At 33.6% G+C, this 57,671-nt stretch carries 41 protein-coding genes and 1 pseudogene; 19 read left to right on the top strand and 23 right to left on the bottom strand.

Translation table 11 applies throughout. The annotated features are described in order from the left end of the window. Positions 1–332: 332 nt before the first annotated feature. The 22 genes and pseudogenes from BSF41_RS20060 to BSF41_RS24030 all read right to left on the bottom strand — a co-directional run bounded on the left by BSF41_RS20060 (position 333) and on the right by BSF41_RS24030 (position 16,459). Positions 333–839: a hypothetical protein gene (locus tag BSF41_RS20060; RefSeq protein WP_095931283.1), complete on the bottom strand. Its 507-nt coding sequence runs from the start codon at positions 837–839 to the stop codon at positions 333–335. A 20-nt stretch (positions 840–859) separates the two neighbouring features. Then, on the bottom strand, positions 860–1,435 hold the full coding sequence (locus BSF41_RS20055; RefSeq protein WP_141248170.1) for a hypothetical protein: 576 nt from the start codon (positions 1,433–1,435) through the stop codon (positions 860–862). Continuing rightward, positions 1,422–1,970, bottom strand: a complete 549-nt coding sequence (locus BSF41_RS20050; protein WP_095931281.1) for a transposase — start codon at positions 1,968–1,970, stop codon at positions 1,422–1,424. Before BSF41_RS20050 ends, BSF41_RS20055 begins: the two co-directional genes overlap by 14 nt. Positions 1,971–2,022: 52 nt before the next feature. After that, positions 2,023–2,319 (bottom strand): annotated as a pseudogene (locus BSF41_RS20045) (transposase); the annotation flags it as partial. A gap of 91 nt (positions 2,320–2,410) precedes the next feature. After that, on the bottom strand, positions 2,411–2,899 hold the full coding sequence (locus BSF41_RS20040) for a hypothetical protein (protein ID WP_095931280.1): 489 nt from the start codon (positions 2,897–2,899) through the stop codon (positions 2,411–2,413). A gap of 10 nt (positions 2,900–2,909) precedes the next feature. Next, positions 2,910–3,512, bottom strand: coding sequence for a hypothetical protein (locus BSF41_RS20035; RefSeq protein ID WP_141248169.1), 603 nt, complete (start codon positions 3,510–3,512; stop codon positions 2,910–2,912). A gap of 10 nt (positions 3,513–3,522) precedes the next feature. Beyond that, complete coding sequence (locus BSF41_RS20030; RefSeq protein ID WP_095931278.1) at positions 3,523–4,077, bottom strand: transposase; 555 nt, start codon at positions 4,075–4,077, stop codon at positions 3,523–3,525. A gap of 408 nt (positions 4,078–4,485) precedes the next feature. Continuing rightward, positions 4,486–4,941 carry a hypothetical protein gene (locus tag BSF41_RS20025; RefSeq protein WP_095931277.1) on the bottom strand — a complete coding sequence of 152 codons (456 nt, stop codon included), beginning with the start codon at positions 4,939–4,941 and terminating at the stop codon, positions 4,486–4,488. A gap of 2 nt (positions 4,942–4,943) precedes the next feature. Continuing rightward, entirely contained in the window at positions 4,944–5,441 is a 498-nt protein-coding gene (locus tag BSF41_RS20020) for a hypothetical protein (RefSeq protein WP_095931276.1), read from the bottom strand. 250 nt (positions 5,442–5,691) lie between these two features. Then, entirely contained in the window at positions 5,692–6,246 is a 555-nt protein-coding gene (locus tag BSF41_RS20015) for a transposase (protein WP_095931275.1), read from the bottom strand. Between the two features lie 427 nt (positions 6,247–6,673). Next, the gene (locus BSF41_RS20010; RefSeq protein WP_095931274.1) at positions 6,674–6,973 is read right to left on the bottom strand and encodes a toxin-antitoxin system YwqK family antitoxin; all 300 of its coding nucleotides are present in this window, start codon (positions 6,971–6,973) and stop codon (positions 6,674–6,676) included. Between the two features lies 1 nt (position 6,974). Next, on the bottom strand, positions 6,975–10,373 hold the full coding sequence (locus tag BSF41_RS20005; RefSeq protein ID WP_095931273.1) for a hypothetical protein: 3,399 nt from the start codon (positions 10,371–10,373) through the stop codon (positions 6,975–6,977). Further along, positions 10,374–12,548: a hypothetical protein gene (locus BSF41_RS20000; RefSeq protein WP_141248168.1), complete on the bottom strand. Its 2,175-nt coding sequence runs from the start codon at positions 12,546–12,548 to the stop codon at positions 10,374–10,376. Positions 12,549–12,763: 215 nt separating this feature from the next. Next, positions 12,764–13,264, bottom strand: a complete 501-nt coding sequence (locus BSF41_RS19995; RefSeq protein ID WP_141248167.1) for a hypothetical protein — start codon at positions 13,262–13,264, stop codon at positions 12,764–12,766. 26 nt (positions 13,265–13,290) lie between these two features. Then, positions 13,291–13,743 (bottom strand): CHAP domain-containing protein, encoded by a 453-nt coding sequence (locus tag BSF41_RS19990; RefSeq protein WP_095931270.1) that lies wholly within the window; start codon positions 13,741–13,743, stop codon positions 13,291–13,293. After that, positions 13,740–14,027, bottom strand: coding sequence for a methyl-accepting chemotaxis protein (locus BSF41_RS19985; RefSeq protein WP_095931269.1), 288 nt, complete (start codon positions 14,025–14,027; stop codon positions 13,740–13,742). The genes BSF41_RS19990 and BSF41_RS19985 overlap by 4 nt, the downstream gene beginning before the upstream one ends. 320 nt (positions 14,028–14,347) lie before the next feature. After that, positions 14,348–14,593, bottom strand: a complete 246-nt coding sequence (locus tag BSF41_RS19980) for a hypothetical protein (RefSeq protein WP_095931268.1) — start codon at positions 14,591–14,593, stop codon at positions 14,348–14,350. Between the two features lie 408 nt (positions 14,594–15,001). Then, a complete protein-coding gene (locus BSF41_RS23635) occupies positions 15,002–15,202 on the bottom strand; it encodes a hypothetical protein (protein WP_141248166.1) in 201 nt (66 codons plus the stop codon). Between the two features lie 122 nt (positions 15,203–15,324). Further along, positions 15,325–15,897 carry a DUF3164 family protein gene (locus BSF41_RS19970; RefSeq protein WP_095931266.1) on the bottom strand — a complete coding sequence of 191 codons (573 nt, stop codon included), beginning with the start codon at positions 15,895–15,897 and terminating at the stop codon, positions 15,325–15,327. An 11-nt stretch (positions 15,898–15,908) separates the two neighbouring features. Next, complete coding sequence (locus BSF41_RS24035) at positions 15,909–16,040, bottom strand: hypothetical protein (protein ID WP_256385530.1); 132 nt, start codon at positions 16,038–16,040, stop codon at positions 15,909–15,911. 12 nt (positions 16,041–16,052) lie between these two features. Further along, entirely contained in the window at positions 16,053–16,328 is a 276-nt protein-coding gene (locus BSF41_RS19965) for a hypothetical protein (RefSeq protein ID WP_095931265.1), read from the bottom strand. After that, a complete protein-coding gene (locus tag BSF41_RS24030) occupies positions 16,325–16,459 on the bottom strand; it encodes a hypothetical protein (protein ID WP_256385529.1) in 135 nt (44 codons plus the stop codon). Before BSF41_RS24030 ends, BSF41_RS19965 begins: the two co-directional genes overlap by 4 nt. A 308-nt stretch (positions 16,460–16,767) precedes the next feature. Here BSF41_RS24030 and BSF41_RS19960 point away from each other — a divergent pair, with 308 nt between their 5' ends. The 6 genes from BSF41_RS19960 to BSF41_RS19935 all read left to right on the top strand — a co-directional run bounded on the left by BSF41_RS19960 (position 16,768) and on the right by BSF41_RS19935 (position 26,761). After that, positions 16,768–17,451, top strand: a complete 684-nt coding sequence (locus BSF41_RS19960; RefSeq protein WP_253251861.1) for a S24 family peptidase — start codon at positions 16,768–16,770, stop codon at positions 17,449–17,451. A 639-nt stretch (positions 17,452–18,090) separates the two neighbouring features. Continuing rightward, a complete protein-coding gene (locus BSF41_RS19955) occupies positions 18,091–18,648 on the top strand; it encodes an RNA polymerase sigma-70 factor (protein WP_095931264.1) in 558 nt (185 codons plus the stop codon). A gap of 113 nt (positions 18,649–18,761) precedes the next feature. Continuing rightward, positions 18,762–19,682: a FecR family protein gene (locus BSF41_RS19950; RefSeq protein WP_095931263.1), complete on the top strand. Its 921-nt coding sequence runs from the start codon at positions 18,762–18,764 to the stop codon at positions 19,680–19,682. Between the two features lie 71 nt (positions 19,683–19,753). Continuing rightward, positions 19,754–23,134, top strand: a complete 3,381-nt coding sequence (locus BSF41_RS19945; RefSeq protein WP_095931262.1) for a TonB-dependent receptor — start codon at positions 19,754–19,756, stop codon at positions 23,132–23,134. Between the two features lie 19 nt (positions 23,135–23,153). Continuing rightward, entirely contained in the window at positions 23,154–24,689 is a 1,536-nt protein-coding gene (locus BSF41_RS19940) for a RagB/SusD family nutrient uptake outer membrane protein (protein ID WP_095931261.1), read from the top strand. Positions 24,690–24,940: 251 nt separating this feature from the next. Next, positions 24,941–26,761 (top strand): alkaline phosphatase, encoded by a 1,821-nt coding sequence (locus BSF41_RS19935; protein WP_095931260.1) that lies wholly within the window; start codon positions 24,941–24,943, stop codon positions 26,759–26,761. A gap of 419 nt (positions 26,762–27,180) precedes the next feature. On the opposite strand, the gene BSF41_RS19925 is transcribed toward BSF41_RS19935, so the two are convergent. Beyond that, positions 27,181–28,785, bottom strand: a complete 1,605-nt coding sequence (locus tag BSF41_RS19925; protein ID WP_095931258.1) for a class I SAM-dependent methyltransferase — start codon at positions 28,783–28,785, stop codon at positions 27,181–27,183. Between the two features lie 390 nt (positions 28,786–29,175). On the opposite strand from BSF41_RS19925, the gene BSF41_RS19920 reads away from it, so the two are divergent. The 13 genes from BSF41_RS19920 to BSF41_RS19855 all read left to right on the top strand — a co-directional run. Next, positions 29,176–30,186: a LacI family DNA-binding transcriptional regulator gene (locus tag BSF41_RS19920; RefSeq protein ID WP_095931257.1), complete on the top strand. Its 1,011-nt coding sequence runs from the start codon at positions 29,176–29,178 to the stop codon at positions 30,184–30,186. Positions 30,187–30,363: 177 nt separating this feature from the next. Continuing rightward, positions 30,364–33,456, top strand: a complete 3,093-nt coding sequence (locus tag BSF41_RS19915) for a SusC/RagA family TonB-linked outer membrane protein (protein ID WP_095931256.1) — start codon at positions 30,364–30,366, stop codon at positions 33,454–33,456. A gap of 11 nt (positions 33,457–33,467) precedes the next feature. After that, entirely contained in the window at positions 33,468–34,982 is a 1,515-nt protein-coding gene (locus BSF41_RS19910) for a SusD/RagB family nutrient-binding outer membrane lipoprotein (RefSeq protein ID WP_095931255.1), read from the top strand. Between the two features lie 436 nt (positions 34,983–35,418). Beyond that, a complete protein-coding gene (locus BSF41_RS19905; protein ID WP_095931254.1) occupies positions 35,419–37,410 on the top strand; it encodes a glycoside hydrolase family 2 protein in 1,992 nt (663 codons plus the stop codon). Positions 37,411–37,614: 204 nt separating this feature from the next. After that, on the top strand, positions 37,615–39,876 hold the full coding sequence (locus BSF41_RS19900) for a GH92 family glycosyl hydrolase (protein WP_095931253.1): 2,262 nt from the start codon (positions 37,615–37,617) through the stop codon (positions 39,874–39,876). A 93-nt stretch (positions 39,877–39,969) separates the two neighbouring features. Next, positions 39,970–42,249 carry a GH92 family glycosyl hydrolase gene (locus BSF41_RS19895; protein WP_095931252.1) on the top strand — a complete coding sequence of 760 codons (2,280 nt, stop codon included), beginning with the start codon at positions 39,970–39,972 and terminating at the stop codon, positions 42,247–42,249. 6 nt (positions 42,250–42,255) lie between these two features. Then, a complete protein-coding gene (locus tag BSF41_RS19890; RefSeq protein WP_095931251.1) occupies positions 42,256–43,719 on the top strand; it encodes a glycoside hydrolase family 125 protein in 1,464 nt (487 codons plus the stop codon). 22 nt (positions 43,720–43,741) lie between these two features. After that, entirely contained in the window at positions 43,742–44,641 is a 900-nt protein-coding gene (locus tag BSF41_RS19885) for an ROK family protein (RefSeq protein WP_095931250.1), read from the top strand. An 836-nt stretch (positions 44,642–45,477) separates the two neighbouring features. Continuing rightward, positions 45,478–46,242 carry a hypothetical protein gene (locus BSF41_RS19875; RefSeq protein WP_141248165.1) on the top strand — a complete coding sequence of 255 codons (765 nt, stop codon included), beginning with the start codon at positions 45,478–45,480 and terminating at the stop codon, positions 46,240–46,242. Between the two features lie 80 nt (positions 46,243–46,322). Next, positions 46,323–48,389 carry a fibronectin type III domain-containing protein gene (locus BSF41_RS19870; protein WP_141248164.1) on the top strand — a complete coding sequence of 689 codons (2,067 nt, stop codon included), beginning with the start codon at positions 46,323–46,325 and terminating at the stop codon, positions 48,387–48,389. A gap of 4 nt (positions 48,390–48,393) precedes the next feature. Then, entirely contained in the window at positions 48,394–53,661 is a 5,268-nt protein-coding gene (locus BSF41_RS19865; RefSeq protein ID WP_095931246.1) for a T9SS type A sorting domain-containing protein, read from the top strand. Positions 53,662–53,663: 2 nt separating this feature from the next. Further along, positions 53,664–57,230, top strand: a complete 3,567-nt coding sequence (locus tag BSF41_RS19860) for a fibronectin type III domain-containing protein (protein WP_095931245.1) — start codon at positions 53,664–53,666, stop codon at positions 57,228–57,230. A gap of 1 nt (position 57,231) precedes the next feature. Continuing rightward, a partial coding sequence (locus BSF41_RS19855; RefSeq protein WP_141248163.1) for a hypothetical protein occupies positions 57,232–57,671 on the top strand: 440 nt, incomplete at its 3' end.

Genomic DNA, 57,671 nt, shown 5'->3' with positions numbered 1-57,671 from the left:
GTCAATTTTCACGGTAATATTTCTATTGTAACCCAAAACAGAATTTTCTAACCCGATAGCGCGGATTTGTAATCCGTGCCCGCAACAGTAAGACACAAAAACAAATCACTAAAGCAAAAGTTACACAATTAATGTACTTTTTTATAATTACAAAGAGAACTAACCAATCTTTGCGGGCACGGATTGCAAATCCGCGCTATCGTTGCTGAGATAAATCCGCGCGATCGGGATTGTTATTATTTTTTGTAAATCTATTTTAGGACAAGACAACTTTGCGTTCACTAGCGGGACGCTCGCGCCAGCGGGGGAGCTAAATCTGCGCGATCGGGATGTTAAACAATTGCCACCTTGTATATTACGTTTTTATTAACAACTTCTTGAAAAAAATCTCTTAATTTGCTAAATACAGATATAAAATATTCAGTGGTATAATCATCTTGTTCAATGTTATCAATATTGAAATAGTCAAAAAAACTACCTTGTTTCATTAAAAACGATTCTAAGCTATTTCCAATATTCCATGTTTTTGTTAAATCCAAATTTAATGGCAATAATTGTAAAGAGGGTAAAATTTGATTATTTATAAATGTAATTACTTGTGGTAAATCATTTAGCGAGATATAAACATTTGAATCAACATTAGTCAATTCTCCAACAGGCATTCCAGTTTTTTCTTTGTAACTATATTCACTTACCATTGATTTGTATAATTCTAAAGCTAAATTTTTGTTTACAGTAAAAGCATAATATAATATAGCTCCATAATCATCAAAATTTGTGTAGAAACCTGGTGCATTTGAGTCATCATAATTAACTTCTAATTCTATTCTTCTGGCCATTTTTTTTCTTTAATAAGTTATTAATCCCAACTATTCGTTTGGTTGTATTTTTTGTGCAAATATTGATATGTACCTTCGATTATTTGTTCTCTGGTAGTGTTAAAAGTTGAAGGATTTATTTCGATAATGTCTGATTGTAAATAAGAACTTTTTACCCTTTGTTGAAAATCAGAGGCGTTCATGAGTATATCTTTTTTTGTTCTTACGTCCTTCATTTTAAATTTAAAACTTTCTATTTTGTTTATAAATTTATCTGTTTTAAGTTTTTTCAATCTCTCATTATTCCTAATAAAATTTTTAATTAATGTATTGTCTCTAAGAGGAATATTACCATATGCTAGAATAAAATCTGATTCTTCTTTCCAAGATGTCTTTTTAATAGGGAGCTTACAGCTCTTAATTGTTTCGAATTTTTGTGAGTAAATATCATAAATTAATCCATCTATATCTCGGATAGCTCCTTTGTGTAAAGGTTTACCATTTGCACCATAAAATACAATATCTATACTAACATAACCTTCTTCGTAGGAGGCGAGATTTCCCCGGCTGGCGCGAGCGTCCCGCTCGTGCACACACAGCATATCAATTAATATCAATTTCTAAAACGGTCTGATCATTATCTCCATAATTTCTGGCAGAGCTATATTTCCAGTCTACAGGATTAGTAACGAAACCTGTTTGAACTGGATTGTTATGAATATAGTTTAGTTTTTGCTCAAAAACTGTTAAAGACCAAATTTCAATAGGTTTATTGTTTTGCTGCCAAAATTGCCTGAATTTGATATTGCTGTTTTTCTTTCCTGCTCTTTCAAACATCCAAAGCATCCATTCTTTCCTGCTTTCTTGCGGATTTTCTTCAATTGTTTTGAGCATTTTTCTAGAGGTAAAACCTTTAAAGTCTCTTATTAAACCAGAAGGATCTCCATTTTCAGATCTAAAAATTAAATGAATATGGCTTGGCATAATACAATAGCCATAGATCTCCATTCCTTTGTTTTTTCTGCAGTAATCTAATGATTCTACGATACTCCCAAAATATTCTTCTCTTGTAAAAACATCTATCCAAAATACCGTAGCAAAACTTATAAAGTAAGCTCCAGTTTTATCTCCAAATTTGTATTTTCTGCTCATTTATTATTTTTGAGCCAATGTAAGAAATACTTTGCGTTCACGAGCGGGACGCTCGCGCCAGCGGGGGATTTTCTTCAATTGTTTTGAGCATTTTTCTAGAGGTAAAACCTTTAAAGTCTCTTATTAAACCAGAAGGATCTCCATTTTCAGATCTGAAAATTAAATGAATATGACTAGGCATGATACAATAACCATAAATCTCCATTCCCTTGTTCTTTCTGCAGTAGTCTAATGATTCTACAATGTTCCCAAAATATTCTTCTCTTGTAAAAACATCTATCCAAAATACCGTAGCAAAACTTATAAAGTAAGCTCCAGTTTTATCTCCAAATTTGTATTTTCTGCTCATTTATTATTTTTGAGCTAATGTAAGAAATACTTTGCGTTCACGAGCGGGACGCTCGCGCCAGCGGGGGGGCTAAATCTGCGCGATTAGGTTTTTAATCTTCATAACTTATCATTATTGGTGTCTTAAGATTTAAAGATTTTTGTAAAAGTTCTTTTATTTCAATCAACATATCAATATAATAATCAACATATTCCGGGACATAATCATAATTTATGTTTAAATTAAAACTCCAATCATTCCCATTATTAACTTCATTCTTTAAATTATCAAAACCGCCATATTTTTCCCATATATTCAGTCTTTCATTTTGTAATGATGGAATAACTTGATTTGCTATTGATTGAATACTTTCTTCAATATCGCCTGAATCAAAATGTGCAGACATATCATTAAAAGCATCTAGATTTCCAATATCCAAATGGTTTTCTAATCTAAAAGCTATTTCTTTTTCTAATAAAAAATAAAGTTTAGTAGCTAAATCGTAGTTAATATCCTTTATGTAAAAAAGCAATGTGCTTAATTCGTCTTTTCTGAAATAAGTATCTATATTCTCTATTTTGTATCTAATATCTAGTGGCATATTATTTATTTTAATCTGTTATTATTCTAATATATAAACTATTTAATAATTCTTCTTTTGTTGTATTGAATGTTGTAGGATTAATTTCTGTAAAATCACTTAAAGAATAAGGGGTAGCTTTTAACATTTGTTTAAAATTTGATAAAGACATTGTTTTAGCTTTTCCAGATTTATCCAAATATTTTACTTCTATGGAATGGATTTGATTGAAATTTTGAGGCATTGTTATGTCTTTCCATGTTTTTTTTCCTTCCTGTGTTATAAATGTTTTTGCTTGTGTAATATCTTCTGGGAGATTTCTTAAAATTTCTAATTTTTGAGCATCATTATATTTTGTTTTTGTTGTTTCAAATGTTTCTCCGGGAGGAAGTTTGGCACTATATGGCATTTTAATTTTATTTATAGATTTATTTACAACAATGGCATCAATATCTAAATGTATCTTTCCGACTAGAGGAGTCCCATCAGCTTTTTTAAATAAAATGTCAACACTAAACATCAGATCTTCATTATTTAAAACCCGATCGCGCGGATTTGCAATCCGTGCCCGCAAAGATTGGACACAATGCAAATCAAAAAAAATCAATTGTTGTTGATATTTTCTAGAATGCAATAATTTTTTTTCAAAACAGATCTAACAAAACAACATCTAAATCATTTTCTAAGCCTGAATAATTCCTTGCCGAACTAAAATAATAATCTTCAGATGAACTAACAGTTTTATCTTTTACGGGATTGTTATGGATGTAATCTATTTTTTGCTTGATAAATTTATTGCTGTAAATATGTTCTGCGTGATAGCCATTTTGCCATACTTTATAAGTCTGGTTCTTTTTTAAATGTTCACATGACTTTTGAAAATATTCAAACATCCATTCTCTTCTGCTTTCAGGTTCATCTATTATAGTCTGTATTATTTTTTTTGATGTAAATTTTTTAAAATCTCTAATAATATCAGATAATACAAAACCATTCGTTCCTTTGCAGAGCAAATGAATATGGCTGCTCATAATACAATAAGCATAAATTTCTAAACCTTTATTTTCCTGACAATACTTTAAAGCATTTATTAAGATGTTTTTCTGATTTAGTCTTGTAAATATATCTATCCATCCTACAGCAGTTACAGTTATAAAATATGCTTCCTCAGTGGTCGTTGCTTTATATTTTGTTGACACGTTCTTTTTTCCTACAAAAATAAAAAGTATAGCGGAAAATTTTACTTTTTATTTGTGGGGTTTTGAAGAATTACTTTGCGGGCACGGATTGCAAATCCGCGCTATCGGGAGATAGATCTGCGCGATCGGGTTTTTTAAAATGTGATTTTTTGGAGTTTAAGAGATTTGGTTTTCTCTTTTGATTTTAAAACAACTCAAAGATTTTTGGTCTTTGAGTTGTTTTTATTTTTTTGTAAATCTATTTTAGGACAAGACAGAGAACTAACCAATCTTTACGGGCACGGATTGCAAATCCGCGCTATCGTTGCGGAGCTAAATCTGCGCGATCGGTTTTTTTTGTCTTTGAGTTGTTTTTCTGTTTTTTGTAAATCTATTTTAGGACAAGACAGGGGATCGGGTATTATGCCATTATTTGTATGCAATATCCATACTGTAATTTGTTGATGACCAAGCGCCCTGAATAATCTCAATTAAAGCATCAACTATCTTGATTAATTGATAAGTAGGAAAAGGATCTGTATAATAGATTTTAAAATCATCATCCTCAGTTGGAATAGCTTGTAATTCTGTAATAGGTATAAATGCACCTTTATTTTGTAAATTGGTTTTTACAGCTTGTAATACTGAAATTATCATTTGCTTATCTGATTGACTATTTGTATAATTTTCCCAACCTAAAGACATAATCCCCGTTGAATAACCATTGATATGAAATTTTATTGAATAAAGCATATCATCTTTATTCGTTATACTGTATTGCGGTTTGATTAATTCATCATAAATATAACAATAAGCTAATTGCATATATATTTCATGAACCCAAAAGCCTAGGTTGTTTCCATTTGTAATTTTGGTATCTGGCATAATTAGTAATTTAATTTGATTAATTGATTTGTATATTGATTGAAATTTTGAATAACAAATTGATCTATCTGATTTTTCAAATAAGTGGGTTGTTGTCCAATTACAATAGAAATTTCGTCAAAGTGTTTATAGTCTATCACAATATAATCTAAAGCTGGTTTCCCATTTTTTGGCAAATATATTTTTTCATAATGAGTATGAATAGATCCTAAAAAACCACTACTTTTTTGATCAGGCACATATACTCCCAACCAATTGTTATAAAATCTATTTATATCTTGTTGTTGGGCCATCTTTTGAGGTAAATCAAATTTTATACCTAAAGGGTCAAGACTCTTACCATTTAAACTGCCTCCTTGCATAATTATATCTCCTGCTTCATCTATTAAAGATGCTCTTGCAACTCCATTTGATTGTATTTCAAGCTTTATAAAACTATCTGTTTCATGAATTCGATATGGACCTTTGGTCGCAATATCTTTAAAGTTTGGAGGTAACATTTCGCTTCGTCTTTTATTAAAATAAGCAATATTCTCTGTTGCGTTAGGATATTCAAGTAAGCGTTTAATATGTTCTTTAGGATTAAATCTAATATTTTTGATACCTTCAATACTAGCATCTCCCGATCGCGCAGATTTATCTCAGCAACGTTAGCGCGGATTTGCAATCCGTGCCCGCAAAGATTGGACACAATGCAAATCAAAAAAAATCAATTGTTTTTAATGTTTTCTAGAACGCAATAGATTTTTTTCAAAACAGATCTAACAAAACAACATCTAAATCATTTTCTAAGCCTGAATAATTCCTTGCCGAACTAAAATAATAATCTTCAGCCGAACTAACAGTTTTATCTTTTACAGGATTGTTATGGATGTAATCAATTTTTTGCTTGATAAATTTATTGCTGTAAATATGTTCTGCATGATAGCCATTTTGCCATACTTTATAAGTCTGGTTCTTTTTTAAATGTTCACATGTCTTTTGAAAATATTCCAACATCCATTCTCTTCTGCTTTCAGGTTCATCTATTATAGTTTGTATTATTTTTTTTGATGTAAATTTTTTAAAATCTCTAATAATATCAGATAATACAAAACCATTCGTTCCTTTGCAGAGCAAATGAATATGGTTGCTCATAATACAATAGGCATAAATTTCTAAACCTTTATTTTCCTGACAATATTTTAAAGCATTGATTAGAACATTTTTTTGATTTAATCTTGTAAATATATCTATCCATCCTACGGCAGTTACAGTTATAAAATATGCTTCCTCAGTTGTTGTTGCTTTATATTTTGTTGATATATTCTTTTTTCCTACAAAAATAAAAAGTATAGTGGAAAATTTTACTTTTTATTTGTAGGGATTTGAAGAATTACTTTGCGGGCACGGATTGTAAATCCGCGCGATCGTTGCGGAGGTAAATCTGCGCGATCGGGGTTTTAAAACAACTCAAAGATTTTTGTCTTTGAGTTGTTGTTTTTATTTTACGTTCACGAGTGGGACGATCGTGCCAGCGAAGAGATCAAACCAATCTTTGCGGGCACGGATTACAAATCCGCGCGATCTTGCGGAGATAGATCTGCGCGATCGGGTTTGCAAATCCGCGCGATCGTTGCTGAGATAAATCCGCGCGATCGGGGTTACAAATCCGCGCTATCGTTGCAAATATAAATCTGCGCGATCGGGAGTCGGGGTCGTTGCGGAAATATATCTGCGCGATCGAGTTTTATTAAGGCTGTGGTCCACAATCAACCTCACTTAATAAATTTCCATTTTCATCCCATTCTTTATAAATACCATATAAACGATTATCCTTTTCAAAATGTTCATCCATAATTTGACCGCTATTATAATATAGGGCGATTCTCCCTTCTTTACTGCCATTTTTTGTATTGAATTCTCCTATCAATACTCCATTGTTATTATATTCTACGATTGTTCCTGTAAAAGGAAGACCATTATAATGGTATGTTAATCCACCTCCCGCATCGACATTGGCAATTTCTATATTTTCAAAATTTACATTCATTTTATTTATTTATAAAAGTTAATAAGTCTGTTATATAAAAACAGTCTACACATCTTGGCATAATTACTTTAGTATTGTCAATTTTCACCGTAATATTTCTATTGTAACCCAAAACAGAATTTTCTAACCAATCATTAAATAAACTTTCCTCTACCATTGAACTTCCAAATCTCTTTTCAATTAAATCATTTAAGGCTCTAATTTCGGCATGGGCTCCAATATAGTGACCAGCTTTATCTATATTAATAATATGATCTACATTATAAAGAGATTTTACATGTTCTAATTCTTCAACTATTGCCTTAATATTTGGATGCAATGATTCTCTGTAAGTAATATATTGGCTTTCAGTTTTAAAATATTTCTTTGGAAAATTAGTGAATAATTCTGAAACTTTACCAGAATTCTTATCAATCATGCCTGATACTAATTGAAAGTTTTCATCCCTATAAGTTCGACTTGGATGCGAATTTAACAACTGTTGTGATTTTGTTTCTACAGCATTTACTAATCTTTCTGCATATTCTGTCTTGTATGTGTTTTTTAAATAAGATGATGATAATTTTTCGCCTAATCCATTTGGTAGTGAATAATATCTATTTATTCTTATCCATAATTTGGGATTAGATTTAGCCAATAATTTACTTTGATTTGATGCTGTATTGAATTTGTCAAATAAATATGGCTGTTTTTTTAATCTATTAAACCAATAATTATTAATAGTTCCAAAACTATCTAAGAATTCTATTTGTTTATTCTTATTGAGAATTAAAAAATCTTCTCTCAAAGTTAAATCATCATAATATCGTTTCCAATGATTAATTAGCTCAGGCTTATTTTGAAATGTTGCCAAATCATCTCCAAAAGTATCAATAAAAACTAATTTTCTTTCATAGCTAAGAGTGTTTATTATTGGTTTGGTTATTGGTTCATCAACATAACGAATCAGTGCATCAGTTCTTCTTTGAACACAAATATAATCAGTAATTTTTGCTTCTTGTAATCCTCTTTCGCTTAAACTAATCCAATTATCAATATAACTACCATTACGAATGCCACTTGCATTTTTTCCATCGTTTAATAATCTCCAAAATACAACATCATCAGTATGCTGAAAATCTGTCATGAACTTTAACCTTTGAGCATCAGTAAAAACAGAATTATATTTTAAAAGAATGTAATTAGTAGCATCCCCAAGATCTAAACTGTTTAATTTGTTTCCAAATAAGGTTAAAGTTACATCTTTATTGCCTTTTAGTGTTGTCAATAAATTAAACATTTCTGGAGTAAGACCATGAGCGACACCTGGGGGTAGGGCTTTAATTAAATCTAAAACTTTTTCTGCCTCACGCACAGCATGGGCTTGTGCTGTTAAAGATAAACCAACTCCTAAAAAAGTTAAGGATATAAATATTTTTTGGCATCCTTCTAAAATTTTTCTTTTAGCCTCATCATTTTCAGTAGTTATTAGATATTGGTTAATGTGGGTTAAAGAGCCAGCTGTAAGTGTAAAAATGTCGGCTGCTCCTTTAAAACCTTTCCAAATTTCAATAGCTTCAGTAGGTTTAATTCCACCAGCTAATGCTCTTCCTATTTTGGTGGTATGTTTTAAATATTGTAAATCGCTAAGAATACTTGATCCTCCAGTAAAATAAATTAATAAAGCGTCAACGGTTAAATTTACAGCTAATGCAACTCCAGCATCAAAATCTGCTAATTCGTCATATTCTGTAATAAAATGAAAAAGAAAAGCTGGTATTGTTGCGGTTGTTGGAATCGATAAGTCAAGATTAGCCTCGTATCCCGAAAATGTAACTTGTTGATATAGATGAAACAATCCCACAAAGGGTTTGTAGTCATGATGGTAACCACCGTGCTCAAAATTGATATCTAATTTTGAAATTTTAGTTATTTCTACTTTTTTATCTAATAACTTAGATTCAAAATATTCTTCTGTTCTTATATTATCTGTTATGGATGAAGTAAATGTCAACCAATTTCTTTTGTTAAATTCATTGTCATTGATATAAAAATAATTTTCAGGATCAACGCCTTTAAAATTAGGCCAAGGATCAGCCACAATTACTCCTGGACGTATAAAATCCATGTTGTATTTTGATACTTTCCAAAGTTTAAATACTGCAAATGCAAAATATTTCCTATTAGTTTGTTCATCAACAAACCAATTTACAAAAGGATATCTTTCTAGTCTTGCATCTGTAAGAGTGTCATAGATAACTTGAAAATTAGTCTCAGCACCATTTTCTTTTTCAAGTAAAAAATCTAAAAAGTGATTTGCATGTGATGGATTTATAGATATAACAAGTTTTACAAGTACTCTTTGATCCTCTTGCGATAAATTGAATTTTAAATATTGTTTAATACATTTAATAATCAACTCATAAGGAATTACGTTTAAAGCAGATGGTGATAATATCTTTAATAAATATTCTACTTTGTCATCAGCAGGGTAATATGCCAAATTTTTAGTCTTATTACATATTTGATAAAAATTTTGTAGGCTTGAAAGATAGGATTGATAGTCTTCTAAAGTAGATGAATTAGAAAATAAAGCCTCAAAACTATCGTTGTATGATCGAGAAAATCCGTCTAGAGGTGTTTCATAGTAATATCCCCAAGTTCTTTTAAAATTAAACAATAGTTTTTCGAGATCTGTAAAATCATTATAATCAATAATTCCATTTGCAACATCTTGCTCTTTCTCGAAGAAGTGAGTATTTGAAGCAATAAGGGGAATAATATCTCGATTAATTTCTCTAATTTTAAAAATAATCAAGCTCATTGCTTTCTTAATCAAAGTTTTTTGGGTATTACTTACTGACCATGAATTTATAAAATCTCCTAAGTTTTTTTTATAAAAATGACCGCCAGGAAGCCCTGATTGATTATTGAGAACAATGACTGCATTGGTGCCATCAGTATTAATTTTGTAGTCAACAGTTTCAAAATCTTCAACTATTGGTTTTAAGTAGTTACGAACGCCTCTATTATCAATTGTGTTCTGTAAATTAAAAGTGTATTTTTTTTCATTATAAAAATAATCATAAGGTTCTTCAAAATCAATTGAAGTAACCGTTATCTCTTCACCCTCAGTAGCTAGAATCTTTTTAAAGTTATATTTAACCAAATTATCTAGTGTGGGAACAGGTTCAACGTTTTGAATGTATTTTAAAAACATTGTTTTGTCGTAATAGCCCGATAGGTTTGGCCTTTTTCGATCTTCTCTTTTAAATTCTGATTGTTGATAATATCTATATTCTTCTGAATTTAATGAGGATAGAGTAAAACCAACTAAAAAGCCTTCGACATCAAAAGCTGGTTTTTCAAATAGATGTATCCTTACCGGAGTTCCATCTTTTAGAATTGCGGTAGTAGTCATTTATAAAACGGTATTAATATTAAAAAATGGAATGCTAATGTCTAAATCAGGCATATATTCGCTATACCCCTTACTAAAATGATATCTCCTATCCAATGAATAAACAAAAACAGGATTACTTGGTTCTTTCAGCTTATTGCTGCCATTAGTATCTTCAATCACAATTCCAACTCTGTATTTCTGATATTTAATATCTTCAGGAGAAATTATTTCGTTGCTATCTTCAAATAAATCAATCAAAAACAAACGAGGATTTTTCATATCACTATAAATCAAACCTTTTATAATTTCATTTTCGGTTTTGGTTAATCCTAGGATAATTTTATTAGGAGTAGAGCTATCAAGTGTTTTTAATTCTAGTCCTGTAATAGTTTGTGTACTGTCTGTAAACACTTTTAAATTGTAGTAATAAGGATCAGGCAGCTCGTATGTTTTACTTTTGGTTACTGCACCACTGGCAGAAGCTGTAGTTTTAGTATCTGGAGTAGTGCTTCCAGTTGCAGAAACAGCATTATTCATAACATCTGCCGCTTCTGTAAGATAGGTTACACGTTCAACAAAAGGTTTCTCTTCAATTCCTGTTTCAATGATATCGTTAACCGTTACTGTTTGTGCAATTGAAATTCCCTGTTGCTTTTTGTCATAAAACTCATTAATTAGATTCAGTTTTTCAGAAGTCATTCTGGAGTAACTTTCGTCACTGCCTAATTTTAGTAATGGTTGCGCTTTAATTAAATCAAAGACATCATCAAAAAAATTGACAACACCAATTACGGCTATAGGATTTCCGTTTTCGTCTTCTTCCTCACGAATTTGATAAGTATTCACTTTTCCTTGATAAATTAAAAGACTTAATGCAGCAATGTTCTCGCCTTCAACAGCAGGAGTTGTTAATTGTATTGTTGAGGTTAGCTCACTGTAATTTCCTTCTTCATCTGGAGGCAATCGTAGTCCGTCGGCATTAATAAAATTGTCTTTTTGTGCATTGGCAACTTTGGCAAGTTGTCCGTAAAAGGCAGTATTGTTATTATTGTCTGTCGGAAATTGTAGATACAGATTATTTGTAGCAACCGTATTTGCTTGGTTTTGTGTATTAATTAAGACAGGCCATTTAGAATTTCCATACAGAATAGCAGTCATAGAAACTTCATTGGTTGCCGTATCTTTCAACAATCCTGTTTTTAGGTTTTCGGGACCTGCTCCAATTTTATAGTTTTTGTAAAAATCGTAACTGCGTGTACGGTCACTTTGAATGTAGATGTACCAATTGTTTTTTGTCCAAAACTTATTAAGCAAATCACTGAAAATGGCTGTTCCTTTTTTCTCTGTTTGAACTCCAGAGGCAGTTGCCGTAACAACTCCATTTTCAACATGAGAACCATAATAAGCGGCAATATCAATAAATTGAGTGCTTTGCTCGCGCTGCAATTTTTTAATGAAATCTGTTGAGCCATTTACTGTAATTTCTGCAAAAGGTTTGCGGGCATATTCTAAATTGAAAGCAAATTCAGTATTATCAAAATCATGTTTGTAATCGCCGTAATTTAGAACAACATCAATTCCGCATTCGCCTTCTGCAAAGTTTCCTAACGATTTTCCAATATCGATTAGAGGCAATTCGAAATCGTCTTTCTCATCAAAAGTATTGCCAGCTGCGACAAATTTCGATTCTTTAAAAAAGAAGTCAGAAAGTTGGATTGTTGTATCAGTTAGAGTTGCATCGTAACCAATAAATTTAACAGTAAAAGCAGGAACAGGAATAGGCGTGACTGTTTCGCCTTCTTTTTTTACACGTCCTTTATGAAAAGCATCAAAATCGTCGTTTATCTTATTAATAAAGTCAGAAGTTGAACTGCTTTTTGCAATAATTAATGGATCGGAATCAGTTGTAAAAAAATCACTTTTCTGTAAACCTCTGTAAACAAAATATTTGATATTCAGTCCAGGAAAAGGCTGTTTGTAAGGACGAAGAATTAGATTCACTTTATCGGGATCGCCGGTTTGAGGCTGCAATAAAACAACTCCTTTGCAGATCGAAAAGGCTTTTTTGGGTGCATCTAAAGAGAATCTAGAAGTCAGGTTGAAAACAGTTTCAGATTGAGGTCCAAAGCCCTGACCTGACAACTGCGCGGGAAAACCTCCCGACTCTATAAAAAAATGGGATTTTGCGGACATATTTTAAGTATTATTTGTTCGTTGGTATAATTTTAACACATAGAAACATAGATTCAGAGTGATCTAAAAAGGCGTTTCACTTGTTTTCAAGCAATCATTAGCTATGTGGAAGAAATATATTTCTCTTTGGTATTCTTCAATTTATTCTAGAGAAACTATGTTTCTATGTGTTAAAAAAATAAGTTATTTCTAATGAGGAATTAGTAATGAAGTTTTTATCTAAACCATTCAGGTTTATGGGTTTTGTAAATGAATCTTCCAATAAAGAAGAGGAGAATAAGAAGCAGTAATCTCCCTAACCAGATTTGTACTTTTTGCCAAAAAGTGAGATAGTTGATAAACTTGGTAATAGTGATCGTTTTTTCTTGGACATCTTTAACCTGTTTCGATTTCCAATGCGCGTAGAGTTCCTGTTCTTTTAGGTTGCAGTCTACTTGAAGTTTATTGTTATCAAGACGAACCTTTGGGCTTTTTAATGTACGCCCTGGTTCGGCCTGAATAACATTTTTAAGAACTACTTTTCCGTTAAGGCATTCTAATAAGGCATTATAAGAACTGCTGTCTTTTGCAATTTTAAAAACAGTATCGTGTAAAGTTTCGGTAATGGTAATCGTCTGGGTTTTGTTTTCATTTTGCACCGGTTTGGGACTTCGGCAGGAAATCATGATCAGGATAATGAAAAGAGAAAAAACAAGACATTTTAGTTTTTTAGTCATAATTAATTGGGTTGTAAGTTTTGTTTTTAGAGTCGTAAAAAGCCTTTAACGCTTTTGATATCGCGTTTTCTTCTCGCTACTTTATAGCCTTCGCGTCCGCCAGAATCATTGGTATTTCCTTCGATAGTATAAATTGTATTTCCAGCAATTTTTTCGACAAATCCAGCGTGACCAGTACCGTTATTAAAATCCATAATAAAAACATCTCCAGGCTGAGGTGTCTTTTTTACCAAAAGTGGTCTCGAATTGTATTGGTCTAAAACACCACCAGTTTTCTTTAAAGGATTTTTAGCATTCATCTGAAGAGAAGCTTTCTGTGCGCACCAATAGATAAAAGCCATGCACCAGGCATATCCTTTGCCAAGTCCGACGCTTCTTAAATAAATTTCGACTTCTGGTCCTGCGTTACTGTTTCTTGGCATTTCTTCGACACCAATTTGTGCCGTAGCGATTTCGATCGTTTTTTGAGCTAGTGTCATGAGCTTTTTCCGTTTAATTGTTTAAATTTTTGTAGTTCATCAACCAGTTGCTGGTTGATCAGCATGAGTTCTTTGTGCTGTATTTCCATTTTTTTGATTGTTTCTGTAGCGGCGGTAAGTCTCGCAGTAATATCGTCTAGAAGATCACGGTAATATTTTACAGCGCTTACAGCGTTGTCGAGTTCGGCGGCACGGTCTTCTGCGAGTGATTTTCGCATAGAGAAAAACCAAGTAATAAAAGCGGCAAAAAATGCGGTTAGAGTGGGGTATAAAAACTGCTCCATTGAATGTGTTTAAAGTTGAATGTTGGGTTTAAAAATGATTTGTTCAAAAAACAACTTTAGAGTTGTTTAGAGAGGAAGCCTAACTGGAAATTTTTCTAGTTTTTGAGCGCGGTTGTTTCCTTTTGAGATTGCAAAGATTGGGTGAAAAAAGCCCTAAAAAAAATGATTGCAAGGTCTGCGAACATTTGTATTCTAGGGCTTTACAGAGTTGTAAGGAAAGCGAACAGAAGTCGATTTAGATGATGTAAATGTTACATCTTTGCATCACAATAAGGATGCTTTTGAAGATAAATAAAGAATGATTTTTTCTTTAATATGGATTAAGAAGACCTTTCCTGATTGCTCATAAGTTCTTCGATTTTTTTTAGTTCAGAAGTGATAGGTGTACAGAGAATTTCATACAAAGTAGTTCTAGAAATCGGATAAACCGGATAGACGTATTTACGCCAAACAACAGTAGTTGGAATATCTTCCGTTTTGTGTTTTTGGTACAGTTCTTTAATGAGTTTGTAACGCATTAATTTATTTTTTTGAATTCCGAGGCTTCTGTTTAAAGATATAGGCATGAGAGATAATATTTTGAATGATAGAAAAAAGAAAATTTTAAGAAGAACGAAGTTTGAAAAAGAGTTAATAGTTTGAATTATAAAGACATCATATTTAAGACAGCCAAACCATTTGATCATATTCAATAAATGGTTTTTACTTTCCGATGCCATTTTTATATTGAACCTCGTTCTGAGGTTGTATTTGTTAAAGATTTATTTAACAATTTAGGTCAGCAAACCCCGCATGACAATCCTGTTTCCAAAACCTTTTTAGGTTTGGATTCCAATAGAAAGAATGAGTTTTGGCTGTTTATTATAAGGGCAGAAATCGCCCGTTTATCGGTTCCTGATTCTCTTCAGAAAGAAGAAGAAACAGGAACCATTTTTATTTGCCTGCTTTTTTTGCCTGCAGGTTTAGAGGTCGTTTTAGCCTTTGTAAGTGGCTGTTGTGTGTTTTTTGAATCTCGGATTTTTGATCACAATACTTTCGTACTGATTAAAAGCCAGACGTTCTTTTTTGGATAAGTCATTACTGCAATTCCAGTTTCCGAGTCCGTCTTTAAAGATCGTATGTTCATTTACTTTGTAGCTTTCGTGATCTGTAATTGGCTTTATTTTTACGCTCATTCAGGTATTGTTTAAAAGTTGTTTTTAATTTGAAATAAAACCATTCTCTAAATAAAAGAATCGGCTTTAAATTGGTTAGAATTAACAGGATCGTTAATAGCAGTGATAAATAAATGTCATGATTAAGCTGCATGGTTTTGTTTGTTTTGCTGGTTAAAGAAATCAAAAGCATAGCCTTGTAAAAAATCTACAGAAGACATCGATAGCGGAATATTGGTTCTTACACCATTTTCGTCAATTCGACAAGCTTCAATAAACCAGCTTGAACGTACAGGTTTAAAAGCAGATGCGATAATTTCTACACCATCTGTAAATTCTTCATTGTTAAAGTCTTTTGTCAGTTTTTGAAGTTCCAAAACTCTTGAGCCTTTTAAATTTCCTTTAGCATCTTTTTTTAGAAGATTGAAAACAATTTTGACTAGAGAAGCAGTTTCTTTACTGGTAGAAAGAGAAGAAATATAGTTTTGTACTTTTTCAATACCAATAGTTACCGTATCGTCCCAGCCTTCATTAATGCGGTATCCAATCGTAATTTCTTCTTTGTCATTAGAAAAAGTATGTGACATCTGCTTTTCTTTAAATCCATAAACCTGATTTTTTAAATCCAGAATAGTTTCAAACAGCTTGAACGTTTCAGTTTTGGCATTTTGCATCATTTCAGAAGTTTGCTGTAATCTAGAAAGTGCTTTTGGAATCGTTTCTGCTACTAGTTTTTTATAAGCATCTCTTTCTTCATTTTTTTGTTTTCAACTCGTTGAAGCGCTTCTTTTAATTGTTGGGCAGAAAATTGAGTTAAGTCCATAACAGGTTTAAAATTGTTTGCAGTTGTAATGTTCATAATAATGGGCTTTTAGTAAATTAGTATTTCTTCTTTAAATGGATCTGCATAATAAGGTTTGAAATTATGGTGCAAAGCAAGTTTCGAAACCTCTTTTATTTTACTTTCAATATTTGGTGTTACAGGACGAGGAGAGGCAGTTTCATCATCCAGAATATGCATCCATTGAAAACGTTCCTGATTAATGCAGATTCTTTCTCCAGCTGTAAAAGTTTTGCTTCTTTCTGTGCAATATTGAAGTGCCAGATACAATAATGCGATACGTTCTTCGATTTGTATTTTATTCATAATTTTTCTTCTAATTGATTTTTTAATTTTTTAATGTCAGATTCGATTAAACTTCTTTCAGGACTATTTGGATTTTCAATCAGCCAATTTTCCAGTTCCCGAATTTTTTCTTTGATTTGATTTGTTCCCATTTCAATTTGGATTAAGATTTAATGATATTTTCTTGTTTTCAGATTCTTTGTAAAGAACTATTTTTAGATTCGTAGTATTTTACATTCTTTTTGTGTTTTAGGATAGTATTTTTCTTTTTATGAATATATATTGTTTTTTCTTTGTAAATCAGTTATTTGTGTATGGTTTAAAATTGTTTCATTTTGTTGTTGCTCAATATTTTCTGGCTTAACCTATTGTTTTTCAATTTTATTTTTCTTTACTTTGCAAATATAATGTAAAATAATACATTAAAACAAATTTTTAACGTAAAATAATACATCTTTTTATGGGTTCAACGGAAAGAGTGCGGGAATATCTTGATTATAAAGGGATTACTAAGTATAAGTTTTGTAATGATTTAGGATTTTCTAATAAGTTTTTAGATAATAGTAGTAATATGGGAACAGATAAGGCGTGTAAAATATTACACTATTATCCAGACCTCAATTCAGAGTGGCTTTTGACAGGAAACGGGCCTATGATTAAAGAAGAAAATACTAGCGTTGTGGTTATGAATAGTGATAGAAAAACAGTCGATTCGCTTCATGCAAATCAAGAAATACCGTTGTATGATTTAGAAGCGGTTGCAGGTTTAAGAGAACTTTTTAGCAGCGGAGAACCGCAAAGAATTCTGGATACAATAAAAATTCCGAATCTTCCAAAATGTGATGGAGCAATTTCTGTAACAGGAGATAGTATGTATCCTTTATTAAAATCGGGAGATATTATATTGTATAAGGAAACAGAATTTGAAAATATCTTTTTTGGCGAAATGTACCTTTTAAGTGTAAAACTAAATGATTGGGAAGAATACATTACCGTAAAATATGTTCAAAAGTCTGAACAAGGACAGGAGTATGTAAAATTGGTAAGTCAGAATTCCCATCATCAGCCAAAAGACATTCATATTTCAAAAATTTCTGCTTTGGCTTTAATAAAAGCAAGCATACGTATTAATACGATGATGTAAATTTTTTGAGAAATTCTCTTTCATTTAAACGGGAGAGAAAAAACGCGAAAAGGCTTTAGCCAAACTTTTAAGTTTTAGCTAAAGCCTTTTCGCGTTTTTTGCAAACAAATCTATTTTAAGCTGAAATCGGAAATAGTTCTTTTTTTGCAGAATTCAGTTTTATATGGAAAGGTTTAAATTATAATATTCCTCATAAAAGTGTTTTTTCTCATTTCTGGAATTCTTCATTTTTTCTTTTTATTGCTGCAAAATGAAATTTTTTTAGAGTTTGAAATATGCTTTTAAAGCATTCCCATTAATTATTTGTTAAGCACTTTTTCGCTCCAATTCTGCTTTTTATAAGAGAAAGACTGTTATCTCGGATAAAGTTTCTGAGTTTTCGCTCCAAATGCTGTAAAGCTTTATTTCGCGGCTAATTTTCGACTTCAAATGTTAATAATATGTTTCGTTTCAGAGGGGTTTTATTAATGTAAACGTAACCTAATCAACCTACCCCTAGGTTTAATTTTGGAGACATATAAGAAGAACCCAATACTTTGTATATGCCAATTTTTAAACAGCAGGATCATTATCAAAACAAAATCAGAAAAAGTGTTTTGGCTCACGCTTTTCATTTGATTAATCATAAAATAATGAATCATGTATAAGAAGTTTACAGACGAAGAACTTGTCGAATTATTAAAATCGGGCAAGGATAAAGCTTTTGATGAACTTTATTTTAGATATCGAGATCTGTTAGTTCGATTCGTATATCTCCGAATGAAATCGATTGCCATTTCAGAAGAAATTGTGCAGGAAGTTTTTACCACTATTTGGGAAAGACGCAAAACAATTGTGATCCAGAAAAGTTTTGCGGCCTACATCTACACTTCGGTTCGCTACATGACTTTAGATTACATTAAATCGCATGAGGTTACCGATCAATACATTCAGGAAGTTTTAGATAAAAATACCGTTTCGCAAACCAGTTATAATGCGATCGAGGATTCTATTTATTATGACGAGTTGAAAAAAGCGGTTGATGAAGCGGCATCGTTACTTCCTAAAAAATCAAAAGAGGTTTTTATTCTTAGTCGCGTAAAACATTACACCAATAAAGAAATCGCCGAAGAATTAAACGTTTCAATCGAAACCGTAAAATACCATATTACATATTCGCTGAAATTCATGCGCACTTATTTGGGCGAATTCAATTAAAAGTAAACTTCAGATTAAGAACTCAGCTTTTTTCTTAACAGAAGCGTAACCTTTTGCGCCTACCTAAAATTACAATTCCCAAGACATACTATTAAAGACATAAAGAAATTATAATGCCTGAAAATTCAAATAACGAAATCAAAAATTTTTTAGAAGGAAAGTATTCTCCGAAAGGACAAGAAATGTGGAATAAATGGTACGATCGTACAGATGATTTTTTTGATAATATGGAAATGGTTCAATCAGACCGTTCTAAACTTAAAAAGGAATTAAGACAAATAAAGAGTGCTCATAAAGTTATTGCTCTTCCATACAAAAACTGGGTTATTGCGGCTTCTTTGGTTCTCTTAATCGGATTATCGGTGTTTTTTTATCAAACATCAAATGCAGTCGAAAGTAAACAATTTGCCGTAAAACTAGGAGAGCATGCCAAAATAGAATTAAGTGACGGAACACAAATCTGGTTAAATGCAGGAAGTGTACTTAAATATCCAAAAGAATTTAAAGGAGATACCAGAGAAGTGTATTTAAGCGGCGAAGCTTTTTTTGATGTAGCCAAAGACAAAAAGCATCCGTTTATCATTCATACCAATAAAATGGATACCAAAGTTCTCGGAACCAGTTTTAATGTTCAAGCGTATCCAGATCAAACTACGCAAGAAGTTTCGGTTGCTACAGGAAGAGTAAATGTGAAATCGACTGTTACAGAAGAAAATGTGTATGTAACTCCAGGACAGAAAGTGATTTTTAAATCTCAAGATAATAAGCTTCAGGCTTTTAAAGATATTCCGGTAAATGCCATTTCGTTATGGCGAAAAAATATTATGGTTTTTGAAGAAACGCCTTTGCCAGAAGTTGTAGCCACCATTAATCGCAATTACAATATTTCAATTGAAGTCAAAAACAAGAATTTAAACGCTTTAAAGATTAGCGCTTATTTTAAAGAACTGCCTGCCGATCAGGTAATTGGATTGGTGTGCAATATCATCAATGCCCAATACAAAATGGACTCAGGGGTTTACAAAATCGAATAATTTTTTAAACAATAAAAATAAAACTACGTAGCAAACTAATAAACAAAACAATTACACTAAATCTAAAAACTATGAATGAAAAACAAATGCGGTATGCCGTAAAATGGCAGAGCATAAGGACAATAGGAGCAAAATTATTCCTGTTTATGACTTTGTTTTTTGCTGCACTAACAGTAAAAGCCGGGAATGTTGACATTAACAAAAGAGTGACTTTAAAAGTTGACAATGAAAGTATAAAAAATATATTTCAAAAAATTGAAAATCAGGTTGATGTGCATTTTATGTACGAAAGCAGCCAAGTAAATGCCAATCAGAAATTAAGTTTAAAACTGAATAATGTAACGCTAGAGCAAGCATTAGATAAAATCTGCGGTAATGTACTTAGATATGAGATCGTTAGTAACAATGTCGTGATTAAGAAAAATCAGAAAGTTGCTTCTGCAGACCAAAATAAAATTATTGTTTCAGGAACTGTTATAGCAGGAGACGATAATATGCCTTTGCCAGGTGTCGGGATTAAAGACAAAGGTTCGGATGCCGCAACAGCAACAGATTTTGACGGAACTTTTAAATTGGAAGTAAACGCTTCTGAAGCAACGCTTATTTTTTCTTACGTTGGGTATGTAACGCAAGAAGTAAAAGTTACGGGTACGCAAACCATTAATGTAAAATTGGCTGCCGATGTAAAACAGCTTCAGGAAGTTGTGGTAATGGGGTATGGAAGCGTGAAAAAAAATGAAGTTTTAGGAGCTGTTGGTAGTGTTTCTATGAAGGAAACTTCAAGCAGAACGTACAACAATGCTGCCGAATTATTGCAAGGAACAGTTGCCGGAGTTACCGTAATCAATGATGGTGGAGATCCTACTGCGTCGCCAACAATTAACATTCGTGGTATTGGATCTTTGAATGCTGAAACGCCTCTAATTGTTTTGGACGGAATTATTTACAGCGGTTCTTTAAATACGATAAATCCAAATGATATTGCATCGATAAACGTTTTAAAAGATGCGGCTTCTGCAGCAATTTACGGTGCCAGGGCTTCTGGTGGGGTAATTTTAATTACTTCTAAAAAAGGAGTTTCAGATAAAATAAATGTAAATGTAAACTACCAAGGAGGTTTTCAGAATGTAGCCAAAAAACTAGAGGTTCTAAACGCTGCAGAATATGCTGATGCTATGAATCTTGCAAGAGATAATGCAGGTTTGCCTAGAATTCCTGCTTTCGATCCTGCATTTGAACCAACGGCAAGAACAACAAAAACAAACTGGATGGATGAAATTTTCCGTACCGGAGAAATTCAAGATCTATCACTTTCGGTAAACGGAAAAACAGAAAAATCTAATTTCTTTCTTTCTGGAAGTTATAGAAAAAACGAAGGTATTTTGTTGAATACATATGGAGAACGTTATACAGTAAGAGCAAATTCTTCTTTTAAATTGGCTGATAATTTCACAATTGGAGAAAATATTTCGTACTCCTTAACTGATGGTCAGACTGCTAATACGTCAAGTTCGTATACAGGAGCAATTCAAGCAGCGATTTTGTATCCGCCAAACGCAACGATTTACAGAGAAGATGGTTCAGGGCAATTTGGTGGTGTTCCAGAAAAATATATTGGTTCTTACGGAGATGTTATCAATCCGGTGGCGTATTTGAAAAGATTAGACAATAAAAATCCAATTTCTACCATTTTGATCAATCCGTATGCAGAATGGGAAATTGTTCCAGGGTTAAAAGTAAAATCGAACTGGGGTTATACTAGAATTCAAGATAATGCATCAGACTTTACAGTAAAAGTTATGGAGCCTGGAAAAATCTTCGATTTCAACAGATTGACGTTGAAAAATATAACAACTACAGATTTATTGAGCGAGCAGACTATTTCTTATGAGAAATCATTTGGAAAACACAATTTGAAAGCTTTGGCTGGATATACGTATCAAGAAACGAAAAGAGATTTTTATACTGTTGAAGGAACTGGTTTTGATAACGAAGATCCATCGCAGCGTTATTTATTGAATGCAAAATTGATTCAGCAGACGGCAGCAGGAAGATCAGATGAAATTATTTCTTCTTATGTGGGAAGAATCAATTACGATTTCAATCAGAAATATTTAATCTCTGGAATTGTTCGTCGTGACGGAACTTCAAAATTATTAGAAAATAACCGTTGGAAAGTATATCCTTCTGTTTCTGCAGGTTGGTTAATTTCTGAAGAAAATTTCATGAAAGGTATCGAGCCAATCATCAGTAATTTAAAACTTCGTGCAAGTTGGGGACAAATTGGAAACTTAGGAAACCTTGGACCATACCAATTTAGCGTGCCATTGGTACAAACTCAAGCTTTAATTGGAGCAGTGCCATCAATTAATTATGGTTATGCTGAAAGCGAATTATCAAATCCGAATTTAAAATGGGAAAGCTCTGAGCAGACTAATATTGGTTTAGATTTTACCATGCTAAATAACAGTTTAGTAGGATCTGTTGATGCTTATGTAAAGAAAAACAAAGACATGTTGGTTCGTGACCAATTGCCAGGAGTTTCGGGAACGCCACAAGGAAGAATTGTAAACTCGGGAGATGTAGAAAACAAAGGAATCGAGGTGAGTTTAACCTACCAAAAAACTCGCGGAGAATTTAAATTTGATGTTACGGCAAACGCTGGATTCTTAAGCAATAGAATTGTTTCTATTAAAGACGATTTAAATTCATTAGAACCACTTGGTTTAAGCAGAGTTCGTAGTTTGCCATTGGCGAATATTTACCAAGTTGGAAGCCCAGTTGGAGCCTTCTACGGATATGCTACTGATGGATTATTTCAAAGCAATGATGAGGTGAAAGCTTTTGTAAATAAAGATGGCGTAATGTATCAGCCAAATGCAGTTGCTGGAGATATTAAATTTAAAGATGAAAATGGAGATGGCGTAATCAACAATAGTGATAGAGTAGTTTTAGGAAGCCCTTTCCCAAAAACAACGTATAGTTTGAATGCCAATTTCAGATACAAAGGATTCGATATGAATGTCTTTTTCAGCGGAGCTGCAGGAAATAGCGTTTTCAATGCAGTAAAACATACCGGTTTAAATGCTTCTTTCCCAGGTTACAATTTATTGTCTGAATCTAAAGAGGCTTGGTCTCCAACAAACACCAATACCAATGTTCCGGTTCTTTCCTCAACAGATAACAATAACAACTTTGGACGTATTTCTGATTTATACATTGAAGACGCTTCTTTCTTAAGACTGAAAAACGTTTCGATTGGGTATACAATTAAAGAAAGCTGGCTGAACGGAAAAGCAAAATTGAGATTCTTTATTTCTGGACAAAACTTATTTACAATCACGAAATATTCTGGAATGGATCCTGAAGTTGGCCTTAAAAACTTCGGAATGGATTTAGGACGTTATCCGCTTTCTCGTATTTACATGACAGGTGTTAACGCAACTTTTTAAAAAATAAAAAACAATTAAAATGAAAAAAATAAGTCTTTTATTATTGAGTTTCGTGCTTTTGGTAAGCACTTCGGCTTGCGAAAGCGAACTTGATGTTGTGCCACAAGGAGCTCCGTCAAGCGGAAATTTCTGGAAAACGCCAGCAGATGCAAAAGCGGGAGTAAATGCAATTTATGCTTTATATTCTGATGATAATATGTACGGTCGTGGTTTCTTTTGGTTAAATAATGCCAGCGATGATATTGGAACAAAACCAAGACAGAATGCAGAAAGAATCAAAAATTTTATTGTAGACGGATCAGAATCGGATACTAAGGATATTTGGAGAATTCACTACGAAATTATGAAACGTTGCAACGACGTGATTCGCAATATTCCAAAGATTGCATTGGACGAAAGTACAAAAAACGGAATGTTGGGAGAAGCTTATTTTAACCATGCTGTAATGCATTTAGAATTAGCGTACCACTATGGAGACGATCGTGCCGGAATTCCGATTCAAGATAGAGAAGATCCAACAAATGTTTTTGTGCCTCGTGCTAAAAATGTAGCCGAAAATTACGCTTATATTGAAGCAGATTTAATCAAAGCGGCAGATTTGTTGCCTTATTTTGATCAGCTTACGCCAGACAATTACGGACGCGCGCACAAAACTGCAGCTTGGGCTTATTTGGTTCGTACGTATTTGTATGCAAAAGATTGGGACAATGCTATCAAATATGCAAACATGATCGTGGCTAGCGGAAAACACAAATTATTAGACAATTTTGAAGATGTATTTAAAATCAGTAACAACTGGTCTTCAGAATATATTTGGTCTGTAACTTCAAGTGCAGAGAATACATCTTTGGGTTCTATTTTTCCTGGAGTTTGTTTAGAAGATAAAGGTTGGGGAGTTTACAACGGATGGGGAAATTTTTATCCAACAAAAGAATTATTCGATACTTACGTAGCTAATGATAAAAGACGAAGCGCTACGATTTTACAAAAAGGAGACAAATTTGTTTATTTCGGAGAAACAGTAACTTTTAACGAAGGAAATCACGTAGTAAGTTCAAGTAACAGAACGGGTTATCAGTTTAAAAAATATATGGAGCCGTTCAGTTATCCAAAAACATCATCGGGCGGAGTAGATATTCGTTATGTCAATGCAAACGGAGACAAGCCTTCAACTGCTTTAAATGTGCCTCTTCTACGTTATGCAGATGTGATTTTGATGTTAGCGGAAGCGAAATTAATGAAAGGACAAAACGCAGACACAGAAATCAATATGATTCGTCACCGTGCAGGTCTTACAGATATTGCTGGTGCAACAATGGTAGATTTAAAAAGAGAAAGAAGATGCGAGTTGGCAGGAGAATGGACAGATCGCCATTTCGATTTAGTGCGTTGGGGAGATGCAAAAGAAACATACGCAAAACCATTGCACCATTATGATGGAAGCGTAATTTATCCTGCTCGTAATTTCAACCCAGCGATTCACCACGTTTGGCCAATTCCGCCAGATGAAATCGCAGTAAGTAAAGGAGCTTTGACTCAAAACCAAGGCTGGTAATAAGTTAATTTCATTGTGTTTTTTTAGTTTTTTATACTGCAGTCTTAGTCAGGAGACTGCAGTTGTAAAAAAAACAGAGTAAAGTTTGTCTTTCCGAGGAACGACAAGATTACTTTTTAATATGCATTTAAACAAGTGAAACGTCTTTACACATAAAGAAAAACTATGTTTCTATGTGTTAAAAAATAAACAGCATAAACCCATTTCTAATAAAGTTACCTACAGCTTTAAAAGAATATAAATCATTTTAGATGAAAAAAATAATCACCCTTTTTTGCCTTCAATTTTGCCTCTTCGCGCAAGCGCAGGAATACAGTTCATCCAACATTCATTCGCATAACGATTACGAAAGTAAGTTGCCATTTTACGGGGCTTATTCTAACGAAACGGGCGTTATAGAAGCCGATGTTTTTTTAGTGAATAACGAATTATTTGTGGCGCATACTTCTAAAGAAATCGCTTCTCACAATACACTTAAAAGTATGTATTTGGAACCGCTTTCGAACAAATTAAAAACATTGGAAGGAAGAAAAGCTTATCCAAGCAATAAATCATTGATTTTAATGATTGATATTAAGTCAGATGCCGATTCGACTCTAAAAGCAATTACACAACAGCTAAAGACTTTTCCAGATATCATTTCAAATAAAAATATAAAAGTGGTTATTTCTGGAAACAGACCTTTGCCATCGCTTTGGGCAGCGTATCCAGATTTTATTTATTTTGATGGAAGATTGAATGAAAATTATACTTCAGATCAATTGGCGAGAGTTGAAATGATTAGCGAAGATTTGCATGAAATCACAGTTTGGAACGGAAAAGGTGTTTTGACACAGCCAGATGCTGAAAAAATTCAGGCAATTATTAAAAAAGTCCACGATCAAAAGAAAAAAGTAAGATTCTGGGCTACGCAAGACAACGTGAACACGTATATGACTTTGATGAATTTAAAGGTTGATTTCATCGGAACGGATAAAGTAGCCGAACTGACTCAATTTATTAATAGTATCAAAACGACATTTTATCAGAATACAGAATTTCATCAAGCTTATGTTCCTAAAAATGTTTTCAAGAATAAGCGCCCAAAAAATGTTATTCTTTTAATTGGAGACGGAATGGGATTAACACAAATCTACTCTGGCTATACAGCAAACAAAGGGCAATTGAGTTTGTTTAATATTCCAACTCAAGGATTTTCGATCACAAAAGCTTCAGATAGTTATATTACAGATTCTGCTGCAGGAGCAACGGCAATGGCAACAGGACATAAAACCAATAACCGTTTTATAAGCGTCGATGAACAAGGAAAACCACTTCAGACGATTGCAGAACAACTGGCAAAGAGAAACTATAAAACGGCAATTATTTCTGCTGGAAATATTACAGATGCAACTCCAGCGGCGTTTTATGCGCATCAGCCAAAAAGAAGTTTAAGTGAACCAATTGCGAACGATTTTCTTTCGAATTCGTCAGATATTTTAATTGGAGGAGGACAGAAAGAATTTATTTCTAGAAAAGATGGCAAAGATTTGTCTAAAACTTTAATTGAAAAAGGATACACTTTCTCAGATAAATTCTCGAGTTTAGATACGATTAAAAACAGCAAATTTGTTGTTTTAGAAGACGCGGCGGTAGTTTCTATAAAAAATGGAAGAGGAGATTTTCTAACGAAATCTTTAGCGAAAGCGACCAACACTTTTTCAAAAACAAAGAATCCGTTTTTTATTATGGCCGAAGGCGCTCAAATTGATTATGGCGGACACCAGAATAATGTGGAATATGTTGTGAGAGAAATGCTTGATTTTGACAAATTGGTTGGCCAAGCAATGGAATTTGTAGATAAAAATCCAGAAACACTTTTAATCGTAACCGCAGACCACGAAACTGGTGGATTATCATTAATTGATGGAAGCATTGAAAAAGGTTACGTTCACGGAAGTTTCAGCACGAACGATCATACGGCAATTCCAGTTCCTGTTTTTGCTTATGGACCAGGATCTGAAAAATTCATGGGAGTTTACCAGAATACAGCAATTTATGACAAGATTATGGAATTGATTGAAAAGAAATAATTTCTTAAATAAATTCAAACTAAAGGAGCTTCCTAAGGGAGCTCTTTTTTGCTTTTATCTAAAATATATTGCTCCGCTGGAGCTTTTTTATCGGTGTCTTGAATTTTTTGCTATAAATATTTCACTCTTCCAGAGCTTTAAAATGTTTCTGCAAAAGTCCCAGCGGGACGAAATATTTATAGAAAAAAAATTACGGTTTAAGAAAGAGCCCCAGCGGGGTGAAATATATCGCTCCGCTGGAGCTTTTTGATCGGTGTTTTGAATTTTATCTATAAATATTTCGCTCTTCCAGAGCTTGAAAATGTTTCTGCAAAAGTCCCAGCGGGACGAAATATTTATAGAAACAAAATTACGGTTTAAGAATAGCCCCAGCGGGGTGAAATATATCATTTCGGCTAATTTTGAACGTTAGATTTTATTTATTTTCCTTTCAACAAATTAATGCTAACCGTTGCAGTATCGGCATCTGGAAATCTCTTGAAAATAGATTGATCTGGAAACAATCCGGCTTCTGCGGCAATGGCATTAAAAACATCAATTTCAACAATATATTGGTCCGAAAAACCATGAGTGGCATCATAAGCTGTTGCTGGAGTTCGACCTAAATTATTAGCCGTAAGTTTCGGGTTTATAGTATGAAGTTCAATTAGTAGCAGACCAAATTTACGTACATAAGGAGACCATTTTTGTAAATGTTCCAAAAGATTATCTTCAACCAGATTATTGCTAATTCTTTTTCCTCTGTAAGCAAATGCACCTGTTGAGGTACTGACTCTATTTTCGTTACTATGCTTCGGATCTTGCCAAATTCTATTATGATCTAGAAAAGTCCTAACATTTAGAAGATCTTTCAAATCAATATTATAGTTTTCTTTCAGATCATCTGCCAGTAAATCCGGACGTCCGATATCGCCCCAAATTACTTTTGCCCAAATATCTGCATTTATCAGATTGGCTCTGGTGACTTTCAAAGCGGTCTGATTGTAATCGGCGCCGACTAAAAATAAAGGATATTCATCGAGCATTTTTCCGCGTAAAGTTTGCCTGTCGATTACTTCAAAAATATGCTGTAGAAAAGCGCCATTTCCGCATCCCATATCTAAAATTCCTTTAGGCTGTTCTTCGATCGGAAGATTAAAAAGTTTAATAAGAATTTCATCAACCACTTTAAAATAAGTATCGTGCGCGCCGCCGCTTCCCCAAACATTCATTTCGCGATCGACATGAATTTCGTTTTTGCCTTCTGCAGTTCTTAAAGCATCTGGATTGCCAAAAATTAATTCTTCAATTTTGGCAAATGTCGGAAGATAAGAAACTGTAACGCCATATGCGCTGGCTCTTTTAGCAAAAAATAAACCGGCTTCGGTAAATTGATAATTTCCTTTTTTCTCCAGAAACCAGCCCAAATGCACAAAAAAGTCTAATATCTTTTTGAAATTTTCGGGTGATTTATGAAACTCTTCGGGTCTAAAAGAAGTTTCCATAAAATACTTGTGAAACATTCCGTTCATCGCCAATCTAACAATAGTTGGTCCGATGAGGTAACCTTCAATATGTTTTAAAATCTGCTCTTGAATGCTCTTAGTTATAGGGTCATTGGAAGACTCAATTCCGTATGTTTTTTTATATTTTTCAAAAATAGTATTGAGCTTTTCAAACGGCGTATCTTCAAACAAACGGGGATGAAAATGTATAGATAACTGAAGTAATTCGACAACATCTTCGTAGAGATGAAACAGCGAAAAAGCAGTTTCAGTTTTCTCATTTACAGCAATTGTGATTACCTGCGTTTTATTATCAATTTCATATTCTAAAAATCCTTGAGAAGCTAAAACTCTCAAAGCAACATTCAGATATCCTTCGTTGGCATTAAAAGCAGCAGTAAGTTCAGCTATTGAGGTCTGTTTTTTATCTAAGATAAATTCTAATACAGATTTATTTTTAAGTGCGACTGCTACAGGAGCAGTAACTAAGCCGTCAAGATGCCTGAAGATGGAACTTAAGAGTTGTGATTTATCGGTCATAATGCAAAAATGAAGTTAGTTAAAAATAGTGATTTTTTTCTTACGTAGGACATCTTGGTTTTAGTTGGCTGAGGTTTTGTTCTGGTTTTTTCTCAAAAAGTCTTTTTACAGAATTTTAGATTTTTTCAACTTTTTTTTTGAAAAATAACACTGAAAAATGATTAATAAATACCTCAAAAGGCAATTAAATCTTTATAAAAATTACAAAATCTACATTAAAAGTCAAAATGACAATAACTAATCAAAATCCTTTATTTGCTGAATATTTCGTTTTATTTTGTTGATAAAAAAGAGATTTATTGAAAAAAAATTTTACTAAAACGTTTTTGTAAGTTTTGCTTACATATATTTGTGATGTACTAAAATATTCAACAATAAATTTTTTACTAGATGAAAAAGATTACAATTAGAGATATTGCTAAACAGGCAGAAGTTTCTATTTCTACTGTGTCTTTTGTTATCAATGGAAAAGGCGAAAAAATGGCTATTAGTCCGTCGGTGATTAAAAAAGTTCAGGATGTAGCACAAAAACTGCAGTACAAACCAAGCATGATTGCGAGCAGTTTGCGAACAGGAAAAACAAGATCAATCGGACTTATTGTAGAAGATATATCCAATCAGTTTTTTGCTGATTTGGCAAGAGTGATCGAAGACGAAGCAAAAAATATCAACTATAGAGTTTTTTATTGCAGCACAGGAGACGATAACAATCGTTCGGAAGAATTGGTGCAGAGTCTTTTACAGGCAAATGTTGAAGGTTTTATTATTACACCGACTCGAAATCTCGAAAAAACAATCAGCCAACTTTTAAAATTGCAAAAGCCGGTGGTGCTAATCGACAGATATTTTGCCAATCAAAAAGTAAGTCATGTGGTAATGGACAATTACGAAGGATCTTACTCCGCCACCAAATTTTTGATTGATAAAGGAAGAAAAAATATTGCTGTTGTAAACAACGAGTCTGGAATGATTCAGATGAAATTGCGAGAAAAAGGATATGTAGAAGCGTTAAAAGAAGAAGGAATTTATAACGAAAATTATACGCTTCATTTAGATTATCATGCAAGTGAACAAAGCAGAGTAGAAGCCATTATAAATTTCTTTGAAAAAAATAAGGATATAGATGCCGTTCTTTTTTTAGCAAATTACCTCGGACTTGCAGGATTACAAGCTTTTAGATATTTAAAATATAAAATTCCAGAAGATATTTCGGTGATCAGTTTTGATGATCACTACAGTTTCAAACTGCATACGCCCACCATATCTGTAATTGCTCAGCCCATAGAAGATATAGCGGTCAAGTCCATACAATTGCTAATGAGTCAGATGACCAACTTTGAAGACTATAAAATTGAAAAAATTCTCAAAAAAGGCTCTTTAATAATAAGAGAATCAGTTTAAAATTTTTTTGACCATTTCACTAAAACGATTTAGTAAAAACCAAAAACAGCAAGACTTGCAAAGGCTTCTTGTTGCTATAATTGAAAGTAGAGTACCAATTTTTATTAATTATTTAAAACAAACACGTAACAACAAAACACAAACGAAATCAAAACCAATAACCAAACAAAAAAGCTTATGAGACGAATATTAGCAGTGTTAGGAGTGATATTGCTTAGCAGTTTAAGTGCTGCCGCGCAAAATCGATTAATAACCGGCATAGTTACAGATGCAGAAAACAAGGGAGTTGTTGCTGCATCAATCGAAGTTCAAGGAAAACCATTTAGCGCTGTTACAGATGCTGAAGGACGATTTAAAATGAATGTTCCAGAAGGTAAAATTACCCTTAATATTTCTTCTATAGGGTTTCAGTCAAAACAAGTTGTATTACAAGAAAAAGAAACGAGAGTTGCTGTTACACTTGCCGAAAATACTCAGGAATTAAAGGATGTTGTGGTAACTTCATTTGGAGTTAAAAAACAGAAGAAAAGTTTAGGTTACGCTGTAGGAGAACTAAAAGGCGATGATCTGACAAAAAATAAAGAAATCAATTTAGGAAATGCTTTGCAAGGTAAAATTGCCGGTGTAAACGTTTCGGCTCCAGTTACAGGGCCATCAGGTTCAAGCCGAGTGGTTATTCGTGGTGCGACTTCTGCATCAGGATTGAACCAGCCGTTGTATGTGGTGGACGGAATCCCGATTGACAATACGCAGCAAGGAAATGCAGGAATGTGGGGTGGAGCTGATAAAGGAGATGGTATGTCTTCTTTTAATCCAGATGATATTGCTTCGCTGTCTGTGCTTAAAGGTAGTGCCGCTTCTGCTCTTTACGGGTATAGAGGATCAAATGGAGTTATCTTAATTACAACTAAAAAAGGTAAAAACGGAACAGGAATAGGAGTAGATTTTAGTACCAATTCTTCTTTTAACACACCTGCAAGTCTTTTAAAATGGCAAGATCAATATGGTGCTGGTGCTCCAAATGCGAGTGGTGTGCCAACTAGATTTAACAATTTACAGGAACTTAGAGATTCATACTATTTTGCATGGGGAGATAAATATGACGGAACACCTTCATTATCACTTGATGGCAAGACAAGACCTTATCAAGCTTATGGAAAAGATAATGTGGAGAATTTCTACAGAACTGGATATTCTTTCAGCAATACTTTAGCAATTTCTGGCGGAAATGAATCAACAAACTTTAGATTATCTTTTGGAAATACAAAAGACGAATCTATTTTGCCAGAAACTACTTTTGGTAGAAACAACGTGGCTTTGAGTTTAAATTCGGCTCCAAATAAAAGAATCAGTATAGAAAGTAATGCTCAGTATATTTCTGAGAAAAGCCATAACCGTCCGTATTTAAATGATTCGCCGAGAAACCCATCTTTCCCAACAACTTTCATGACTCCGGGAACAGATATTAGATGGTTAAGCAATCCTTATGACGCGAATGGAGGAGAGGAAGACTTTTTAGGAGCAAACGTATACCATACAAATCCTTATTTTGCTACCAAATCTCCTTTAAACGACGACCTTAGAAAACGTTTTATCGGATCTGCAAAAGTAAATTATAACATTACAGATAAAATTTATGCTAAAGCTGTTATTGGTATTGATGATATTAATTATGAATATACTGAAATTGAGCCTACTGGAATAAACTATAGCCCAGGTGGATCTATCGAAAACAGAATTGAAACCCGTTCTGAAGTAAATGCTTCTGGTTTTTTAGGCTACAAAGGAGATATTGCTAAAGACCTTTCTTTGGATGCTTTTATTGGAGCAAACCGTCAGCATAACAGATATAGCGGTATTAAGATGAAAGGAAATAACTTCATTGTTCCGTTCAAATATTTCTACGGAAATACACAGCCAGATAAGACTGAAAAATTATTCTCTGAAAGTGAAGTAAACTCTCTTTTCTATTCAGCAGATCTTGGATACAAAGACTACTTGTTTCTTAGTTTAACAGGACGTGAAGACTGGTTCTCGACTTTAGATCCGTCAAATAATAGTACTTTTTATCCTTCTGTAAGTTCAAGTTTTATTTACTCAGAAGTTATCGGTCTTCCTGAATGGATTTCTTATGGTAAAATTAGAGCGGGTTGGGGTAACGTTGGAGGAGCTTTGCCAGAAGCTTATGCTTTAGCATTGACTTATACAACGCCAGACGGACAGACAGATTCTTTAGGACAGCCAATTTTGGGGGTAAATGGAGAAACGATTCCGAACAGAACTCTAAAACCATACAATGTAAGTACAATTGAGTTTGGTTTTGAGAACACATTTTTCAACAACAGAGTAAGTACAGATTTGACTTTCTACAGCAAGAAAACAACAAATGATATTACCGATGCCGATGTTTCTCAAGCTTCAGGATATAGAACAACAAAAATCAATGTTGGAGAAATCCTAAACAAAGGGGTGGAGTTTGCTATTAATGTAAAAGCAGTTAAGACAGAAAATTTCTCTTGGAACGTAGGTTATAATTTTGCTTACAATGATAGTGAAGTTTTAAATCTTTCAGATAAAATCACAACAAAAACATTAGAAGGAAACAGAGACGGAAGAGCTAATGTAGTTTTAGAAAAAGGACAGCCTTTTGGAGTTATTAAAGCATACGATTATTTAAGAGATGCAAATGGCAACATTGTATTAGATACAAACGGAAAATTCTTAAGAGGAAATTTAATCATTGCAGGACAAGGTGTTGCGCCAACATCTATGGGACTTTCAAATGATTTCTCTTATAAAAATTTCACTCTTTCTGTTTTTGTTGATGCTAAATTTGGAGGAGAAATCTATTCGGCTACAAATCAGTTAGGAACACGTTATGGATTATCTGAAATTACACTTCCTGGTCGTGAAACTGGAGTTGCAGTAAGCGGAACAGATGTTAACGGAAATCCTGTAAACACGACAGTTTCGGCATACGATTACTGGAGAAGCTACAGTGATGTGACATCAAACTTTGTTTACGATGCTGATTTTGTTAAGCTTAGAGCGATTTCATTTGCTTATAATTTTCCAAAAGCATATTTGCAAAAAACACCATTCCAGTCTGTTAGTTTAGCATTTTCTGCTCATAATTTGTGGACTATTTATGACAAAGTTCCAAACATCGATCCGGAGTCAAATTACTCAAACAGTAATGCGCAAGGTATGGAAAGAGCTTCTATGCCTTTGACAAGAAACTATGGTTTTGCACTTAATGTCAAATTCTAATTCTAAAAAAGATGAAAAATAGATATATCAAAATATTTTGTGTCGCAATTGTTGGTGTTTTGACATTAGCTTCATGCGATAAAGGATTCGAAGAAATGAATAAGAATCCGAACGCCTTAACAGATCCAGCTGTAAAATCAATGTTTACACTTGCAGAGATTTATGTAGACGGACAGGATTTTTCTAATACAAGAGGAAATAACTTGTACGCAGCACAAATTGTACAGCAATTTTCTTCACTTGGAGGACCAGGTTCCAAATACACCTACTCTTCGGAGTATTCGGCTGCCCTTTTTGGTGAAACTTACGGAAAAGGTTTAAATCAGATTTTCCAATTATTATCTGTAGTCGAGGATGCGCCAGAGAATACAAATATGATTCAGGCTTGTAGAATCATGAAAGTTTTCTTGTTTCAAAAACTAACAGACACTTACGGTGAAGTTCCTTATTTTGAAGCAGGAAAAGGATATAACGGAAACGTTTTTTCTCCTAAATATGATACGCAAGAAGCTATTTACAACGATCTTTTAAAAGAATTAGACGAGGCTGGAACGGCACTAGATGCTGGAAAACCTTTTGTTGGAAATGCCGATTTGTATTACCAAAGTGATGTTGCAAGATGGAAGAAATTGGCAAATTCTTTAATGTTAAGAGTAGCAATGCGTTTGTCTAAAGTAAATCCTGCAAAAGCAAAAGAATTTGTAGAAAAAGCCTATGCTAAAGGTGTATTTACTTCAAATGATGATAGTTTGGTTTTAAAGCATGATGCTGGTCCTGCAGGGGTTAAGACAAATCCAATTACCTCTTCTTGGGTTAGAAATGATTTAAATGGAGGAGAATCTAATATTAAATTCAGTAAAACTTTCATCGATTTATTGAAAAACACAAACGATCCTCGTTTAAGAATTTATGCAAAACTAGAAGCTACAGGAGATAATAGCCCAGCAAGTCAGCAAGGGTTGGCAAATGATGCAAAAGAATTCCCAGGAGGAGATAAAAAGCTTTTCTCAGATCCAAATACTTCAACAGTATTGCGTTTAGATGCTCCAACATTAATTATGTCTTATGCTGAGGTTCAGTTTTTATTGGCAGAAGCGGCAGTAAAAGGATGGAACGTTGGCGGATCTGCTCAAACGTATTATGAAAATGGAGTAAGAGGTGCTATGAATATTTTAGCAATTTTTGGAGATAAAGTGCCTTTGGTTTCACCAGCAGAATACAACACTTATATTACTACATATCCATTTAAAGCTGGAGGAACAGAAGCAGAAAAAATCGAGCAGATTATTACTCAAAAATGGATTGTTTTATTATTCAACGGTTTTGAAGCATTCTCAGAATACAGAAGAACAGGTTATCCAGTTTTAGTTCCTGTGAATGATCCAACGGGAGACACAAAAGGAACAATCCCGAGAAGATTAATTTATGATCAGTCCGAACTTATTACAAACGAGGCTAATTATAAAGAAGCAATTCAACGTCAAGGTTTAGATTTAATGACCACAAGAATCTGGTGGGACAAATAATTTTTAAAGTGGTTGGTTAGTTAAGATAAGTCGGGTAATGAGCATACCCGGCTTGTTTTTAAAATCATATAATAAATTGATCTAAAAATCAAGCAATTTGAGAAGTTGCTTTACAGATTCAAATACCTTTTTTTTCGCAGCAAACTAAGAGAGATTCTGCTGAAAAAGATGGATTTACTTTCTGTATTTTAAAGATTTCAAAAAGCGATATTTAAGAATTTGTTTCATTATTTGAATTTAAAACGATTCCTATCAAAATCAAAATAAAGCATAAGGCAGTGGTAAAGAAGATATTTCTAGTTGTATTTTAGAGTTACTAACAAAGAATAGATTCTAAAGAGAAGGAATAAACTTGGTCATTTCTTTCCTTCTCTAAACTGCCAAATTAGTTACCTTTTTACTAATTTTAGAAGGTATTAATATAGTATTCCATAAAATGAATTATCAAAAAAAACTTCACTGTTTCGTTTGCCTATTTTGGGTAGGTTTTACATCAATTGCCTTTGCACAGCAGATTGATTTAAAAAACAATTGGACCTACCGTGAAGAGAAAACGCAAAAATGGTACCCAGCGACTGTTCCTGGAGAAATTCACACCGATTTGCTAAACAGCAAATTAATACCAGATCCGTTTTACAGAGATAATGAAGAAAAACTGCAATGGATAGAACGCAAGAATTGGGAATACAAAACCACTTTTCAGGTTACAGCAAATATGCTGAAAAAGAAAAATACAGATTTAGTTTTTGACGGGTTAGATACTTATGCATCTGTTTATGTAAACAATCAGCTGGTTTTAAAAGCCGATAATATGTTTCGTCAATGGCGTGTTGAGGTTAAAAAAGTCTTGAAATCAGGAAATAATGATTTGAGAATCGTATTTCAATCGGCACAAAATGTGGTTGACTCGCTGGCAAAAAAAGATTATCCATTTGTAATTCCAGACAATCCGCGTGCCTATGTACGTAAAGCACAATACCATTTTGGTTGGGATTGGGGGCCAAAATTTACAACCTGTGGAATATGGAAAACACCAAGATTAGAATCTTATGACAAAAAAAATCCCGAGAAACCTTATGTTTTAAATCGAAAGATTGAATTAATACAAGAGCCAGATAGCTTGGGTAGATCTTTCTATTTTAAAATTGATGGAAAACCTGTTTATATGAAAGGAGCCAATTACATTCCATCAGATGCTTTTCTTTCTAGAGTAGATAAAAAAGAATATGAAAAAATAGTTTTATCTGCCAAAGAAGCCAATATGAATATGCTTCGCGTTTGGGGCGGTGGTATTTACGAAGATGATTATTTCTACGATTTATGCGATAAATACGGAATAAATGTCTGGCAGGATTTTATGTTCGCGGGCACAATGGTTCCTGGAGACGATGCTTTTTTTGATAATGTAAAAAAAGAAGTTCAGTATCAGGTTAAGAGGCTGCGTCATCATCCAAGCATCGTTTTATGGTGCGGAAACAACGAATCCGATGAGGCTTTTAAAAATTGGGGCTGGATGAAAAGTTTCAAAATTTCAAAACAAGATTCAATCCGTTTGTGGAAAGATTATAGGCGTTTATTTCATGACAGTATTCCGAAATGGGTAAAAGAAGTCGATGATAAACGTCCGTATTTAAGTTCTTCGCCTTTACACCATTGGTCAAAAGCAAAAAGTGTAACTGAAGGAGACAGCCACTATTGGGGAATTTGGTGGGGATTGGAAGATATCGAAGCCGTTCAGAAAAAAACAGGACGTTTTGTGAGCGAATACGGAATGCTGTCTTTACCGAATTATACTTCAGTTGAAAGTTTTACTTCTCCAGAAGACCGCCACTTATATTCAGATATACTAAAAGTACATTTAAAGGCCGGCAAAGGTTTTGAGAAATTAGATACCTATTTAGGTAAATATTTCATCGATGCCTCTAAAATTAAAAAGATGAATCTAGAAAATTATGCCTACTTGAGCCAATGTCTGCATTATTATGCAATCAAAAATATTGTCGGAATTCATCGCTCGAAAGCGCCTTATAACATGGGAACTCTAGTCTGGCAATTAAACGATTGTTGGCCTGTAGCAAGCTGGAGTATTACCGATTATATTAACCGACAGCCAAAAGCAGCTTGGTACGCCATAAAAGAAGCATACAGAGACGACATTAAACCAGAAACCGATTTTACACATCCGAAAGATCTAGCATTAGAAGACCCAAAAATAAGCTGGAAGATAAAAGGAAATAGCGTAATTGTAAAAGCTCAGAAAATGGCAAAATACATTTGCATTTCCATGAAAGGGTATAATGGAAAATGGAGCGATAATTATTTTGATCTAAAGGCAGGAGAAGAAAAAACAATTTCGTTTGAAGGGAAAATAACAAAACCTGAGATTAAGATTTATTCTTTGTTTGAGGTTTTAAAGAGGTACGAGTAGAGTTTCAAAGTAACAAAGATACAAAGGGACAAAGGTTTTTCGTAGAGACGCACCGCAGTGCGTCTGCTTATGAAAATTACGGTTCATTTTTTATCATAATGTTCTATAAATTGACCGTAGAGATGCAATGCGTCTAACACACAGAAATTAAAAAATATTTGCGTCAATCATTTTAAACAATGCGCAATCGAAAAATAAAAATATATGAGAATACTATTTAGCGGTTTTTTGGCTTTAGGCTTACTTTTTGCCAATCCGATAATTTCACAGCAAAAAAAGACAAAACAAACCGATACAAATTATACGCAATATGTCGATCCGCTTATTGGTTCGGCAGGGCATGGCCACGTATTTGTAGGCGCAAATGTTCCTTTTGGAGCGGTGCAGTTGGGACCTGTAAATATTTTTGAAGGATGGGATTGGTGCAGCGGTTACAACTATGCCAGCAATACCATTTTAGGTTTTACACATACGCATCTAAGCGGAACTGGAATTGGAGATTTAAATGATATTTTGGTGCTTCCTGTCAGCGGAAAAGTTGGTTTGACCAAAGGAACAAAAGAAGATATGGTAAACGGTTACGGTTCGTATTTCTCTCATAAAAACGAAGTGGTAAAACCAGGATATTACAGCGTTTTATTGGATAAATATAAAATCAAAGCCGAATTAACGGCCAGTGAAAGAGTTGGTTTTCATAAATACACTTTTGAGAACACAGACGATTCACACATTTTAATCGATCTTGCTGACGGAATTGGCTGGGACAGACCGGTAAAAACTTTCATTAAAAAAATTAGCGAAACCAAAATAGAAGGTTACCGTTATTCGACAGGATGGGCGGCAGACCAGCGCATTTATTTTGCAATGGAATTCTCTGAGCCGATCACAAATATGATGGTTTATGACAGTACCGCTGTGGTTAAAGGAACAGAAGGCGAGGGCTTAAAAATAAAAGCGGTTTTAGATTTTAAAGCCTTAAAAAGCAAACAAATTCTGGTAAAAGTTGGGATTTCTCCAGTTAGTACAGAAAATGCATCTGCTAATATAAAAGCAGAAATTCCGAATTGGGATTTTGAAGATGTCGTAAAATTAGCAGATTCAAAATGGAACAAAGAGCTTAATAAAGTTCAGATAAAAGCAGATGAAAAAACAATGAAAGTTTTCTATACTTCATTGTATCACACCATGTTTGCGCCTTCCATTTTTAATGATGTGAATGGAGATTATCTAGGAACTGATAAAAAGGTTTACGAAAAAGCCAATTTTACCAATTACACTACTTTTTCACTTTGGGATACTTACCGCGGATTACATCCATTATACACTATTACTCAGCCTGAAAAAATCAATGATATTGTAAAATCATTTTTAGCGATTTATCAGCAACAAGGTAGATTGCCCGTTTGGCATTTAATGGGCAACGAAACCAATACTATGAACGGAAACCATTCCATAGCCGTTATCGTTGATGCTTACTTAAAAGGATATCGTGATTATGATGTCAATTTAGCCTACGAAGCCATCAAAAAAACGGCAATGCAAACCCGTGACGGAATGGATTATGTTCAAAAACTAGAATATATTCCTGCAGATAAATTATTGGAATCTGTTGGAAATGCTTTAGAATATGCAATCGATGATTACTGCATCGCTTTGATGGCAAAATCTTTAAACAAAACAGACGATTATAATTATTTTACCAAAAGAGCCAATTTATACAAACAGTATTTTGATAAAGAAACCACTTTTATGCGTGGTAAATTAACAAACGGAAATTGGAGAACGCCATTTAATCCGCTTTCTTCGGCGCATCGCAAAGACGATTATGTAGAGGGAAATGCATGGCAGTATACTTGGCTGGTTCCTCAAGATCCGTACGGTTTAATTGATTTATTTGGTAGCGAAGATAAATTTATCGCAAAATTGGATTCACTTTTCCTGCTTACTGATAAAGTAGAAGGAGAGGATGTTTCGCCAGACATTAGCGGTTTAATAGGGCAGTACGCTCATGGAAACGAGCCAAATCATCATATTCCGTATTTGTATGCTTATGTAGGGCAGCCTTGGAAAACAGCAAAATTAATTCGAGAAATCGACGATAAATTCTACTCAACAAAACCAGACGGATTATGCGGTAATGAAGATTTAGGGCAGATGTCGGCTTGGTACATTTTGTCTTCTATGGGATTCTATTCAGTAAATCCTGCAAATGGAATTTATGTTCTGGGAAGTCCGTTGGTAAATTCAGCCGTTATCCATCATAAAAAAGACATTTCGTTTACGATAAATGCGGTTAATAACAGCGCTTCAAACATCTATATCCAAAAAGTAGAATATAACGGAAAACCTTATACAAAATCATACATCACACAAGAAATGATTGTAAAAGGAGGAGAGCTGAAATTATATATGGGAAGCAAACCGTCAATGACATTTGGAGTTAAGAAAGAAGATAGACCGTTGTAGTTAAAAGGTAAAATGTGAGATGTAAAATGCAAAAAGTAATTGGACATATCACATTTCACATTTCACACTTCACATTTGACAAATCACAAGAATATGAAAATAAAAAGTTTAATTTTTTTTGGATTAATACACTGCTGCATTTCTATAAATGCGCAAGTTAAAGAGCCAGTAGAATATGTAAATCCGTTAATGGGAACGCAGTCTTTGCATAATCTTTCTAACGGGAATACGTATCCCGCAATCTGCAGACCATGGGGAATGAATTTCTGGACGCCACAAACCGGAAAAATGGGCGACGGATGGGCATACACTTATACTGCAGAAAAAATCAGAGGGTTTAAGCAGACGCATCAGCCGTCACCTTGGATGAACGATTACGGTCAGTTTTCGATTATGCCAGTTACTGGTAAATTGGCTTTCGCCGAAGACGAGCGCGCGAGCTGGTTCAGCCATAAAGCGGAGGTTTCAAAACCATATTATTACAGTGTTTATTTGGCTGATCATGATGTGACAACCGAAATTACGACAACAGAAAGAGCTGCGCATTTTCAGATTACATTTCCAGAAAACGAAAAATCTTCTATTGTAATCGATGCTTTTGATAAAGGTTCTTATATCAAAATAATCCCTTTAGAAAATAAAATAATCGGCTATACAACGCGAAACAGCGGGGGAGTGCCTCAAAATTTCAAGAACTATTTTGTTCTCGTATTTGATAAAAAGTTCTTAACCAATTCAACTTGGATTGATAAAGTTTTGACTGCTGATAAATTAGAAGCAGAAGGAAATCATGTAGGCGCAGTTATCGGGTTTCAAACCAAAAAAGGAGAAAAAGTAAATGTTAGAGTGGCATCCTCTTTTATAAGTCCAGAACAAGCAGAGCTGAATCTGAAAAACGAATTAGGCACAGCAACTTTTGAAGAAACAGTTACGCAATCTAAAGCAGAATGGAATAAAGTTCTAGGAAAAATTGCTGTGGAAGACAACAATATAGATCAGTTAAGGACTTTTTATTCTTGTTTGTACCGTACAGTCTGTTTTCCTCAAAAACAATATGAAATTGATAAAGACGGAAAAATTGTGCACTATAGTCCGTACAACGGAAAAGTCCTTTCAGGTTACATGTACGCAGGAACTGGATTTTGGGATACTTTCCGTGCTTTATACCCTTTGTTAAATCTGGTTTATCCTTCTATAAATAAAGAAATGCAGGAAGGATTGATCAATGATTATAAAGAAGGCGGATTTCTGCCAGAATGGTCAAGCCCAGGATTTAGAAACGTAATGGTCGGAAATAATTCTGCTTCTGTAGTTTCTGATGCTTATATGAAAGGATTACGCGGTTATGACATCAATACTTTGTACGAAGCTTTATTGCATGGAGCCAATAATGAAGGGCCTCTGGAAGCTGTTGGTAGAAAAGGAGTTCAGTACTACAATACTTTAGGATATGTTCCGTATGATGTGAAAATCAATGAAAATGCAGCCAGAACGCTTGAATATGCTTACGATGATTTTACAATCTGGAAACTGGCAAAAGCATTAAATCGCCCGAAAAAAGAAATCAGTCTGTATGAAAAACGAATGCTGAATTACAAAAAACTCTACAATCCAGAAATAGGATTAATGAGCGGACGAAATAAAGACGGCAGTTTTCCAGCCAATTTTAATCCGTTTAAATGGGGAGATGCTTTTACCGAAGGAAACAGCTGGCATTATAGCTGGAGTGTTTTTCACGACATTCAGGGTTTGATTGATTTGATGGGCGGAGAGAAAAATTTCACAGCAAAATTAGACGCTGTATTTACCACACCTCCAATTTTTGATGACAGTTATTATGGTGCTGTTATTCATGAAATCCGCGAAATGCAGATTATGAATATGGGGCAATACGCGCACGGAAACCAGCCAATTCAGCACATGATTTATCTGTACAATTATGCCGGTGAACCTTGGAAAACACAATATTGGTCAAGAGAAATCATGGATCGTTTGTACAAACCAACTCCAGACGGTTATTGTGGAGATGAAGACAACGGACAAACTTCTGCTTGGTATATTTTCTCAGCCATGGGATTCTATCCGGTTTGCCCAGGAACAGAAGAATATGTTTTGGGAGCGCCTCTGTTTAAGAAAGCCACTTTGCAGTTAGAAAACGGAAAACAGCTTATTATCAATGCGCCTAATAATTCAGAAACCAACAAATATGTAAACGAATTAAAATGGAATAATGCTCTTCATACTAAAAATTACATCAATCATTTTGATGTATTGAAAGGAGGCGAATTAAATTTTGATATGACAAGTTCTCCTAATTTTAAAAGAGGCACAACAAAGGAATCATTCCCATATTCTTATTCAACTTCAAAATAAAAATATATGCAGTCACGTAGAAAATTTATAAGAAATGCAGGCATTTTTTCAGCAGGATTACTGGCACTTCAAACAGAAGCTTTCGGATTTAATTCAGATACTTTTCCCTTTCCGCTAAAAGATTTTGTTTCTAAAAGACCTCCTGTTGCGGAAAGAAAATTTACGAGTAAAGCAATTGAAGCCGCTATCGTACGTATTAAAAAACAAATCGGCAATCCTGAATTGGCATGGATATTCGAAAACTGTTTCCCTAACACATTAGATACTACAGTCGATTTTGAAATTATTGACGGCAAACCAGATACGTATGTAATTACAGGAGATATTGATGCCATGTGGCTTAGAGACAGTACGGCGCAGATTTGGCCTTATATTCCGTTTGTAAAAGAAGATCCGAAACTAGCAGAACTGGTAAAAGGTGTAATTAATCGTCAAGCGAAATGTATTCTGCTGGATCCGTATGCGAATGCTTTTTATAAAGATTTTACGAAGGAAAGCGAATGGAAAAATGACCTTACTAAAATGCAGCCCGGAATTCACGAAAGAAAATGGGAAATTGACAGTTTGTGTTATCCGGTTCGATTAGCACACGGATATTGGAAGGAAACAGGAGACATCAGTTTATTTGATGCCAAATGGAAAGAAGCCATGCTTTTAATTCTTCAGACTTTTAAAGAACAGCAGCGAATGGATGGCAAAGGCGGACCGTATAGTTTTCAGCGTCAGACGGCTTGGGCTACAGATGGAGTTCCGTTAGGCGGTTATGGCTATCCTGTAAAACCTTGCGGATTGATTGTTTCGACTTTCAGACCAAGCGACGATTCTACTTTATTCGGTTATCTGATTCCGAGTAATATGTTTGCTATTGAAATATTGGGCTATCTGATTGAAATTTTCTCTCTTCCAGCTTTAAAAGACAATGATTTGGTTGCGAAAGCCACAAAACTGAGAGATGAGGTTCAAAAAGGACTTAATGAACACGGAATTATCAATCACCCGAAATTCGGAAAAATTATAGCTTTTGAAGTAAACGGATACGGCAGTTTCCACATGATGGATGATGCTAATGTGCCGTCTTTATTATCATTGCCGTATTTAGGCGCTATCGCTCCAAATGATCCTTTATATCTAAATACACGAAAAGTGGTGCTGTCTGAGAATAATCCGTTTTTCTATAAAGGAAAAGCGGGCGAAGGTATTGGCGGTCCGCATACAGGAGTAGATACGATCTGGCCTATGAGTATTGTTTTGAGAGCCATTACAAGTGTAGACGAAAAAGAAATAAAAGCCTGTATAAGTAATTTGATTAAAACAAACGCTGATACAGGATTTATGCACGAATCATTTCATAAAGACGATGTAACCAAATTTACCCGTAAATGGTTTGCTTGGGCGAATACATTATTTGGCGAAATGATTGTACATACCAGTATTCATTATCCTCAAATTTTAAAAGACAAAAATATCTAGTACTAAAGCTAAATAATTAAAAATGAATACATCACACGCCATTGGGCTGGATATAGGAGGAACGCATATTACAGCTGCGGTTATTGATAAAGCAGAAATGAAAGTTCTTGACTTTTCGCTTTGTAAAGAATCTTTCGATTCAAATATGCCAGCAGATCAGGTTATGAGCATTTGGAAAAAAGTAATCAGCACCGCAATAGAAAATTCTAAGATTAAAGATATTACAGGAATTGCAATTTGCATGCCTGGACCTTTTGATTATAAAAACGGAATTTGCTGGATTAAAGATCAGTCGAAATACGAACATTTTTACGGATTAAACATTCGAGAATTGCTTTTGGAAACTCTAGATTTTCCTGCAGATTTTCCAGTTCTTTTTGAAAATGACGCTGTTTGTTTTGGAAAAGGAGAAGTTTTTAAACAGCAGGAAAATCTTTCTAAAAAAGTAATGGCCGTAACATTAGGAACAGGATTGGGAGCTTGTTTCATTGATAAAGGAACATCAATCAGTTCAGGAAGTTCTGTTCCCACTGATGGCGAAATATACAATCTGTCTTATAAAGATGGAATTGCAGAAGATTATGTTTCAGTTAGAGGTCTTTTATCACATTACAAATCTTTAAGCGGTAGCGATCTTAATAATGGTTTAGAACTTTATAATTTAGCGAAAAATGGAGATCAGAAGGCTATTCAGGTATTTGAAAGAATGGGAGAGGATTTAGCAACAGTTGCAATTCCGTGGATTACCAACTTTACAGCAGATCATATTATTATTGGCGGAAAAATTGCCAATGCAAGCGATTTGTTTTTGTCTTCATTTAACAAAACAATTCAGGAATCTGGTTCTGAAATTCAAGTTTCCATTTCAAATGACAACGAAGTGGCAGCATTATTAGGAGCCGTCAGTTTCCTTTGTGATTAAAAACAAGTTATGTCGTCTGATAATATTCTTAAATTAAACACAATAAAAAAGCCTTTAAACATTTATGTTCAAAGGCTTTTTACTTATTTAGTTTCTTTTGAAACTTCATCTGGCAGAGGAAGAGGTACCGCTGATTTTATGTCAATTCCAATAAATAAAAGGATTGCGATATATTATTTAAGTAAGGGTCACCTATAGGGTCACTTAACTTTCAACTTATTAAATCATTATGATGTAAAGATAGGGAATATCTATTTAAATAAATGATTTTGAAATGCTTTAATTAATTATCAAATGTCTAATAAGCAGGCTTATAGTAGATTGATTATTGGGTTTAAATGTGTTAAAGACGTGTATCTATTATATGAGTTGGTTATTTGTTGTTTTTTTTAATTGGCAAAATTATATGTGAATAAGAAATAATTGCAAGTAAGAGATATTAATTAAGGCTTCAATTTTTACTATCTTAAAATTTGGAAGGCAGAACTCACCTTATAAGTTCTTTTAGTAGAATATTTTCCTATTTATAATACAATTTGTCCATAATGTTTTTGCAAGGTAATATTCCAGAAGAAGCTTTTAGAGGTAAATGCATATCTGTTAACAACTATAAAAACTCATTTAGAATTTTATTCTTAGAATTTTTATTTGTAAGTAATATATTGAATTTTACTTGTTGTTATAAGAGGAGTTGAGTGATGAGTTTAGTAAATTAGGTTTCTCTTGAGTTTTAATTAAATTGTAAAAAAAGTCTTATAATGATATTTATATGGCTTATTCTGGACTAATTATAGTGTTAAAATTCATTTTTTTGTTTATTAATTTAAATGAAAACTATGAAGAAATTACTTTACTTATTCGTCGCTAGTTTATTAGCCTTCACCTCTTGCTCAAAAGATGATAATAATTCATCAGATCCGGCTTCTTCCATTTTAGTAAAAAAAATAATTGATATAGATATTGACGGAAGTTCTTCAACTAGAAATTATGAGTATAATGGAAATAAAATTGTTAGTATGACAGAAGATGGATTACTGTCTAAGTATACTTATACAGGAGATTTTATTACAAAGATTGAAGAAATTGACGCTTCAGGCAAACTTGATTTAACAACTGAGTATAGTTATACTAATGGAAAACTAGCTACTAGTGTTGAAAAAAATACTAATTCTAAATTCTACTATAAAACTAAATACACACATAATACTGATGGAACTGTTACTTATGACCAGTTTAGAGGTACTGTTGCAACAGGTGCGGAAGAAGAATATGGAGCTGCTGGAAAGTACACATTTAAAGATGGTAATTTTGTAAAACTTGAAGTTTCTTACTATGGTTCTGAAAGTTTATATATATATGAGTATGATACTAAAAATTATCCTTTCAAAAATGTTACCGGTCTGAGTTTGTTATTAGATGATGAAACAACAGCTAATAATGTGGTTAAAATAACTGGTACTTCAGGAACAGGAGATATTATTCGTACAAGTATAATAACCTATAGTTATAAATACGATACAAACAATTATCCAACTGAAAAGGTAGAGAGGTATCAAAGTGGTAGTTCAATTTCAACACAAACTACTCAATACACTTATTAAATATAACTCATAATTAAAAAAAATCAAATGCCTCGTTTTTAATGGGGTATTTGATTTTTTTGATATAGTAACAATGCACAATGGCAAGAAAAATACTTCTTTTTTTATTTTTATTATTTATATCATTATCATACTCTCAAGCTAAGCGTCCGACAGTCATGGTCAATGCGAGAGCCCAAAAAGATAAAATCTTGCTTCGCTGGGCGATCAATTCTCCTATAGAATGGCAGAAAGCAAATAATAAAGGATTCGTAATAACAAGAACTACGGTATTGCGAGATGGTATAATTTTAGCCAAACTTGAAAAAATACTCCTTACGCCAAAAGCATTAGTTCCAGAACCATTAGATTCATGGTTAGATATGGTGCAAAAAGACAATAACGCGGCTATTATAGCGCAATCGATATATGGTGAAAGTTTTGAAGTAACAGGAGCAAAAGAGGGAGAACTATCTAAAATTGTAAGTATGGCAGATGAGCTTGATCAACGTTTTACATTTGCTTTGTATGCAGCTGATATGAGTTTTGAAGGTGCTTTAAAAGCAGGCTGGGGGTTTGTTGATACCAATGTGAAAAAGAATGAAGTATATGCTTATCAGGTAAGTGTATTTGAAACTCCAAAAGTAAAAGAATCATCATATGTTATTGGTCTAAAAGATTATACAGCTTTACCAGCACCAACAGATTTTATTGCTATCCCTGATGATAAAAAAGTAATGCTTTCTTGGGATTACGAAACCTTCAAAAGAATTTATACCTCTTTTATGGTTGAAAAATCTTCTGACGGAATAAATTACACACCAATATCAAATACAGCTCTTGTCAATTTAAATGATAAGGAAGATCATCCGTCAAAAAACATGTATTATGTGGATACACTTAGTGTCAACGATAAAATGTATCACTACAGATTGTATGGTATAACCTCATTTGGAGAAAAAGGTGAAATGACAAAACCAATTACTGCCACTGGAATAGCAGCGATTGTTACTTCAGCTAGATTAATTGATTATAATATTATTAACTCAAATGAAGTGAATCTCGAATGGGATTATCCCAAAGAATCAGAAAGTTTTATTCAAGGGTACGAAATAAATTTGGCAGATAACGATAAAGGCCCTTACAAAGTTGTTTCTAAAATAATCCCTCCATCAGAGCGAAAACTAAATTATAAAGAAAATTTATTTCCATCCAATTATTTTACCATATCTGTTGTAGGTAAAAATAATCAGCGATTAACTTCTCAAAGTATGCTGGTGCAACCAGTAGATTCTATTCCGCCCGCAAAACCAATTGGGTTAGAAGGTGTAATTGATAGTCTTGGAACGGTAAAATTAAAATGGAAGCCAAATCAGGAAAAAGATTTACGCGGCTACCGCATATTAAAGGCAAATAACCCAGACGAGGAATTTGTAGATATTTATCATAAATCTTATGAAGGTACGACTTTTAAAGACAGCGTGAGCCTGAAAATGACAAACAGCAAAGTTTATTACAGAATTGCTGCCGAAGATATGCGCTTTAATATTTCTGAACCATCTGATATATTGGTTTTAGATAAACCGGATAAAATTCCGCCGGCTGCGCCAATTTTTAAAGATTACGATAACAAGAACGGCAAAGTATATTTAAAATGGATACGTAGTTATAGCGAGGATGTTATAGGTTATAGTTTAAGACGAAGAGAAAAAGGACAGGAAAAGTGGCTGGAAATTAAACAAATTAACGACACGATTCAGGAGTTTATTGATGATAGGGTAGATAACAAAAAAACGTACCAATATGCTATTCAAGCTAAAGACAGAAGTAATCTTTGGTCATCATTAGATCACTCAATCATAACCGTACAGATTTTAGATTTTACTCCAATAAAAATAATTTCATTTTTACAAGGAGTGCCCGATCGCGAAAACAAAAAAATAACCATAACATGGGATTATAGTAAAACCAAAGTTAAGGTTACCTGCTTAAGTGTTTACAAAAATATAAAAGGAAATCCTCCAACCTTATGGAGAGAACTAAATGGTGATGTTTTTACTCTGGAAGATAAAAATTTAAAAATAAACCTGGAATATGAATATCACTTAGTTCCAAGTTTACAAAGTAACAGCCCTGCAAAAGAAGAAGTTATAACCGTTGTTTATTAAGCATATGAAGAAGATTTACTTATTGGTTTTTTTATTAGTTTCAGGATTTGGGTTTGCTCAGGTAAATTTAACTGGCGACGCTAAATATAATTTAAATATTATAGGTTATCAAGATAGGGACAATAATGCATGTGGTGATATTGATGGACTTAAACATATAAAAGCTACTAGATTAGATGGAACATCTTTTTTTATATTTGAAGGAAGAATGATTTATTCTGATCTAAATTTTGAACAAACTTACACTAAGAGTAATCCAATTGTAAATTTAGAGTTTTTTAAAATAGTTAGATGGGAAACTGGTTTTGGTTCTTGTAATGGTGGACCGAATAATAATTATGATCAAGTAAAAATTAATAATAAATGTTTTTCTTCATATCAAGCTGATGCAGGCAGTGAATTGCTACAGTTAACAATTACTTCCAAACCTTATATTAAAATTAATAACTCATCAGATCCTTTATATTTGGCAGATTCAGAAAATATAAAAATTGTTTTGCCTGATAATTTAGATTCGAACCATTATAATTGGAAATATCAAGTAGGAGGGGGAGCAGAAAAAGACATACCAGCTACTTATAACAATCAAGCAATTTTAAACATTAAAGGTGAGGATTTTTTAACAGAAGCTGATTTTGGGAAAACGGTTTCTATTTGGGTAAACATGGATTGCAATGCAGGTAATGAATTAGCATTGGGGTATAAAAGGAGAGAAGCTTATAAAAATGCAGTTGCATATGCGACTCAAAAACGAGACTTATGCAGTAAGGTATGTTATAATATAAAAGATGTGATTACTAAGCTTCATTGTCTCAACCAGTGTTCAATTAACTATACTAAGGATGTTAATGATGCTAATAAAGTTGGAGATATAAGCCCTGAATTTATAGCTCAGTATCAAAGCAACAATTCCAACGCTATCTCTTTTACATACTTAAAATCGGCTCCTAATGTTACATCTTATAAAGCTTCAGATGCCAAGTGTTATGACGGTGAGGATAGTTCTCTTCAAATTAAATTTGACAGACCTTTATCTTTATTTTCAAATGAAAAATTAAACGTTACCCTGACCAATAAAGATAAAGGCGATGAGATTAAAAATTATATCGATATTGTTTTAAAAGAAGATGATTCCTTTGAAATTTTAAATTTACAGCCGGGAAAATATTATTTGCAACTTAATGGATTTTATGATACTGCGGTACTGTACTCTTCCACAATAACACACCCACTGGAGTTTGAGATAAAAAAAACACAGCCACTAGATTTCACCCTAACCAGCTCTAATATTTTATGTTATGGTGCACAAAATGGCTTAATTACAATCACCCCAACCGGAGGAACCCGAAATGTATTAGGTAATGATTCTTATTCAGTAGACAATGGAGCCAGCTGGATATCTTTTCCAAATAATAAGCCTCATACAATAAAAGGTCTAACACCTGGTATATACAAAATAAAAGTAAAAGATATGAATGGCTGTATTGCCAGAATTCAAACTGTAGTTGAAGGAAAAATTGAACTGGGAGAAGAAAAAATTATCGAAGCAACCATCTCAGAACCATTATCACCATTAGCCCTAAATTATACTTTTAAACAAAATCCAACTTTTAGTGGAGCTTTCAATGGTAAAATTACTGCCTCTATAAGCGGCGGTACAATAAAAGACGACAAAAAATACGACTATAAGTGGGTAAAAACAACTGGAGAAGAACTTACAGGAACTACCCAATATAATGCGGCTGATAAAACCTTTACAATTTCATTAGAGAATGCTCCCGCTGGAGAATATAAATTGACAGTAACAGATAAAAATTATGAAGCAGCAATCAATAAAACGAATTGTTCTATTATAGAGTCTTCTCAAATTTTAACTCAGCCAGAACCCATTGTAATAACCTTAGTAGAAACCCAATCTATTTCTTGTAACACAGAAAATGCTGATACAGAATTAGATAAATTCTTAGACGGTATTTTAACGGCTACAGTTGTGGGAGGAACTCCTCCTTATCAATATGTTTGGTCAAAATTAAATTCCAATACAAATGTTTGGGATGCTTTAGACGATCAGACTTCAAACACAGCTCAAAATCTTTCAAAAGGAAATTACGCAGTAAATGTTATAGATGCCAATAATATAGAGCAGGGAACTTACAATATGACAGCTTTAGTTACCTCAATTCCTACAACGAAAGAAATTGCAGAGCCTGTAAAACTAAATTTACTATTTGACTCAATTAATGTTTCCTGTCATGAAGGTAATAACGGCTGGGCAAAAGCAAATGTAACTGGAGGAACAGCTCCATATACTTATACATGGTACAATGTTAAGGATGGAATTATAAACAAAAATGAAATATCACAATTAATAGCAGGAGAATATTTTGTTGAAATTACAGATGAAAAAGGCTGTTTTATAAAAGGAAGTATTGTAATAAAAGAGCCTCAATCTGCTGTATTAATTGATTATAAGGAAATTACGGCACCTACTTTTGCAGGAGCAACAAATGGAAAAATTGTTGCTGAGATCACAGGGGGAACACCTAACAATGATAGCACTTATTTTTATGAATGGAAAAATTCGGCAGGAAATGTTCAAACCGCAACTGCTGAAATAAAAGACGGGATTTATACCATTATCTTAAACGGTATTCCAGCCGATAAGTATTTACTAACGATAAAAGACAAAAACTATAATGAAGGAGAGAATCAGATTATTAATTGTTCAGTTTTAGAATCAGAAGTAAAGCTAACTGAACCTGATCCTCTAAAAGTTGTTTTTGAAATTGTTCGATCTATTTCATGTAATGTGAATAATGAATTTGGAAATGATAAAGATACAGCTCCAAAAGACGGACAGCGTGACGAATCACAAGATGGTATTTTAACTGCTCATGTTACAGGTGGAACTCCGTTATTATCTTCTGTAAATAATGGTTTGCCCTATTATTTTTATTGGAAAAAACAGCAAGCTGATGGATCTTGGATGCCTTTATCTGATATTACAGGAGAAACCGCCTCAAACCTTTCGCATGGTAATTATGCACTGAACTTAATAGACGGAAATGGAATTGTATTAGGGACTTATTTAAATAATCAGTTAGTACAGGAAATTGATGCAACCCAGTTGATGCAGGAGCCGCCAAAATTAGCAGTAACCATAACCAAAGGTGACGTTTTTTGTAATAACGGAAACGATGGGTGGGCAACAGCAAATGTTACGGGCGGAACACCTCCGTATGATTATAAATGGTCTAATGATATAGAAACGGATAAAAATACTATTCTGAAAGCAGGAGAATATAGGGTATTTATTACAGACGCAAAAGGATGTACAACACAAGAAAGCGTTACGATTACAGAACCAAAAGCGCCTTTGAAAATAAAATATACTGAAGTTTTAAATCCAAGTTTTTACAAAGCAACAAACGGAAGAATCGTAGCAGAAGTTACAGGAGGAACAATTTCTGCTGATAATACCTATTGGTATGAATGGAAAAACAGCAAAGGAATTGTACAGGCAGCTGTTGCCAGTTTTAATAATGATACTTACACAATTTCTTTAAACGGACTTCCGGAAGAAACTTATACACTAAACGTGCATGATGCCAATTATGATGCAGCAACAAATAAATCTAGCTGTAATATTTCAAATTCTGTTATTACTCTAGAAGAACCAGATCCGCTTGAAGTTACTTTCGAGATCGTAAGAACAATTTCTTGTAACGTAAGTAATGAATTTGGAGATGAAACCGATAGTAATCCCCAGGATAATCAAAGAGATGAATCGCAGGACGGAATTTTAACTGCACATGTAAAAGGAGGAATCCAGTTACTGCCAGAAAAAAATAAAGGATTGCCTTATTTCTATACCTGGAAGAAAAAGCAAACCGACGGTTCCTGGAAAATCTGGAATGAAGAAACTGAAACACTCAACAATATTTCAGAAGGAACATACGCCTTGAATATCGAAGATGCGAACGGAATAAAATTAGGCACGTATACCAATAATATTTTAGTAAAAGAGACAGATGCAGTTCAATACGTCGGACAGCCTGCAAAACTAAATTTAGCGCTTACAAAACTCAATGCCAGCTGTAACAATGGAGATGACGGCTGGGCAGAAGCACATGTCTCGGGAGGAACGGCGCCTTATACATACGAGTGGACCAATGGAGAAACAGCCTCAAAAATAGAAAATATTACTACAAATAATTATTTTGTACTGGTTACAGACGCAAAAGGATGTGTAGTGCAGGGAAGCATTTTTGTTGGGGATCCTAAAGGAATTTTTACGACTGAAACAGTAAAAAATCCAACGTGCTATAGTGGCAATGACGGCGCAATACAACTGAATGTTACGGGAGGAAATTTGCCTTATACTTATTTATGGAATACAGGCGCGACTACCAAAGATTTAAATAATCTTACGGCAGGTAATTATGAGGTAACCATTAGCTGTCCAGACTGCTGCGTGTATAAAAAGAGATTTGTTTTAAAAGATCCAAACCCAATTATAGTCGATTTAGGAAAAGACAGAACCTTGTGTAAGGATCAGGTTTTAGATCTTGATGCAACGATTGCAGATCAAAATGCCCAATACAGCTGGACGTCTACAAATGGCTTTACCTCAAACCAGGCAAAAGTTAGTGTAGCCAAAGCAGGAACGTATCGTGTAAAAGTAACATCAGCCCTTGGATGTATTGGCGAAGATGAAATCGTAATAAAAACAAGTCAGGCAATTATTAGTTCTGAATTCTTATTAAGTTCTCAGGCCTATCTGGACGAAGAAGTTATTCTCGTTAATACCAGTGATCCTTTTGGCGAAAGTACAAAATGGATAATTCCGGAAGGAGTAAAAACGGTCGAGCAAAAAGAAAAATACATTACACTTAAATTTAATGAACTTGGCACTTATACGATAGGATTACAGCAAACGCAAGGAGAATGCTTCGCCGTATACAATAAAAATATTACGGTAGAACAGAGAAGTACATTGCCAAATGCAGGCAGCACGCCAAAATTTATTATAGATTTTATCGTAACACCAAATCCGAGCAGCGGAAACTTTAAAGCCATTATAAATTTAGAGAACAGTAGTGCAGTTAATTTAAGATTATTTTCTACCACAGGAGAATTTACTATGCAGAAAAAAGATTCTGGCAGGAAAAACTACGAAGTAGATTTTAATACTTCGCTGCAATCCGGAATGTACCTTTTGGTATTAGAAACAGAACAGCAGACCCTTGTTAAAAAAATTATCATCTACTAAAAATGAAAAAGCTTTTAAAATATACATTCTTACTTATTCTAATTACCCAATGTTCCCCCTTCGGGGGATGGGGGAATGTCTACGCCCAATTATACCCAGTTCAATTAACTCCAGTTTTTAAAAGTCCGTACAGTGTAAAAATATCTGACTACGCAACTAGTATGGATACCAAATTTCAATTGCTGATAAACCCTACTGATATTACCATATCGCAAAGACAAGTACGCTTAAAATTGTACATACAAGGCAACGGAGTCAATATAAGAAGCAGCGATTATATAACAGGACAAAGACCTATTTTTATAAACGGAGGTGAATTTCAAACCCTGACCAATACTGATATTTCCGCTTTATTCAGATTAGAAAATTTACAAGGGATAACACCATTGCAATACGCCAATCCACTGCCCGACGGAATGTATGATTTTTGTTTCGAAATGTATGATTACATCACCAATCAAAAAATATCCCAAAAAAGCTGTGCCAGTATCTATCTCTTATTAAACGATCCACCCCTTTTAAACACACCGCAAAAAAACGAACAAATCGCGGCAAGTGACTTTCCAAACATAATGTTCACCTGGACACCGCGCCAGATGAACGCAACCAATGTATCGTATAAGTTCGAATTAAAACAGCTTATCGATCCAACACTCGATCCGCAGTTTGCATTTCAAATGTCGCCGCTTTTATACGAAGAAACAGTTTTTAGCACTGCTATGTTGTATAATTTGAGTATGCCAATCCTCACACCAGGAATGCGTTATGCTTGGCGTGTGAGAGCCATATCAACTACAGGGCTTTCAGAGAATGCCATATTTAAAAATGATGGTTACAGCGAAATCTATTCGTTTAAATATACAGCATCCTGTGCAGCGCCTACTTTTTTATTAAGTGAAGCCCAAAGCCCAACCAGCGTTAAAATAACTTGGCAAGGAATCCCCGATCATACCAAATATCAGCTTCAATATAATAAACAGGATGTACGCAACGCACAATGGTTCTCAACCAATAGTTTAAACACACAAAGTTTAATCACCAATCTAGAGCCTGGAGTAACCTATCAGTTTAGAGTAGGTTCAAGTTGTGATCCTGCAACCGAAGGTATTCAGTCGTTTACTTATTCAGCGATTAGCACCTTTACAACGCCTACACAAGCTAATGGAGTTCCTGCTTACAATTGCGGAATTATCCCTAATATTAATATACAAAATCAGAAACCGCTTACCAATTTAATTCAGACCGAAACTTTCACCGCAGGTGATTTCCCTGTAACAGTTTTAGAATTAAAAGGAGAAAATAGTCCTTATTCAGGACGAGGTTATATTATTGTTCCTTATCTCGCAGATACTAAAATTGCGGTTGAGTTTAATAATATTACAATCAATACCGATTATCAATTAATTAACGGTATTGTTGAAACCAGCTATAACCCCGATTGGAAAAATGTTGCCAACGTAGAAGATTTTACAGGCGAAGGAGCAAGCGGAAAAATAAAAGAAGAAGTTCCGTTTGAGATTGATAAAATTGTCGTTGATGCCAATGGTAATATAGTAGTAAATGGTAAAAATGGAGAACAGGTAACAATTCCAGGAGGAAAAGACACTGTAATTACCGATAGTTCAGGAAATATTTATAACGTAGACAAAGACGGAAACGGAAGTAATATACCTACAGAACCTGCAATTGGTGGAAAATCAACACCAGCCAATACAGATGGAGTCGATAAAAATGGTCAGGTAACGGAGTTTACAGCCAAAGGAATCAGTATTGTTTTTTCAAACAATGAAGATTTAAAAAATGGAGCTATAAGTAAATATGCATTTGATGTAATGCCTGATACTAAATCTACGTTTCTAGAAAAGTTATACAAAAAAGCAGGAAATGCGGTGCTGCCTTACAAAGCAGTTATAAACGGAAATTCAGACACCCTTTTAGCAACAGTAAATCTTACTGATACTACTATAAAACTAGACAGTATTGTTTTTAAAACTGAAAGTGGTGGTAAAATTGATTTTGTTCTAAAAGACAAAACCTTCACTTTAACCGTAAAAGGGAAACTAGCTTACGCCGAAGAACAAATATTAGCCACTATCAAACAAGGAGATAAGTGGAAAGTAATTGGCGCTTTTATGATGGTTCATATTTCGCCAAAAGAAGTAAATGTATTATTAGTGCCTTTGAACAAAGAAGCTCAGATTCCGTCAACAGCAGAAAAAGATATTGCAGCTATTTATGAAAAAGTTGGTGTAAAATTGAACATTTCAAGAACTTCAAAAATAGATTATGCTGATGCTGATGGAAAAATAGAAGTTGGTAATAGTGATTTTTTTGATACTTATACGGTGGAAGAAAAAACTATAAATGGGCTTATAAAAAACTCTAATAATTATAAAACAGATACTTATTATTTGGTTTACTCCGATTTACCCGCAAGCAATCCAGATGTACAAGGATTTATGGCTCTTAATGGACAATTTGGTTATGTTTTTTCTAACTCAAGTCCTAAAATAGTTAGCCATGAATTAGGACATGGAATTTTTGGTCTTGAGCATCCATTTACAAATAAAACTGAACAAGGAAAAACAGATTTCTTGATGGATAAAGGGAATGGCGTAAATTTATGGCATAATGACTGGAAACAAATTAATGATCCAAAATTTAAGTTGTATTTGTTTCAAAATGATAAGGAGGGGGAATTATTATCTTCTATTTTAATTGATATCTCGAATTATGAACAAAATGATTATGAACAAAATGATTATGATTATGATGATTTGACACCAGATTCCTATTTTAATTTAGGAAAAGTAGATGTCTTTGGAGGAGGAGATAGAATTGTTATAAAAGATGATACAGGAAGGGTTATTGATTTATTTACTTCTCCAAATTATGATTTTGCAACATGGCAAAAAATTAAAAAACGTTTTTGGATTTACGTACAAGAAAAATCTAACGGTAGCTGGCAGTGGGATGAAACATATCAATCATATACTCAAGGAAATGAGAAGAAAGATAATAACTGGTACGGGGCTGTAGGAACTTTAACAATGATTATCAATCCTAAAAAGATATATTTAAGTTTTGATAAATTTACATTAAATATGATGGGAAGTATTTATATAGGACCAAATAATCCTAAAAAATTAGATGGAACAGATGACTACAGTAAAGAACCTCAAGATTTGACAGATGCAGCAGCAAGAGCACATGATAAGGGATATGATAAGGTTGGGGCAACAGGAATAAATGGCGCTACAAAGGATGTAAGGACTATTGAAGCAGATATTCATTTAGTAAGAGGCTCGAGAAAGATTAAAAAGATGTATGCCGAAAAGTTAATAGATCCTTATACTTTAAACCCGATTTCTAAAGAAACTTTTAAAAGAGCTAAAAATATTGATAATTTATTTACATTACTTGTACGAAGCAAAATTCTTGAAATTGGTAAAGAAATTACACCAGAGAAACAAAGGCTTTTAGATAAATTAGATGATTTTGTAAACATAACAATAGATGATATTATAAATCCAGTAGATATTAAAGGGAAAAAAACAAAATTATATTGATATGAATAAAGTTTTAAAATATTTAATGATAAGTTTTTTAGCTATAGTTATAATTTACAATCTACTAATTTTTGGTTTAGGCTATTTATATTCCCATGGAGCTGGGGGATTGGAAAAAATAGAAGGTTATGAATTTAAAACAACAACAGAAAATTTTGAAAAGGAATTAAAAAGTATTTGTAATAAATCTAAGAATCTATCTTTTAAAGATACTATTGAAAATGAGGGATATGCAAAAATTACAATGAAAATTCAAATTATTGACGGAGATAAAAAAATAAATTATATTGGAAAATTATGGAATATGTCAGATGAAAATCTTAGTTATACAAGTTTTTATTTGTACCATATTGATAATAAAACAAATGATGATTTTAGTTGGTTTTCCATAGAAAAATATAAAAAGATAAAATTATTTGAAAAAGAGATTCTAGAACCAAT

Source organism: Flavobacterium sp. ACN2 (genome assembly GCF_002303885.1).
In the GTDB taxonomy this organism is placed as follows: Bacteria; Bacteroidota; Bacteroidia; order Flavobacteriales; family Flavobacteriaceae; genus Flavobacterium.
This window is presented reverse-complemented; position numbering and strand designations above follow the sequence as displayed.

Coding starts and splice junctions, on each gene's coding strand:
- BSF41_RS19995 (WP_141248167.1), bottom strand. CDS start 13,264: ATGACTAAAAAACTAAAATGTCTTGTTTTTTCTCTTTTCATTATCCTG.
- BSF41_RS24035 (WP_256385530.1), bottom strand. CDS start 16,040: ATGAACATTACAACTGCAAACAATTTTAAACCTGTTATGGACTTAACT.
- BSF41_RS19860 (WP_095931245.1), top strand. CDS start 53,664: ATGAAAAAGCTTTTAAAATATACATTCTTACTTATTCTAATTACCCAA.
- BSF41_RS20000 (WP_141248168.1), bottom strand. CDS start 12,548: ATGTCCGCAAAATCCCATTTTTTTATAGAGTCGGGAGGTTTTCCCGCG.
- BSF41_RS20050 (WP_095931281.1), bottom strand. CDS start 1,970: ATGAGCAGAAAATACAAATTTGGAGATAAAACTGGAGCTTACTTTATA.
- BSF41_RS19945 (WP_095931262.1), top strand. CDS start 19,754: ATGAATGAAAAACAAATGCGGTATGCCGTAAAATGGCAGAGCATAAGG.
- BSF41_RS23635 (WP_141248166.1), bottom strand. CDS start 15,202: ATGAGCGTAAAAATAAAGCCAATTACAGATCACGAAAGCTACAAAGTA.
- BSF41_RS20005 (WP_095931273.1), bottom strand. CDS start 10,373: ATGACTACTACCGCAATTCTAAAAGATGGAACTCCGGTAAGGATACAT.
- BSF41_RS19985 (WP_095931269.1), bottom strand. CDS start 14,027: ATGGAGCAGTTTTTATACCCCACTCTAACCGCATTTTTTGCCGCTTTT.
- BSF41_RS19905 (WP_095931254.1), top strand. CDS start 35,419: ATGAATTATCAAAAAAAACTTCACTGTTTCGTTTGCCTATTTTGGGTA.
- BSF41_RS19965 (WP_095931265.1), bottom strand. CDS start 16,328: ATGAATAAAATACAAATCGAAGAACGTATCGCATTATTGTATCTGGCA.
- BSF41_RS19920 (WP_095931257.1), top strand. CDS start 29,176: ATGAAAAAGATTACAATTAGAGATATTGCTAAACAGGCAGAAGTTTCT.
- BSF41_RS19865 (WP_095931246.1), top strand. CDS start 48,394: ATGAAGAAGATTTACTTATTGGTTTTTTTATTAGTTTCAGGATTTGGG.
- BSF41_RS19900 (WP_095931253.1), top strand. CDS start 37,615: ATGAGAATACTATTTAGCGGTTTTTTGGCTTTAGGCTTACTTTTTGCC.
- BSF41_RS19935 (WP_095931260.1), top strand. CDS start 24,941: ATGAAAAAAATAATCACCCTTTTTTGCCTTCAATTTTGCCTCTTCGCG.
- BSF41_RS19875 (WP_141248165.1), top strand. CDS start 45,478: ATGAAGAAATTACTTTACTTATTCGTCGCTAGTTTATTAGCCTTCACC.
- BSF41_RS19870 (WP_141248164.1), top strand. CDS start 46,323: ATGGCAAGAAAAATACTTCTTTTTTTATTTTTATTATTTATATCATTA.
- BSF41_RS19955 (WP_095931264.1), top strand. CDS start 18,091: ATGTATAAGAAGTTTACAGACGAAGAACTTGTCGAATTATTAAAATCG.
- BSF41_RS19925 (WP_095931258.1), bottom strand. CDS start 28,785: ATGACCGATAAATCACAACTCTTAAGTTCCATCTTCAGGCATCTTGAC.
- BSF41_RS19895 (WP_095931252.1), top strand. CDS start 39,970: ATGAAAATAAAAAGTTTAATTTTTTTTGGATTAATACACTGCTGCATT.
- BSF41_RS19915 (WP_095931256.1), top strand. CDS start 30,364: ATGAGACGAATATTAGCAGTGTTAGGAGTGATATTGCTTAGCAGTTTA.
- BSF41_RS19910 (WP_095931255.1), top strand. CDS start 33,468: ATGAAAAATAGATATATCAAAATATTTTGTGTCGCAATTGTTGGTGTT.
- BSF41_RS24030 (WP_256385529.1), bottom strand. CDS start 16,459: ATGGGAACAAATCAAATCAAAGAAAAAATTCGGGAACTGGAAAATTGG.
- BSF41_RS20010 (WP_095931274.1), bottom strand. CDS start 6,973: ATGAATGTAAATTTTGAAAATATAGAAATTGCCAATGTCGATGCGGGA.
- BSF41_RS20060 (WP_095931283.1), bottom strand. CDS start 839: ATGGCCAGAAGAATAGAATTAGAAGTTAATTATGATGACTCAAATGCA.
- BSF41_RS19885 (WP_095931250.1), top strand. CDS start 43,742: ATGAATACATCACACGCCATTGGGCTGGATATAGGAGGAACGCATATT.
- BSF41_RS20025 (WP_095931277.1), bottom strand. CDS start 4,941: ATGCCAGATACCAAAATTACAAATGGAAACAACCTAGGCTTTTGGGTT.
- BSF41_RS20020 (WP_095931276.1), bottom strand. CDS start 5,441: ATGTTACCTCCAAACTTTAAAGATATTGCGACCAAAGGTCCATATCGA.
- BSF41_RS19960 (WP_253251861.1), top strand. CDS start 16,768: ATGGGTTCAACGGAAAGAGTGCGGGAATATCTTGATTATAAAGGGATT.
- BSF41_RS19890 (WP_095931251.1), top strand. CDS start 42,256: ATGCAGTCACGTAGAAAATTTATAAGAAATGCAGGCATTTTTTCAGCA.
- BSF41_RS19980 (WP_095931268.1), bottom strand. CDS start 14,593: ATGCCTATATCTTTAAACAGAAGCCTCGGAATTCAAAAAAATAAATTA.
- BSF41_RS20040 (WP_095931280.1), bottom strand. CDS start 2,899: ATGCCACTAGATATTAGATACAAAATAGAGAATATAGATACTTATTTC.
- BSF41_RS19990 (WP_095931270.1), bottom strand. CDS start 13,743: ATGACACTAGCTCAAAAAACGATCGAAATCGCTACGGCACAAATTGGT.
- BSF41_RS19940 (WP_095931261.1), top strand. CDS start 23,154: ATGAAAAAAATAAGTCTTTTATTATTGAGTTTCGTGCTTTTGGTAAGC.
- BSF41_RS19950 (WP_095931263.1), top strand. CDS start 18,762: ATGCCTGAAAATTCAAATAACGAAATCAAAAATTTTTTAGAAGGAAAG.